Below are 57,671 nucleotides of genomic sequence, written 5' to 3' on the forward strand. Positions count from 1 at the left end.
GCCGTGACGCCCTCGACTTCGCCGAGCAGCTGCTCATCGCGGGGCGCCCCGAGGACGAGACCGCCCGCCGTCTGCTGACCCGCTGGTGGGAGGAGCGCGCCGCCCCGCATCCGCCGCGGCGTGCCACCCGTCTCGTACGCGCCGCCCGTGCGGCCCTCACCCGGAGGTGAACCCCGATGGTCCTGCTCACCGTTCTCGTCTATCTCGTCGTCGGCGCGTCCTCCGCCGCGCTGATCGTCCGTTCGTCCTCCGCCCGGCGCAGCCACCCCGCGACCGGACCCGTCCCGCATGTCTACGAGGCCGCCTTCCTCAGCGGCGGCCCGGCCAGGGTCGTCGACTCGGCGATCGCCGCGCTGCATGCGGACGGCCGGCTGGCGATCGGCGGCCCGGGCATCGTCTCCGTACGCCACCCGCTCGCCCACGACCCGGTCGAGCGCGCGGTCTTCGAGCAGCTGGCCGCCGCCCCGACCGGTGCGCTGCACACGCTGCGCATCGCGGTGATGCGGCACCCCGCCGTGCAGGAGATCGGAGACGGCCTCGCCGCCGGCGGTCTGATGGCACCGCCGGGGCAGAACCGCAGACTGACGGTGTGGGGTGTCACGCAGGGCCTTCTGAGCCTGCTCGCCCTGCCGGTCGCCTTCGTTCTCACCGTCATCAGCTTCGTCAGTGACGACGACCCAGGCGTGCCGTTCATCGTCATGGTCCTCCCGGCCCTGATCGCCGGCAGCGTGACCGGGTTCGTCGTGGCGGGCCTCTCCCGGCGCCGGATCACCACGGCCGGGCAGCAGGCCCTGCGTTCGTACGCGACCCAGAACGCACAGGCGTTCTCGGCGGCCCATCTCGTCGCGCTGCACGGTCTGCGCGCGGTGCCGGACCCCGCGCTCCAGGCGCAGCTGATCGCCGCGGCCCGTAACCCGGCGGCCCGGACCGGCAGCCACTCGCCGTCGTCCACGGACCATGTGGCCGTGTGGTGTGCCGGGTCGAGCCCGGGATCGGGCTGCGGCGGCTCCAGCTGCGGGGCGGGCGGCGGGTCATCGGACGGCTCCGGCTCGGCCTGCAGCAGCGGGTCGAGCTGCGGCGGATCGTCCGGTGGCTCCAGCTGCGGCAGTTCGTCCGGGTCCAGTTGCGGTTCGTCCTCCGGCTCCAGCTGCGGCAGCAGCTCCTGACCGCGCCTCCACGCGCCCACCTCGCACTTGTGCCAACCGCCCACAGGATCATCACGCAGCCGACTAGCGTGCGGACCGCACGCAGGAGGCACTATGCGTTTCCTCACCGGCACCGGCCTGATCGTCGTCGCCCTGACGGCGACCGTCGCCGCGATTCTCTTCCCCGTCTGGTCGTACGACGACCGCTCAGGAACCGCCGAGGCCAACCTCCGGGCCGGTTCCGTCCCCACCCCCTGGGGCCCGCTGTCCGCCGCCGACCGTGACTTCGTCGTCCGGGTCAGACTCGCCGGCCTGTGGGAGCTGCCCGCAGGCCAGCAGGCCGTGGGCCGCGCCCCCAGCGTCGCGGTCAGGACGGCGGGCGAGCATCTCGTGCAGGGCCACACGTATCTCGACGCCCGCGTCCGCGAGGTCGCGTCCCGGCTCAACCTGGAGCTGCCGAACCAGCCGACCGCCCAGCAGCAGGGCTGGCTGAAGGAGTTCACCAAGGCGCGCGGCAAGGAGTACGAGACGAAGTTCGCCAATATCCTGCGCCGGGCGCACGGCAAGGTCTTCTCGCTCGTCGCGGACATACGCAACAGCACGCGCAACACCCTGGTGCGCGCACTCGCCGACGACGCCAACACCACCGTCCTCGACCACATCAAGATCCTTGAAGCGACCGGTCTCGTCGACTTCGACGCCATCGCGTCTCAGGCGGCGGGCACCGGGACCGCGAGCCCGACCGGACCGCCGCCGCCCGTGCCGGGGGCGACACCGCCGCCGGCCAAGACCCTCACACCCACCCCGACCCCCTCCTTCTCGCTGCCGCCCGCGGCGTCCCGGCCGCGCTCCGACATCACGAACGGATAACGGCACGGTCCGCATGGTGAACAACCCATGGCGCTCCAGCGGACATCTCGCGTAGAAACCAGCCATGCTCTGGGTCCGGTTCGTGCTGGTGGCCTGGGCCGCGGCAGGCATCAGCTGCGCGCGGCTCTGCATAGCCGCTGTCGAAGCCGCCCGCCCGCCGTCCCCCGAAGAAGGGGCAGGCAAACGGGAGTTGAGCCTGTACGAAGCGGCGTTCCTGTCGGGTGGCCCGCACCGGGTCGCCGAGCTCACGCTGGTCTCGATGCACCGCCGCCGCATGCTGCTCCTCGCGCACACCGGCTGGGCCACGGTCGTCGACCCGGAGGGCGAGGACGACCTGGAGCGTTCGGTCATCGGCGCGATAGGGCCGGCGGGCCAGGCGCGGATAGCGGCAGTACGGGCGGCCGCCTCCGCAGCCGATGCCGTACGGGCCGTCGGAAACCGGCTCGTCAGCGCCGGGCTCGCCGTCCCGGACGGCGCCATGTCGGGGGTCGCTGCGGCCGTACGCGCGGTGCAGGGCGCGAGCGTGCTCACGGTCGCGATGGCGGCGGCCGCCGGGCTGCTCCTCCCTCAGGGACAGGGCACGACGGCACCGGTGCTCGGCTGGTTCGCGCTGCCCCTGCTGCTCACCCTCGGCTGCCTGGCCATCGCGCGCATCGAGGTGCGTCCGTACACCCGCTGGGCCTCTCCCGACGGTCTGCGCCTGCTCCGCGCGCTGTCCACCGAGGACTCGCTCGCGGCTCTCGCGGTGGGCGGCGTCCGCGCGCTCGACGATCCGAAGCTGCGAGCGGCGCTCACGAGTGGCCGTACGGCGCATCGGAGTCATTGACCCCGACACCGGACATCGGTCCTTTACAACGACAAATGCTCTGCGTTCCCTTTGCCGCACGGCTGACCTCCGCACGAAGGGAACGCGATGCGAGCAGTGGCGATGTACGGGGCAGTGACAGCCTTGAGTTCCTTGGTCATCACCGCACTGGCCGTCGCCCCGGCCGGCGGCACGAGCACCGCGGACGCCGAGTCGTACGGCACGGGCGTCGCCGCCGGGCGCGCCGAGGCCGCGGGCATCTCCTTCGGGCCCTGTCCCAAGGCCGAGATGCTCCCCTCCCCCGTCCAGTGCGGCACGGTGAAGGTCCCGCTCGACTACGCCGAGCCGTCGGGCCGTCAGATCTCCCTGACCGTCAGTCGCGTGAAGGCGAGCGGGAGCGCAGCCCAGCACCAGGGCGCCTTCGTCTACAACCCCGGCGGCCCCGGCGCGTCCAGCATGTACTTCCCGCTGGCAGCCCGGCTGCCCGAGTGGAAGCGGATCGCCGAGGCGTACGACATCGTGGGCTACTCCCCGCGCGGTGTGGGCCGCTCGGCCCCGCTGTCCTGCCAGGACCCGGCCGACTTCGGCAAGGGGCCGACCCTGGCCCCGGTGCATCCCTCGCCGTCGTACAAGCAGGAGCGGATCGCGCGGGCGCAGGCGTACGCGCAGGGCTGTGCGCTGAGCGCGGGCGAGGCCCTGCGCCACTACACCTCGCTCAACAACGCCCGCGACCTCGATGTGCTGCGGGCGGCGCTCGGCCAGCCGCGGCTGACCTTCATGGGCGCCTCGTACGGAACCTACTTCGGCGCGCTGTACGCGACGCTCTTCCCCTCGCATGTGCGCCGGATGGTTTTCGACTCGGCGGTCAACCCGGAGCCCAAGCAGATCTGGTACCGCAGCAACCTCGACCAGTCGCTCGCCTTCGAGAGCCGCTGGGCGGACTTCCGCGCGTGGGTCGCCAAGTACGACGGCACCTTCCACCTGGGCGCCACGCCCGAAGAGGTGGCGGTCAGCTACGAGAAGGCGCGTGCCGGCCTCGCCCTGGAGCCGGCGGGGGGCGTCGTCGGCCCCGGCCAGCTGCACGCGGCGTTCCTGGGGGTCGGGTACACCGACGAGTACTGGATCCCGCGCGCCACCGCGCTCTCGGAGTATCTGAAGGGCAATGAGAAGCCGCTGATCAGTCAGGCCGCACCCCGGCCGGAGGAGGCGCGGGAGGCGGAGAACGCCAACGCCGTCTACACCGCCGTGGAGTGCAACGACGCTCCCTGGCCGACCGAGTGGGAGGTCTGGGACCACGACAACACCGCCCTCGCTCGCCGGGCACCGTTCGAGACCTGGGACAACGCCTTCATGAACCTGCCGTGCGCGTTCTGGCCGGCGCCGCGGCAGCAGCCGCTGGATGTACGTACGAAGAGGGGCGCGCTGCCGCCGACGCTGATCCTGGCCGCGGAGCGGGACGCGGCGACGCCGTACGAGGGGGCGCGCGAGCTGGCGCGGCGGCTGAAGGGGGCCGTGCTGATCACGGAGGAGGACGCCGGTACGCACGGCATCGGCGGCGGCAGCAACAAGTGTGTCAACGCCCACCTGGAGAACTATCTGCTCACCGGTGAGACGCCGGTGCGGCGCGCTTCGTGCGCGCCGCACCCGGAGCCGGACCCGGTGTCGCTGGAGCGGCGCGCGGGCCTCCCGAAGGTGCCGCACGTCGTCTGATCTTCCGGGTCGGGGTCTTTGGGGAGTCGCGGGTCAGGCGAGCCCCGAGACCAGCTCCGCGAGGGACTTGCGCCGCCCCGTGTAGAACGGCACCTCTTCGCGGACGTGCATCCGTGCCTCGGACGCACGCAGATGACGCATCAGGTCGACGATGCGGTGCAGCTCGTCCGCCTCGAAGGCCAGGATCCACTCGTAGTCGCCGAGCGAGAACGACGCGACCGTGTTGGCGCGCACGTCCGGGTAGCCGCGGGCCATCTTGCCGTGGTCGGCGAGCATCCGGCGGCGGTCCTCGTCGGGCAGCAGGTACCAGTCGTAGGAGCGCACAAAGGGGTAGACCGAGACGTAACTGCGCGGCGTCTCGTCGGCCAGGAAGGCCGGGATGTGCGCCTTGTTGAACTCCGCGGGGCGGTGCAGCGCCATGTTCGACCAGACCGGGTCCAGAGCGCGGCCGAGCCTCGTGCGGCGGAAGAGGTTGTACGCCTCCTGCAGCTCGTCCGCGGTCTCGGCGTGCCACCAGATCATGACGTCGGCGTCGGCCCGCAGCCCCGACAGGTCGTACGTGCCGCGCACGGTGACGTCCTTGGCGGCGAGCTGGTCGAACAGCTCCTGGACCTCGTCCGCGTAGCCGGACCGGTCCTCGGGAAGTACATCGCGCAGCTTGAAGACGGACCACAGCGTGTACCGGATGACCTCATTGAGGTCCTTGGCCTTCTTGCCTGCGTTCGGGATCTTTTCGGGCGCACTCATGGGGCTATTCTCCCGCGTCGTGATCCGTGCCCCGCGCCAGGGTCGGCGTGGCGAGGATCTCGTCGGCCGCGCGCCGGGCGCCCGCGATGCAGGCGGGGATCCCGACGCCGTCGTAGGCCGCGCCGCAGACCCTGAGGCCCTGCAGCTTGGCGACCTCCTCCCGGATCCGGGCGACGCGCTTCAGGTGCCCCACGGGGTACTGGGGCAGTCCGCCGATCCACCGGGTCACCTCGGTGGCCACGGGCCGGGCGGCCAGTCCGGTGGCCTCGCCGAGATCGCTCAGGGACACGGAGACGAGTTCGGTGTCCTCGCGGTGCAGATGCTCGTCCTCGCCGTAGCGCCCGATCGAGGTGCGCAGGACGAAGAGGTCCGGGGACGCCTGGTCCACCCAGCCCCACTTGCGGGTCGAGAAGGTGGACGCCTTGATCGTGTGGCCGTCGACGGGCGGCACAAGGAAGCCGCTGCCGTCCGGCATGCCGGCCAGGTCCTTGCGCCGGAAGGCCATGGTGACCAGGGCCATCGAGGCGTACTCGACCTGGCCGAGCTCGGCCGCGGCGGCCGGGCATTCGGAGGCGAGCAGCGCGGACGCGGACCAGGCGGGTGTCGCGAGCACGACGGCGTCGGCCGCGATCACACGCTGGTCCGTGCGGATCTCCCAGCTGTCGGCGCCGCGCGTCATGCCGAGTACGGGAGTCTCCAGGAGGATCTCGCCGCCCTGAGCGCGTACGGCGTCGGCGACGGCGCCGGGCAGCGTGCCGATGCCGCCTTCGATGCCCATGAAGACGGGCCCCGCGGCCTGCTGTGTGCTTGCCTTCGCCTGGATGTCCCGTACGCCGTCGAGCAGCGAGTCATGGGTCTTCGCTGCCTCGAAGAGCTGGGGGACGGCGGCGCGCATGGAGATGCGGTACGCGTCGCCCGCGTAGACCCCGCCGAGCAGCGGCTCGACCAGCCGGTCGACGACCTCGCGGCCGAGGCGCTCGGCCACATACGCGCCGACCGCGACGTCGTCGCCGAGTTCGGCGGGCGGGAGGTCGCGCTCCTGCGCGATACGGGCGACGCCCTCGGGCGAGAGCAGCCCCGCGAGGGCCGCCGGGTCGCCCGGCACTCCCATGACATGGCCCTTGGGCATCGGGCGCAGCGCGTCGCGGGTCCACACCGAGGCGGTGGCGGTCGCAGGCGGCTGGAGCCGGTCGGCGAGTCCGACGGCGCGGGCCAGTTCGACGGCTTCGGGGCGGCGGGCGAGCATCGACTCGGCGCCGAGGTCGACGGGGGTGCCCTCGATCTCGCCCGCCTCGAGCTTGCCGCCGAGACGGTCGGTGGCTTCGAGGAGGGTGACGCGTACACCGGAGTCGAGCAGCCGGTGCGCGGCCGCGAGACCGGCGATGCCGCCTCCGATGACGACGACATGACCGGTGCGTGTGTCCCGGTTGAGAGAGCGCTGCATGTGCCAACTCTCTCAAACCCCGTACCGAGTCCTGACCGTGACCGCTTCGGGATCGAAAGGGGGCAACCCGCGCAGGTGCCTCGTACGTCGAACCGGCAACACCCATCACCTGTCCCCGGGGGGCCTGCATGCGTGCACGTCGTACGGTCGCGGCACTGTTTCTCACCGCTTCACTCGCCGTCGCCGGGTGCAGCGGCGGGGCGGACGACATGTCCAGTGCGGACGACAAGTCGGCTCCGAGGCCCGCGGCGGAGGGGGCGGCGGGCTCGGGGTACGCCGCCGACAAGGACTCCGGCTCCCGGCAGACCCCGCCGAACCAGCCGAAGCAGCCCTTGCTGCCGGCTCACATCATCCGCACGGCCGTGCTCGAAATGGAGGTCAAGGACGCCCCCAAGGCGCTCGCGGCCGCCCGCGGGGCGGCCGAGAACGCCGGAGGCCATGTCGCAGGCGAGTCCACCGAGCGGATCGACGACACCCATGTGACCTCGCGCGTCGTCCTGCGTGTCCCGCAGGAGAAGTACGACGAGGTGCTCACCGAGCTGGCCGGTGCCGGAAAGCTGCTCTCCCGCAAGGCCGACGCCAAGGACGTCACCGCCCAGGTCGTCGACGTCGAGAGCCGGATAGCGACCCAGCGGGCAAGCGTGAACCGCGTACGGGCGCTGATGGACCGGGCGGTCAAGCTCAGCGACGTGGTCACGCTGGAGGGGCAACTGAGCAGCCGACAGGCGGAGTTGGAGTCACTGCTCGCCCAGCAGGCCGCACTGAAGGACCGTACGACGCTGGCGACGATCACCCTCTCGCTTTCGGAGCCCGAGAAGGAGGAGCACAAGGAGGACGACGACCCCGGCTTCCTGGACGCGCTCGGCGGCGGCTGGGGCGCCCTGGTCGCGACGGGCGAGTGGATCGCGGTGGTGGTCGGTGCGGTGGCTCCGTTCGGGGCGGTCCTCGCGGTGCTGTACGCGCTGTGGCGCTGGGTGCTGCGCCCGCGGCTGCCCAGGCGTGCCCACAACGAGGCCACGGCTCCCGGGCCCTACCCCGGCCCCTACCCCGGCCCCGGCCCCGGCCCCGGCCAGGACTGAACCGTCGTTCCCCCGTAGCGTGTTCCCATGGCGATGGAGCGACTGGTGGTCATCGGGGGCGATGCGGCGGGCATGTCCGCCGCATCGCAGGCACGCAGGCTCAAGGGCCCGGACGAGCTGGAGATCGTCGCGTTCGAGCGCGGGCACTTCAGCTCGTACTCGGCCTGCGGCATTCCGTACTGGGTCGGCGGCGATGTGCCCGAGCGCGACGACCTGATCGCCCGTACGCCGGCCGAGCACCGCGAGCGCGCGATCGATCTGCGGATGCGTAACGAAGTGACGGAGATCGACGTTCCGGGCGGGCGGGTGCGCTCCCGCGACCTGGAGACGGGCACCGAGACGTGGACCGGCTACGACAAGCTGGTCATCGCGACCGGCGCGCGACCCATCCGCCCGCCGCTGCCCGGCATCGACGCGCCCGGTGTGCACGGGGTGCAGACCCTCGACGACGGCCAGGACCTGCTGACCACGCTGGACAGCGTCGAGGGCCGCCGCGCGGTCGTCGTCGGCGTCGGCTACATCGGCGTCGAGATGGCAGAGGCGCTGCTGAAGCACGGCTTCGAGGTGACCGTCCTCAACCGCGGCGAACAGCCGATGGCCACGCTCGACCCGGACATGGGCCGCCTGGTCCACCGGTCGATGGATCGCATGGGCATCACGACGGTGGCCGGGGCCGAGGTCACCAAGATCCTCACCGGCGAGAACGGCCGGGTCCGCGCAGTGGCGACCGAGGACGCGGAGTACCCGGCGGACGTCGTGGTCCTCGGCATCGGCGTCGAACCGGAGACCGCCCTCGCCCGCGCCGCGGGCCTGCCGCTCGGGGAGTACGGCGGGCTGCTCACCGACCTGGCGATGCGGGTCCGCGGCCACGACGACATCTGGGCGGGCGGCGACTGCGTGGAGGTCCTCGATCTGGTCTCGGGCCGCGAGCGCCATATCGCGCTCGGCACGCACGCCAACAAGCACGGCCAGATCATCGGCTCGAACGTGGGCGGCGGCTACGGAACCTTCCCCGGCGTGGTGGGCACGGCCGTCAGCAAGGTCTGCGACCTGGAGATCGCCCGCACCGGCCTGCGCGAAAAGGACGCGCGCGCGGTGGGCCTGCGCTACGTCACGGCCACGATCGAGTCGACGAACAGCGCCGGTTACTACCCCGGCGCCGCGCGGATGACGGTGAAGATGCTCGCGGAACGCCGCACGGGCAGGCTGCTCGGCGTCCAGATCGTCGGCACCGACGGCGCGGCGAAGCGCGTCGACATCGCGGCGGTGGCGCTCACGGCGGGCATGACGGTGGAACAGATGACGACCCTGGACCTCGGCTACGCCCCACCGTTCTCCCCGGTCTGGGACCCGGTCCTGGTGGCGGCCCGCAAGGCCGTGACGGCGGTCCGCCGGGAGGGCATTTAGGCCCCCCGGACAGCAGCTCTACAGCCGCGCGTCGGCCGGCGGCCGTTCCCCCGGGTCTAGCGCGCGGTGCGCGTGTGCACGTACTCCACCAGACGCGTCAGCGCGTCCGGGTCCGTCGTCGGCAGGACGCCGTGGCCCAGGTTGAAGATGTGGCCCTCCAGGCCAGCCGCCGCGTCCAGGACCTCGCGGGTCTTGGTCTCGACGGCCTCCCGGGTGGAGAACAGGACGGCCGGGTCGAGGTTGCCCTGCAGCGCCCTGCCCGGGCCGACGCGGCGGGCGGCCTCGTCCAGGGGGACTCGCCAGTCGACGCCGACGACGTCCGCGCCCGCCTCGCCCATCAGGCCGAGCAGTTCGCCGGTGCCGACGCCGAAGTGGATGCGCGGCACTCCGTACGAGGCGACCGCGTCGAAGACCTTGGCCGAGGCCGGCATCACCGAGCGCCGGTAGTCGGCGGGGGCGAGTGCGCCCACCCATGAGTCGAAGAGCTGCACGGCGCTCGCGCCCGCCTCGATCTGCACCTTGAGGAAGGCGGAGGTGATCTCGGCGAGGCGGTCGAGCAGATCGGCCCACAGTTGCGGGTCGCCGTACATCAGCGCCTTGGTGTGCTCGTGATTGCGCGAGGGGCCGCCCTCGACGAGGTAGCTGGCGAGGGTGAACGGGGCTCCGGCGAAGCCGATGAGCGGGGTGGATCCGAGCTCTCCGGTGAGCATCCCGATGGCCTCGGTGACGTACGAGACATCCTCGGGCGTCAGGTCGCGCAGGCGGTCCAGATCGGCGCGGGTGCGGATCGGCTCGGCGACGACCGGGCCGACGCCGGGCTTGATGTCGAGGTCGACGCCGATGGCCTTGAGGGGGACGACGATGTCGCTGAAGTAGATCGCGGCGTCAACCTTGTGACGGCGCACCGGCTGCAGCGTGATCTCGGTGACGAGCTCGGGCCGCATGCACGATTCCAGCATCCCGATGCCCTCGCGGACCTTCAGGTATTCGGGCAGTGAGCGCCCCGCCTGACGCATGAACCAGACCGGCGTGTGCGGCACCGGCTCACGCCTGCATGCCTTCAGGAACGCGGAGTCGTACGTCTTGGTCGGCTGGCCCGAGGGGCGGTCGTTGGCACTCACGCCCAGAATCTTCGCACGTAGTGGGGAAGTGGCCGCCCCGGCCCGGGTGTCCCTCCCTGCGCGAAGCCCCCGTTCCGCCTACTCTTCCCCGCATGGCTGCGGCTCAGGGACATTTTTCCGATCATTCCAACGGCACTGACGACACGGACAGTGCGGAGGGGAATGCCGTCCCGCGTGCGTTCCGGCAGGCGGTCGAGGCGCTGCGGGCGGCGCGGCTGCGGCCGGAGATCGAGCTGGACCCGACGCGCCCGCCCCAGCGGCTCGCCCCGCATGCGTACGCGCTTGAGGCGGCGGTCGTCGACGGCGAGGAGGATCTCGCCGACGGGCGCCTCGTGCTGCTGCACGATCCGGCCGGTCACGAAGCCTGGCAGGGCACCTTCCGGCTGGTGACGCTGGTGCGCGCCGAGTTGGAGCCGGAGATGGCGGCCGACCCGCTGCTTCCCGAGGTCTGCTGGTCGTGGCTGACGGGCGCGCTGGAGGCCCGCGGCCTCTCGTACGGGGAGCCGAGCGGCACCGTCACCCGCGCGGGTTCTCACTATTTCGGTGGACTCTCCGAGCGGCGTCCGGCGACACAGATCGAGATCCGGGCCTCGTGGACTCCGCGGGAGGGTCTGGGCGGGGTTCCGGACTCGGCGGCACACCTCACGGCCTGGTGCGATCTGCTCTGCCAGATCGCCGGGCTGCCGCCGTCCCAGGCGGGTCAGGCGGACGCGGCGACGGGCGTCGTGTCGCTCCCGCAGCGGCGGGGTCCGCAGCAGCGCTGACACCGCACCCGGTCCCGCGCCCGGGACACTGGGCCGCGGGCGCGCAGGAGTAACGCGGAACGCGACGAGCGGGCGCCCGGCCCGGCATCCCCGAACGCGGAGCCGGGCATCGAGCCGAACTCGAATGCGGAGCCGCAGCCCGGGCTCACGCCCGCGCTCGTGCATATGCGCCCGCGCACGACGGTTCGCTCTTAGGATGATCGATCACCCGTCCGAATTGCCCCAATTGTTACTCACCAAATCGTGATCATTCCCTAAAGCCGGGCGGGATCGCTGCCGAAGAGGTCTGTGACCCTAACTGCACGGTTCGCCCCGGCTTCAGCCCCGAGCCGGCTCCGCCCCGCACCTTCCCCCCAGGAGGCCTGGTGTCCGTTCTTCTCGAGCAGCCCGCAAGCCTGGTCGCCTACCGCCCGAACAAGCCGACGGCCATGGTCGTCGTGGCCGACCCGCGCGTCCGCTCCACCGTCACCCGCCACCTGTGGGCCCTCGGAGTGCGTGACGTCATCGAGGCGTCGTCCATCGCGGAGGCCCGTCCCCGCGTCGGCAACCCGCGCGACATCTGCGTTGCCGACGTCCACCTGCCCGACGGTTCCGGGCTGACCCTCCTGTCCGAGACCCGAGCCGCAGGCTGGCCCAACGGCCTCGCCCTCTCCGCAGCCGACGACATCGGCGCCGTACGCAACGCACTCGCGGGCGGCGTCAAGGGATATGTCGTCACCGGTACGCGTACGAACATCGGGCACCCGACCCGTCCCGGCGCCGCCCCCATCGGCGCCGCGGCCGGCCGGATGCACCGCCGCCCCCCGGGTGCCCCGAGCCACCCGGGCGGCTACCGCGAGCTCTCCGGCCGTGAGGTCGAGGTGCTCCGCCTGGTCGCGGAAGGCCAGTCCAACAAGGCGATCGGCGTCTCGATGGGCCTGTCCGCGCTGACCGTCAAGAGCCACCTCGCCCGTATCGCACGCAAGCTCGGCACAGGCGACCGCGCCGGAATGGTGGCCGTCGCACTGCGCACCGGCATCATTCACTGACCGCTTTACATCTCTTTCGCGCCCGTCGACGGAACGTTCCGTCGACGGGCGCCTTCCGTTCACGGATACCCTTGACACGTGACCGACGCCCAAGAGACCGCAGCAGAGACCGCACTGCGAACCACCGGGGGCGCTCCCCCGGACGACGTCGAACCGGCGCCGATTCCCTTGCTGGAGCCCCGCGAAGGCATTCCTCCCGTGATCGCGGACGACGCCGCGCTCGCCGAGGTCATCGCCGCGTTCGCCTCCGGCACCGGCCCCGTGGCCGTCGACGCCGAGCGCGCGTCCGGCTACCGCTACGGCCAGCGGGCCTATCTCGTACAGCTGCGCCGCGAGGGCGCGGGCAGTGCGCTGATCGACCCCGTCGGCTGTCCCGATCTCTCCGGGCTCGGCGAGGTGCTCGCCGGCACGGAGTGGATTCTGCACGCGGCCACCCAGGACCTCCCCTGCCTGCGCGAAATAGGCATGATTCCCACCCGGCTCTTCGACACCGAGCTGGCCGGGCGGCTCGCCGGCTTTCCGCGGGTGGGGCTCGGCGCGATGGTCGAGTCCGTCCTCGGCTACGCCCTGGAAAAGGGCCACTCGGCGGTCGACTGGTCGACCCGTCCGCTCCCCGAGCCGTGGCTGCGGTACGCCGCGCTCGACGTGGAGCTGCTGGTCGATCTGCGCGACGCGCTGGAGAAGGAGCTGGACCGGCAGGGCAAGCTGGAGTGGGCACACCAGGAGTTCGACGCGATCGCCTCGGCCCCGCCCGCTCCCCCGCGCAAGGATCCCTGGCGCCGTACGTCCGGCATGCACAAGGTGCGCCGCCGTCGCCAGATGGCTGTCGTACGGGAGCTGTGGAACGCCCGCGACGCGGTGGCACAGCGGCGTGACGTGTCGCCGGGCAAGGTGCTCAGCGATGCCGCGATCGTCGAGGCCTCGCTCGCAGTGCCCGAGAATGTGCAGGCGCTCACCGCACTGCCGGGATTCGGCCACCGGATGGGGCGGCGCCAGCTGGAGCAGTGGCAGGCGGCCGTCGACCGCGCGAAGGCGCTGCCCGACCCCGATCTGCCGCAGCCCGGCCAGCCGCTGAACGGTCCGCCGCCGCCGCGTTCCTGGGCGGACAAGGACCCGGCGGCCGCGGCCCGGCTCTCCGCGGCGCGCGCGGCCGTGTCCGCGCTTGCCGAGGAGCTGAACATGCCGCAGGAGAACCTGATCACGCCGGACACGGTGCGGCGGGTGTGCTGGGAGCCGCCGACCGAGATCGGCGAGGACGCCGTGGCAGAGGCCCTGGCCTCGTACGGCGCGCGCCGCTGGCAGATCGAACAGGTGACGCCGCTGCTGGTCGAGGCGCTCGCGGCACAGGCCTGACGCCTGCGGCGGGCCTTGTCCCCACCCCGCCCCTTCCCGAACCAGGGCTCCACCCCGGACCCCTTGCGGGGGCGCTGCCCCCGTACCCCCGCGCCTCAAACGCCGGCGGGGCTGGATTGTGCGGCAGGGCCGCACATTCAGCCCGTCCGGCGTTTGAGGACACGCCCGAAGGGCGTATGGGGGCTTGGGGGCGGAGCCCCCGGTTCGCGCCGCGAAGCGGGCGCAGGGGTCTGGGGCGGAGCCCCAGTTACGGGAAGGGGCGGGTAGGGGAACAAGCCCCGCGCAGCGGCACCCCGCACCCGCACCCCGTGTGACGTTCGCCGCTCCCGCCCCTGGGGCTGTGCACGATGGTTACCCGCAAGTAGCATGAGCGAAGGAAGCGCGCGCTTAGCCGCGTGCCCGCAGCAGTGCCATCCCGCACCCTGGAGGAGAGCCATCGTGCCTCGTACCGTCAGGGACGTCGTCTTCGTCGACGGCGTCCGCACCCCGTTCGGCAAGGCGGGCCCGAAGGGCATTTACCACGAGACCCGTGCCGACGATCTCGTTGTGAAGGCCATCCGGGAGCTGCTGCGCCGCAATCCCGGCCTGGACCCCAAGAAGATCGACGAGGTCGCCATCGCCGCGACCACGCAGATCGGCGACCAGGGCCTCACCCTCGGCCGCACCGCCGGCATCCTCGCGGGTCTGCCGCAGTCCGTTCCGGGGTACTCCATCGACCGCATGTGTGCGGGCGCGATGACCGCCGTGACGACGACCGCCGGTTCGATCGCCTTCGGCGCGTACGACGTCGTGATCGCCGGTGGCGTCGAGCACATGGGCCGTCACCCCATGGGCGAGGGCGTCGACCCGAACCCGCGGTTCGTGAGCGAGAAGCTCGTCGACGAGTCCGCCCTCTTCATGGGCATGACCGCCGAGAACCTGCACGACCGCTACCCGACCATCACCAAGCAGCGCGCCGACGAGTACGCCGTGCGCTCGCAGGAGAAGGCCGCGAAGGCGTACGCCAACGGCAAGATCCAGCAGGACCTGGTGCCGGTCTCCGTACGCCGCACCAACGCCGAGGCGGGCGAGACCGGCTGGGGCCTGGCCACCGCCGACGAGCCGATGCGTCCGGGCACGACCCTGGAGTCCCTCGCGGGCCTGAAGACGCCGTTCCGTGCGCACGGCCGTGTCACCGCGGGCAACGCCGCCGGTCTCAATGACGGCGCCACCGCCTCGCTCCTCGCCTCCGAGGACGTCGCGCAAGAGCTGGGCCTGCCGGTCCGGATGCGGCTCGTCTCCTACGCGTACGCCGGTGTCGAGCCCGAGGTCATGGGCTACGGCCCGATCCCGGCGACCGAGAAGGCCCTCGCCAAGGCGGGTCTGTCGATCGACGACATCGGCCTGTTCGAGATCAACGAGGCCTTCGCCGTCCAGGTGCTGGCCTTCCTCGAGCACTACGGCATCGCGGACGACGACGCGCGCGTCAACCAGTACGGCGGCGCCATCGCCTACGGCCACCCGCTGGCCTCCTCCGGCGTGCGTCTGATGACGCAGCTGGCGCGGCAGTTCGAGGAGCAGCCGCTCGTCCGCTACGGCCTGACCACCATGTGTGTCGGCTTCGGCATGGGCGCGACGGTCATCTGGGAGAACCCGCACTTCGACGGAGGAAACAAGTGAGCACCGCTGAACTCCTGAAGGGCGCGGCCGAGCTGTTCCCGGACGAGGTCGTCACGCAGGCGCACGTGCGCCACCTCGACCTCCCGGCCGGCGCGGGCAAGTTCGCGCTCATCACGCTGGACAACGGCCTGGACCACACCAAGCCGACCACCTTCGGCCCCCAGTCGCTGGCGAACCTGAACGCCGCCGTCGACCAGGTCGAGGCCGAGGCCGCGAACGGCGACATCGTCGGTGTCGGCATCACCGGCAAGCCGTTCATCTTCGCCGTCGGCGCCGACCTCAAGGGCGTCGAGCTGCTGAAGCGGCACGAGGACGCGCTCGCCATCGGCAAGGGCGGCCACGACGTCTTCAAGCGTCTGTCCGGCCTCGCGGTCCCCACGTTCGCGTACTACAACGGCGCGGCGATGGGCGGCGGTGTCGAGGTCGGTCTGCACTGCTCGTACCGCACTGTCTCCCAGGCGATCCCGGCCTTCTCGCTGCCCGAGGTCTTCCTCGGTCTCGTCCCGGGCTGGGGCGGCTGCGCGATCCTGCCGAACCTGATCGGCGCCGACAAGGCCGTCTCGGTGATCATCGAGAACTCGCTCAACCAGAACAAGCAGCTCAGGGGCAAGCAGGTCTTCGAGCTCGGCATCGCCGACGCGATCTTCGAGGGCGCGGACTTCCTGGAGCAGTCGCTGATCTGGACGGCGTCCGTCCTCAAGGGCGACCTCACGGTCGAGCGTCCCGAGGTCGACCGCGGCGAGGCCTGGGACCAGGCCGTCGAGCGCGGCCGCTTCATCGCCGACTCCAAGGTGCACGGCGCGGCTCCGGCCGCCTACCGCGCGCTGGACATCATCGCTGCCGCCAAGAGCGGTGACCTGCAGGCCGGCTTCGACGCCGAGGACACCGCCCTCGCGGACCTGATCATGGGCGGCGAGCTGCGCAGCGGCATCTACGCCTTCAACCTGGTCCAGAAGCGCGGCAAGCGCCCGGCGGGCGCCCCTGACAAGAGCCTGGCCCGCCCGGTCACCAAGGTCGGCGTCGTCGGCGCCGGTCTGATGGCCTCTCAGCTGGCGCTGCTCTTCCTGCGCCGCCTGGAGGTGCCGGTCGTGCTGACCGACATCGACCAGGAGCGCGTCGACAAGGGTGTGGGCTACGTCCACGCCGAGATCGAGAAGCTGCTCGGCAAGGGCCGTATCAACCAGGACAAGGCCAACCGCCTCAAGGGCCTGGTCACCGGTGTGCTGGACAAGGCGGAGGGATTCTCCGACGCCGACTTCATCATCGAGGCGGTCTTCGAGGAGATCGGCGTCAAGCAGCAGGTGTTCGCGGAGGTGGAGGCGGTCGCCCCGGCGCACGCGATCCTCGCCACCAACACCTCCTCGCTGTCGGTCACCGAGATGGCCTCCAAGCTCCAGCACCCGGAGCGCGTGGTCGGCTTCCACTTCTTCAACCCCGTCGCGATCCTCCCGCTGCTGGAGATCGTCCGCGGCGAGAAGACGGACGACGCGGCCCTCGCCACCGCCTTCGGCGTGGCGAAGAAGCTGAAGAAGACCGCCGTCCTGGTCAAGGACGCCCCGGCCTTCGTGGTCAACCGCATCCTGACCCGCTTCATGGGCGAGATCCAGAACGTCATCGACGAGGGCACCCCGGTCGAGGTGGCCGAGAGGGCTGTCGAGCCGCTGGGTCTGCCGATGTCGCCGCTGGTCCTCCTGGAGCTCGTCGGCCCGGCCATCGGTCTGCATGTCTCCGAGACCCTCAACCGTGCCTTCCCGGACCGCTTCACGGTCTCCGAGAACCTGGCCGCGGTCGTCAAGGCGGGCAAGCGCGGCTTCTACGTCTACGACTCCGGCAAGCCGGAGCTGGACCCGGAGGTCGCCGCCCTCCTCAAGCAGGGCGACGCCGTCCTGACCGAGGAGCAGACCCGCGCGCGCGTGCTCGACGCGGTGGCGCAGGAGATCGGTCTGATGCTTCAGGAGGGTGTCGTGGCCGAGGCCCAGGACATCGACCTCTGCCTGATCACGGGCGCCGGCTGGCCCTTCCACCTGGGCGGCATCACGCCGTACCTGGACCGTGAGGGTGTCTCCCAGCGCGTGAACGGCAAGCCGTTCCTGGCGCAGGGCGTCGCGAGCGTCCCGGCGTAACGCCGGCCGTTGTCGCACGAACGGGCCGTACGGGGCTTCCCGTACGGCCCGTTCGGCGTTCCCGCGACGGATCGTGCCGTGCGAAGCTGTGCGCATGCGTGCGCTGGTGATCGTCGACGCGGCGAATGTGGTCGGCTCGGTCCCGGACGGCTGGTGGCGCGACCGGCGCGGGGCGGCCGAGCGGCTGCGCGACCGGCTGGCCGCCTTCGCCCCGGCCGGGGTACCGGGTCATCCCGGTCCCGTGGAGCTGGTCCTCGTCGTGGAGGGCGCGGCCCGCGCAGTGGAGAGCGTGCCGGACGTACGCGTGGAGTCCGCGCCCGGCAGCGGTGACGACCTGATCGTGGAGCTGGCGTCCGCCCGTGAGGCGGGCCGGGAGTGTGTGGTGGTCACGGCCGACCGGGAGTTGAGACGGCGCGTGGAGGCGCAGGGCGCGCAGTGCCTGGGTCCGCGGAGCGTTCAGCCTCCGGGCGATCGTACGTAGCGCCCGGCCCCGCAGGCCCTGTTGGAGCAGGACATACGGTGCCGGGCGCATGAGGATCCGGAGCCGAGTCGTTTAGAACACGGCGTCCTTGCCCATCTTGCCGAGGCGGCTGTTCCTGCGCCCGTAGAGGAAGTACACGACGAAGCCGATCAGCATCCAGACGGCGAAGCGCAGCCATGTCTCGCCCGGCAGGTTCAGCATCAGCCAGAGCGATGCGGCGATCGACAGGATCGGGATGAACGGCACCCACGGTGTGCGGAAGGCGCGGTGCAGATCGGGGCGGGTGCGGCGAAGGACCATCACACCGACGGCCACGACGATGAACGCGAAGAGGGTGCCGATGTTCACCAGGGTCGCGAGCTCGTTGATGCTGGTGAAGCCCGCGATGACGGCGATGAGGCAGCCGAGCAGGATGGTCGGCCGGTAGGGGGTCCTGAAGCGCGGGTGCGTGATGGAGAAGAAGCGCGGCAGCAGACCGTCGCGGCTCATCGCGAAGAACACTCGCGTCTGGCCGAGCAGCAGGATCAGACACACGGTGGTCAGGCCGACGGCGGCACCGAAGCTGATGGCGCCGGCGTACCAGGGGTGACCGGTGGCCTTGAAGGCGTCGGCGAGGGGCGCGCTGATGGACAGTTTGCTGTAGTGCTGCATGCCGGTGACCACGAGCGAGACGGCCACGTAGAGCACGGTGCAGATCAGGAGCGAGCCCAGGATGCCGCGCGGCATGTCGCGCTGCGGGAGCTTGGTCTCCTCGGCGGCGGTGGCCACTACGTCGAAGCCGATGAAGGCGAAGAAGACGACGGAGGCGGCGGTGAAGATGCCCATGACGCCGAAGTTGGTGGCTTCGTAACCGAAGATCAGTTGAACCATGGGGGCGTCTTCCCAGCCCAGCCCGCCCTCCGGGGTCACCGCGTCGGGGATGAACGGCGAGTAGTTGTCGCCCACGATGAAGAACAGCCCCGCGATGATCACGATCATGACCACCGTCACCTTGATGGCCACGACGACCGCGGTGATGTTGGCGGACAGCTTCATGCCGACCACCAGGATCGCCGTCAGCACCAGCACCAGCAGGAAGGCCAGGATGTCGAAGGTCCCGCCTGGCACGTCGGGCCCTTCCAGCGCATTCGCGAGATGCCAGTCCGCGTTGTCCATCAGGGAACGCACATAGCCCGACCAGCCGACCGCGACGACGGCCGTGCCCAGCGCGAATTCGAGGACGAGGTCCCAGCCGATGATCCAGGCGGGCAGCTCACCGATGGAGGCGTACGCGAAAGTGTACGCCGACCCGGCCACCGGGACGGTCGAGGCGAACTCGGCGTAGCACAGGGCCGCCAGCGCACAGACGATGCCGGCGGCGACGAAGGCGAGCGCGGTCGCGGGTCCCGCGTTCTCCTTGGCCACCTTCCCGGTGAGGACGAAGATGCCGGTGCCGATGATGACACCGACGCCGAAGACGATCAGATCCCATGCCGAGAGGGATTTCTTGAGGGCATGCTCCGGCTCTTCGGTGTCGCGGATCGACTGCTCGACCGACTTGGTCCTGAACAGCCCGTTCCCGCGCGGGCCCGTGTCCTGCTGCGTACTCACCGGCGTACCTCCACGCACTCGTCGTGAACGCCATGATTCGGACATCGGTGGCCCGACAGAGCTCCGTACGGGTGGATTTCACGCGAATGGGCCGGTCGGACCACCCATACAGGGTGACCGACCGGCCCATTGGCGCGGCGAAAAGCAGTTCCGCTCGGTCCTGTCCGGTCGATCAGGCCGGATCAGCGAGCGGGGTCTGGCGTGGTGCATCGCAAGGCGGAGGAAGGAGCCCACGCGGAGCGTAGGCGACTGACGACAACGCAGCGAGGTGCCGTGCCAGGGCACGCGAGCCCGGCAAGATCGGCCGGACAGGACCTAGTCGCGGGCGGGCTCCACCGACTCGCTCTCGAACCGGCCGTCCAGCTTGGCCACCAGGCCGGTCACCTGACGGGCGATGTCCGGTGCGGTCAGACCGATCTCCGCCAGGACCTCCTTGCGGGAGGCGTGGTCGAGGAAGCGCGGCGGGATGCCGAAGTCGCGCAGCGGTACGTCGACACCGGCGTCGCGCAGCGCCTGGGAAACGGCCGATCCGACGCCTCCGACACGGCTGTTGTCCTCGACGGTGACGACCACGCGGTGCTGCTCGGCGAGCGGCGCGAGGGCCTCGTCCACGGGCTTGACCCAGCGCGGGTCGACGACGGTGGCCGAGATGCCCTGGGCGTCGAGCAGGCCGGCGATCTCCAGGCACATCGGGGCGAGCGCGCCGACGGAGACCAGCAGCACGTCCGGCCGGTCGGTGCCCGCGTTGCGCAGTACGTCCATGCCGCCGACCTTGCCGAGGGCCTTCACGGCGGGGCCGACCGCGCCCTTGGAGAAGCGCACCACGGTGGGCGCGTCGTCCACCTCGACGGCCTCGCGCAGCTGGGCGCGGACCTGGTCGGCATCGCGCGGGGCCGCGATCCGCAGACCCGGCACGACCTGAAGGATCGACATGTCCCACATGCCGTTGTGCGAGGCGCCGTCCGTGCCGGTGACACCCGCGCGGTCGAGCACGAAGGTCACCCCGCACTTGTGCAGGGCCACGTCCATCAGCACCTGGTCGAAGGCGCGGTTGAGGAAGGTGGCGTACACGGCGAAGACCGGGTGCAGTCCGCCGGTCGCGAGGCCGGCCGCGGACACCGCGCCGTGCTGCTCGGCGATGCCGACGTCGTAGACCCGGTCGGGGAAGGCCTTGGCGAACTTGTCGAGGCCGACCGGCTGCAGCATCGCCGCGGTGATCGCGACGAGGTCCCTGCGCTCCTTGCCGAGCTCGACCATCTCCTCGCCGAAGACGGAGGTCCAGTCGAGTCCCGAGGTGGAGATCGGCAGGCCGGTGTCCGGGTGGATCTTGCCGACGGCGTGGAAGCGGTCCGCCTCGTCCTGGAGGGCGGGCTGGTAGCCGCGGCCCTTCTCGGTGAGGCAGTGGACGATGACGGGGCCGCCGAAGCGCTTGGCGCGGGCGAGCGCGGACTCCAGGGCCTCGATGTCGTGGCCGTCGATGGGGCCGACGTACTTCAGGCCGAGGTCCTCGAACATGCCCTGCGGGGCGATGAAGTCCTTCAGGCCCTTCTTGGCGCCGTGCAGGGTCTCGTAGAGCGGCTTCCCGACGACGGGGGTGCGCTCCAGGATGTCCTTGCCGCGGGCCAGGAAGCGCTCGTAGCCGTCGGTCGTGCGCAGCGTGGCGAGGTGGTTGGCGAGGCCGCCGATCGTGGGGGCGTACGAGCGCTCGTTGTCGTTGACGACGATCACCAGGGGGCGGTCCTTGGCGGCCGCGATGTTGTTCAGCGCCTCCCAGGCCATGCCGCCGGTGAGCGCTCCGTCACCGATCACGGCGACGACGTGGTCGTCCTTCTTCAGCACCTCGTTGGCCTTGGCGAGACCGTCGGCCCAGCCGAGGACGGTGGAGGCGTGGGAGTTCTCGATGATGTCGTGCTCGGACTCGGCACGCGCCGGGTAGCCCGACAGTCCGCCCTTCATCTTGAGCCGGGAGAAGTCCTGGCGCCCGGTCAGGAGCTTGTGCACGTAACTCTGGTGGCCCGTGTCGAAGAGGACCTTGTCCTTCGGCGAGTCGAAGACACGGTGCAGGGCGATCGTCAGCTCCACCACGCCGAGGTTGGGACCGAGGTGGCCACCGGTCTTGGAGACCGCGTCCACGAGGAAGGTCCTGATCTCGGCGGCCAGCTGGTCGAGCTGCTCCGGACTGAGCCGGTCCAGATCGCGCGGTCCCGTGATGCGGGTCAGCAGGGCCACCCGTGCCTCCTTGCAGTTGAGCGGTCTAGCGTGCCGGTCTGCCGAGTCTAATGTTCCGCCTGCTGCGGACGTCATCGGGCGGTGCGATCTACATCACGCAAATGGGTGAAGTGGCGCGTAGCGCCTCGGCAAAAGGGTGTGGGCGACGGGGGCGAACACACAGAGGTGCCCGGCACCGCGAGCGGTGCCGGGCACTCCTGCGGAGCCGCGGTCAGGCGCGGCCCGCGGTCTTCTGGGTCTTCCGGGTGACGGAGTCGATCACCACGGTCGCCAGCAGCACGCCACCGGTGATCATGTACTGGATCGGAGTGGCGATGCCTTCCAGCGCCAGCCCGTACTGGATCGAGACGATCACCATGACACCGAGCAGCGCGTTCCAGGTCCGGCCGCGTCCGCCGAAGAGGCTGGTGCCGCCGATGACGGCCGCCGCGATGACGTTCATCAGCAGGTCACCGGCGCCGGCGCTCTGGTTGGCAGCCGCGATCTTGGACGCCCAGAACAGCCCGCCGATGGCGGCGAAGGTGCCCGCGATGGCGAAGACCGAGATCCGCACCATCTCGACGTTGATACCGGCACGCCGCGAGGCCTCGACGCTGCCGCCGAGCGCGAAGATCTTGCGGCCGTAGGTGGTGCGCCGGAGCACGAAGTCCGTCACCACCAGCACCACCAGGAAGAGGACCAGCGCGAGCGGCAGGCCCTTGTACTGGTTGAACATGACAGCGGCCGCGAAGGCGACGATGGCGAGCAGAACCGTACGCACCACGATGTCGACGAGCGGCCGGGACGGGATTCCGGCGGCCTCGCGCCGACGGGCGTCGAAGAAGGCCGACAGGAAGAACCCGGCGACCGCGACCGCGGCGAGGCCGTAGGAGGCCGCCACGTCCGAGAAGTAGTACGTGGTCAGCTTGCCGACGACACCCTCGCCGTCCAGGTTGATCGTGCCCTGGTCGCCGAGGAGCTGGAGCATGAAGCCCAGCCAGAAGAGCAGGCCGGCCAGCGTGACGGCGAACGCGGGTGCGCCGATCCGGGCGAAGAAGAAGCCGTGGATCGCGCCGATGGCCGCGCCGCTGGCGATCGCGATGATGACGGCGAGCCACTCGTTCATACCGTGGGTGACGGTCAGCACGGCGACGATCGCGCCGGAGACACCGCTGACCGAGCCGACCGACAGGTCGATCTCGCCGAGCAGCAGCACGAAGATGATGCCGACGGCCATCATGCCGGTGGCGACCATCGCGACAGCGATGTTGCTGAGGTTCTGCGCGGAGAGGAAGTTGGAGTTCAGGCTCTGGAAGACGATGGCGATGATGATCAGGCCGATCACCACCGGAATCGAGCCCAGATCACCGGAGTGCAGCTTGCGCTTGAACTCCGAGATGTAACCGGCGAAGCCCTGCTCACGCACGAGCAGCCGGGGGTCGACCGCGGTGACCGCGTCGTGGGCGGCCTCCGGGTTGACGACCGGCGCGTCGGTGGGAGTGGAGGTCTTGTCGACGTTCACTTCTGAACCTCCGTGGTGCGCGCCGCACGACGGGTCACGGCGTTGTCCGTGGCGCCGGTGATGGCGGAGATGATCTCTTCCTGCGAGGTGGTCCTGACCTCGAAGACGCCGTTGTTGCGGCCGAGGCGGAGCACGGCGACCTTGTCGGCGACGGCCTTCACATCGGCCATGTTGTGGCTGATGAGGATGACCGCGTGACCGCGCTCGCGCAGTCGCTCGACGAGGTCGAGGACCTGGGCGGTCTGCTCGACGCCGAGGGCTGCCGTCGGCTCGTCGAGGATGACGAGCTTGGGCTCGCCGAGCATCGAACGGGCGATGGCCACCGTCTGGCGCTGGCCTCCGGAGAGCGAGGCGATCGGGATGCGCACACTCGGGATACGGATCGACAGCGTCTGGAGCAGCTCGCGGGCGCGGCGCTCCATCTCGACCTCGTTGAGGATGCCGCGCTTGCGGATCTCCCGGCCCAGGTAGAGGTTGCCGACGACGTCGATGTTGTCGCACAGCGCGAGGTCCTGGTAGACGGTCGCGATGCCCAGGTTCTGGGCGTCGTGCGGCCGGTTGATCTGGACCTTGCTGCCGTCCCACTCGATGACGCCTTCATCGATGGGATGTACGCCGGCGATCGTCTTGACCAGCGTGGACTTGCCGGCTCCGTTGTCGCCCACCAGGGCGACCACTTCACCGGAATGGACCTCAAGCTCTACGTCGGTGAGCGCCTGAACGGCACCGAATCGCTTGGAGACCCCGCGCAACGCCAGCACGGGCGTAGCGGACACGTGAACCATCTCCTTCGCCGCCTGACCGGCGGGGATGCCGCGCCGGGGGAACGGGCGCGGAGGTTGAGCAGAAGCGAACAGTTGGAAGAAGCGTTTCTGTCCGGCACCCCGCCCCGGTAGCGGGGGCTGAAAAGGGGGCGGGGCACCGGACAGGCTTCATGGGTGCGTAAGTCCCGTGAGGCTCTGCGGACTTACTTCAGACCGAGCGCGTCGCAGGCGGCCTTGTACTTCGGGGTGCAGATCTGGGCGACGGTGTAGACGCCGTCCTTGACGACCGTGGCGTTGATGTTGTCCTTGGTCAGCGAGACGACCGGGACGAGCACCGACGGGATGTCCTTGGTGGTCGGGCTGGAGACCTTCTCCTTGGCAATGGCGTCGAGCTTCTCGCCCTTGGCGAGCGCGACGGCCATCTCGGCGGCGGCAGCGGCCTCCGGCGCGTACGGCTTGTAGACGCTGGCGTACTGCTCACCCGCGACGATGCGCTGCACACCGGCGAGCTCGGCGTCCTGGCCGGTGACCGGCGGGAGCTTGGTGAAGCCGCCGGCCTTCAGGGCGGTGATGATGCCGCCCGCCATGCCGTCGTTGGCGGAGTAGACGCCGATGATCTTGTCCTTGCCAAGGGCCGTGATCGCGGCCTCCATGTTGGCGTTGGCGTTCTCCGGCTTCCACTCCTTGGTGTCGTACTCCTTGCCTACGGTCACCTTGCCGTCGAGCTCGGCGTGCGCACCCTTCTTGAACAGAGCGGCGTTCGGGTCGGTGACGGCACCGTTCATCATGACGATCTGGCCGTCCTTGGCCTTGGCGCCGAGTGCGGTGAGCAGCGCCTTGCCCTGGACGTGGCCGACCTCTTCGTTGTCGAAGGAGGTGTAGGCGTCGATCGGGCCCTCGGCGAGACGGTCGAAGGCGACGACGGGGATGTCCGCGTCCTTGGCCTTCTTGACCGAGCCGGCGATGGCCTTGGAGTCCACCGAGTCGACGATGAGTGCGTCCACCTTGTTGGTGATCATCGTGTCGACCTGCTGGTTCTGCAGCGTCGCGTCCTGCTTGGCGTTGGCGTAGATGACCTTCGCCTTGCCGCCTGTCAGCTCGCTGATCTTCTTCTCAATGAGCGGCTTGTCGAACTGCTCGTAGCGCGCGGTCTGGTTCTCCGGCAGCAGCAGACCGATGGTGATGTCGTCGCCCTTGGCGGCGCCGGTCTGGTCGGACTTCTCGCCCGACTCCTTGGCGCTGCCACAGGCGGCGAGAGAAACAGCCATCGTGGTGGCGGCTACGGCTACGGCTGCACGACGCATTCGCGTGTTCATCTTCGAAACCTCCCTGACGAGGCCGCGTCGCTGCGGCCGAGGTGGCTGGAAGTCAACTCGGCCCCGGTGTCATCGTCAAGGAGTAAATCCTTAACGAGATGACAACGGTGCCATTCGTTATCTAAGTGAAGGCAGGTGCCCCGGTGGGCATCGAGCTGTCCAGAAGGGTTGAATCGCCCATTTCGCTCAGGACGAGAGCCAGTGACCCGAGCACCTCGGCACGCGCGCCGAGCGCCCCCGGAAGGACGGACAGCTGGCGCGCCGCGCTGGGAATCGCGTACCGGGAGACCGACTCTCTGATCGGTCCAAGAACCAATTCTCCCGCTTCCGCGAGATTTCCGCCCAGCACGACGCGACTGGGATTGAGCAGGTTGCACAGATTGGCCACACCGCTGCCGATGTGCCGCCCGACGTCGGCGATGACCCGGCGGCAGCCCGGGTCGCCCTCGCGGGCCAGCTGGACCACGCGCTCCATGGTCAGATCCGGGCCGTGACTGGACTGGAGCAGCGGCAGTACGTAACGGGCCGCGGCGAAGGTCTCCAGGCAGCCGCGGTTGCCGCAGCGGCAGACGGGACCCGACTCGTCCAGGGTGATGTGGCCGATCTCGCCGGCCGTGCCGCCCGGGCCCCGGTAGATCTGACCGTCTATGACCAGACCGGCGCCGACACCGCTGGCCACCTTGATGTACGCGAGGTCCCGGACCCCTCGGCCACTGCCCCAGACGAGCTCGCCCAGGGCGCCGAGGTTGGCGTCGTTGTCGACGTACACGGGCACGCCGAGCCGCCCGGAGAGTTCCTCGCTGGGGTTGATCCCGGTCCAGCCCGGCAGGATCGACGTGGAGCCGAGGGTGCCCGACTCGACATCGATCGGGCCGGGTACACCGAGACCCACTCCGACCACCTTGTCCGGGCCGATCCCCGAAGCCGCGATCAGGCGGTTGACCAGTTGTTCCGCGCGGTCGAAGCCTTCTGCGGACGAGGCGTCCACATCGAGCGGCTCGGACTCCTCCGCGAGCACCTGGTGGGCCAGATTGCCGATGGCGACGCGCAGGTGGGTGTGACCGAAGTCGACGCCGATGACGATGCCCGCGTCGCCGCTGAGCGAGACGCTGCGCGCCCGGCGGCCGCCCGCGGACGTGGGTGTCACCTCAACGGTGCCGCCGTCCTTCAGTTCGCGAACGATATTGGAGACGGTGGCCGCGGAGAGGCCGGTACTCCTCGCGATCTCCGCCTGCGTGAGCGAGCCCGCCATGCGCACGGCACGCACGACCCGCTCGAGGTTTGCCCGGTGCAGAGATGTCTGCGATCCCGGAGTCTCCATTGACTCATCCACTCCTGCCCCCGGTGGGCGGCACGACGACCACCCCCGGCCGGAGTCACCGTGAGGCAACCCCGACGTTTCTCCAACTTGTGAACTCTAAGCACAACTCTCGCGCGTTATCGCGTCAAGACCTTGAGCGGAGAGAACCACGGATGAGCGATCGCGGGGCGTCGGCCCCGGGGGCGGTCCGGCAGCGGGCTGACAGGAGCCTTCCATTGTCCGCCGGAGGCCCCCTAACTGCCAGCCGGCTCGGCGTTCGCACGGGCAGTGACCAGCGTCAGCACGCGGCCCGCGGTCTGAAGGTCCTCGGCCGGGAGATCGCCGTAGAGCCGCTCAGTGATCTTCGCCGTGCCGGCCTTGATCCGGCCCTGCAGCGCTCGGCCCTTGTCGGTGAGCGCGAGACGCGCCACATCCCCGGGCAGAGCCTCCAGCAGCCCGGACGCGGTGAGCTCGGCGATCGTCGCGAGCACGGCCGACTCGTCGGTCTTCAGCGTGCTGGTCATCCGGCCGACGAGCCCGTCGCGCTCGACCGCGTCGCCGCCGTCGGCAGTGGCATTGAGGGCCACCGCCTGGTGGAAGGCGATGCCCTCGTCGGCCAGCAGGCCGTCAAGGACGGCCCGGGTCGCGTAGTGGGCCTGGCCTATGACCTGGCCGTTCAGGGTGGGTGCAGTGGACATGACTACTCCTTGGCCGGGATGTCGAGCGGGGTGTCGAGCAGCACCGCCAGTTCGCGGGAGAACACTTCGGCGCGACGTCCCTCCAGGCCGCCCAACGGCTCCAGGAGCCGGTCGAGGAGCTGCTGGACGACGTCGATCGCACGGCGCGCGACTTCGCGCCCCTTGTCGGTGAGCGACAGCTGGACCGCTCGGGTGTCGGAGGGGTCCGGGAGGCGCTCGACCAGACCGGCGGCCTCCAGGGCGCGCGCCAGCTTCGAGACATAGAGCGGTTCGAGGCCCGTGTGATCGGCGAGCCGGCGCTGACTGGGCCGCCGGCCGGACCGCTGCATGCCGTACAGCGAGGCGAGAAGTGAGTACTGCGCGTGGGTCAGCCCCAGCGGCGCGACGGCCCGGTCGACGGCCACCCGCCACTTCATGGACAGCCGCCACACCAGGAAGCCGGGCGTCGGACCTTCGGTTGCTGCGCTCATGGCAGATACAGTACATGGATGCTATGTACATGGCTACTATCAAGAGAGCAAACACCGGAGGCGCCGCGGTAGCCACCGCGGCGCCTCCGTCATCACATCAAGGAGCTGAAGGAGCTACTTGAGCGTCGCCGACGTCAGACCGGCCTGAACCTGCCGCTGGAAGGACAGATAGACCACCAGCATCGGGACCATGGCGATCGTGACACCGGCGAACAGCACCGGCAGATCCGTCGCATACCCCTGCTGCTGCTGAAGCTGGATCAGGCCCTGCGTGAGCAGATAGCGCTCCGGATCGGCGTTGTCCTTGGGCTGCATCAGCACCGCGGGGAGAATGTACTGATTCCACTGGCCGAGCGTGTTGAAGATCCCCACGCTGAGCAGCCCCGGCTTCGCCATCGGCAGCATCACCTGGAAGAACACCCGGGTGTGCGAGGCCCCGTCGATCACCGCCGCCTCGTGCACGGCCGTCGGCAGCGTACGGAAGAACGAGTGCATGAAGAACACGGTGAACGGCATCGAGTACGCGACGTAGACCAGGATCAGGCCCTGATAGGTGTTCAGCATGCCGAACCGCTGCACCATGAAGTAGAGCGGTACGAGCGCAAGGAACACGGGGAACATGGCCCCGCCGACGAAGAAGTAGTAGATGAGCCGGTTGCCGGGGAACTCGTACCGCGCGAGGACGTACGCGGCCATGGAGCCGAGGAGCATCGTCAAGGGCACCGAGAAGACCAGCACGATCAGGGTGTTGGTGAAATAGTCACCGATGCCCTTGTCCCAGGCCCGCCCGAAGACGTCCAGGGACCATTCACTCGGCCAGCTCAGGGCCGAACCGCCGATCTGTGCATCCGTTTTGAACGAGCTCAGTACGAGCCAGAGCAGCGGCAGCACGATCATCACGGCCCACAGGCCCAAAAAGCCGTGGGAGAAGACCTTGAGGGTGAAGCCCTCGGTGGAGGGGGCGCCCTGCCCGACGGACCGCCCTGCGGTCCGCTGCCCAGGTACCTTGTCCGACGACGTGGTGGCGGGCTCTTTGATGGGTGTGGTCATCGCTCTTCCCCTGCTCAGAACTCGATGCGCTCGCGGCGGGTGGCGCGCAGCGTGACGACGGACAGGATCAAGGTCAGCACAAGCATCACGACACCCATGGCGCAGGCGTAGCCGCTCTTGCCGAAGTAGAGGAAGTTGCGCATCAGTACGGTGGCCATGACCTCGCTGTGGTGGTCGGGACCGCCTCCGAACGGCTGGGAGGTCATCGTCGACACCAGCACGAACAGGTCCATGACCGTGATGCCGAGATAGACCCAGGACGTCTGCACCGAGTCCCACAGCAGCGGGAGGGTGACCCGGAAGAAGGTCTGGGCCCGGCCTGCGCCGTCCAGCAGCGCCGCCTCGTAGATGTCCCTGGGGATGGACTGCATGGCTGCCGAGAACAGGACGAGATAGAAGCCCACTCCGTGCCAGACGACCACGGCCATCAGGGCCCAGAGCACGAAGTTCGGCTCATTGAGCCACTCGATCGGGCTGGCGGCGTCCACCAGCCCCGCCTTGACCAGGAGACCGTTGAGCAGGCCGCCTTCGTCACTGCGGTACACGGCGCCGAAGAGCACCGCGAGAATCGCGAGGGACAGAACCTGGGGGAAGAAGTAGACGATCTTGTAGACGCCGGACCCGCGGACGCCCTTGACGCCTCCGGCGCCACCCCGCCCGCCGGCATTCACCATGAAGGCGAAGAAGAGGGCGAGCAGGATGGTGATCACCGGAATGAACACCAGGAACAGGATGTTGTGCCAGATTGCCTTCAGGAAGACATCGTCGTCGAACAGAGCGGTGTAGTTGTCGAAGCCGACGAATCCGAAGGTCTGCGACTGACCCTTCCAGTCGGTGAACGAGTACCCGATCGTCTGCACATACGGCCAGATCACGAAGATCAGATACAGCGCCAAGGGTGCCAGAAGAAACCCTGTGACAAACCGGTACTGCCCTTTTCGCATGGCATCCTGTCCCTGGTGTTCCGGGTGAGCGGGGGTGAGACCGCTGAAGGCCCTGTCCGGTCGATCAGGCCGGTCGGAACCTAGTCGCGGCGGTTGTTCTTGCTGTTCGGGTCCTTCGCTGCCTTGTCGACCGCTGCCTGAGCCCTCTTCAGCCATTCCGCCGGCTGGATTCGCTTGGCCATGAGCTCGTTGGACGCGTTCTGGATGTCGGTGTCCATCTGGCTGTACCAGTTGGGGTACAGGTAGTTGAAGGTGTTGTCGCCCGCCGCCTTCACCGCGTCCACCGCGGACTTGGTGCCGGGGCGAAGCTGGACGTTCGCGTCCACGCCGTCCTTGACGATGGTCAGCGAGTTCGCCTTCTGGGCGAAGATCGTCGACCATTCCTTCGAGAGCATGGAGCGCAGGAACTCCTGGCCCGCGGCCTTGTTCTTCGCCTTTTCCGGGACGATGAACGGCTCGCCGGCTCCCGCCCGGATCGCCTCGAACGGCAGTTTGCTGCCGGTCAGAATCGGCATCGGCAGGAACTTCATGTCGAAGTCGTCCGGAGTCTGCTTGAGCTGCTCGTTCTCCAGCCAGGAACCCGAGGTGATGAACGCGGCCTTGTACTGGTTCCAGCGGGTCTGCGACTCGGTGTGCGTCAGGCCGTTGGTACCGGGCATGAGATAGCCCTTCTCGACCACTTCGTAAACCGCTTCGACGGCCTGCTTGGCGACATTGCTGCCGACGAACGCCTTGGGGTCGAGATTGTCGATCGCCTTCATGGCGTCCAGACCACCGAGCTTGGCGATCAGGTCCATGATGGCGACGTTGATGTAGTAAGGGAATTTGCCCTGGTGGGCGAGACCGCCGATGCCCGCTTCCTTGGCCGACTTGCAGACGGTGAGGAATTCGTCCCAGGTCTTGGGAGCCGTCCAGCCCTTCTCCTTGAAGAGCTTGCCCGAGTACCACAGCCCCCAGACGGTGTAGACGTAGTTGAGCGAGACGATCTTGCCGCCTTGGAGTCCCTGTTCCACGGTGCCCGCGATCAGGGTGTCCCGGACCTTCTTGCTCGGGTCGTCGATGGAGGGCGAATCCAGGATCGGCCCCAGATCGGCGAGCTGGCCGCTCTTGAAGAGCACGTCCAGCTTGATCTGCTGGGCGCCGGAGTCGTCGATGACGTCCGGGGGGTTGCCTCCGTTGAAGCGCGGCTGCAGCTTCCCGGTGATCTCCTGGGTACCCAGGTGGGAGGACTTGGTCCCCCACTTCTTGTCGAAGGCGGCTTCCCATGCCTTGGCGTAGTCGTCGCCGTAGCCGCCCTTGAAGACGACGACGTCGACCTTGCTGCCCTTGGCCACACCGAACGGGTTGTCCTTGCTGACCTTCCCCTTGGCATTGCCGTTGTCGTCGCCGCCACCGCCGCCGGAGGCACACGCGGACAGGAAGCTCATCGTCGGAACGGTGATCAAACCGAGTGCGGCAGACCGCTTGATCAGATCACGACGGCCGAGGCCGTCATTCTTGTGGGCGGAGGTGGATCCCATGCTCAAGTCCTCGCCTTCTCCAGGACTCAGGCGGTGTACCGGTCGCCCGTCCGTCTCGCCTCAGGCGAAGGGCCCCGCCACCGCGGTCAGTTGCTGAGTCTTCCCGGGGGGAAACCCAGTGAAGCTTGGGTCGTGCACGTCGGCAGCAGGAACGGGCCATGCGGCGGCAGCCGATGCGCAGACGCCTGTCACCGGACCCCCCTGGCCCGCTGCCATGTGGAACAGCTATGCGGACGCCGACAGGTATAGTCCACTTCAGGCCGAGGGAGCAAGATCGAAAGCAAGTTTGGGCGGCAGTCTTTCCCGAGTTGAGACCTCGCGGACATCTGAGTCCCGTGCGCGCCCATCCGACCACAGCGTTCTGCTCGGAACGGCGGAATTCAGCCGCCGCGCACCGCCAACACCCTTGACACCGTATGGCACTTGCCTCCCTACTGGAGCCTGCGCTTCGCGCCTGACAACGTTGTCCAACGCGGTTTCCAGTGCAGGAAGGCCACGGGATGCAGCCCAGAACCCGACCTCGGCAGAGACAATTCCGTGCGGCAGCCCTCGTGGCTGCCGCTTCACTGCTCGTCATGACGGCCCAGTCGGCGGCCGTCGCCCTGCCCGCACGGTGGGCCCAATCCCCCTCGGTGGAACGGGAATTCACCTCGTCCTTCGAAGCGGACGGACCTCAGCCGGACTGGCGCAATACGGTTGAAGTCGGCGCCGACGGAGTGAAGCGCTCATCGGGTGTCGACGGCGGATTCTCCGCCGGAATCCCGGGCAATGTCACCGATAAGGTGACAGATCTGCGCGCCAGCGCCGAGAACACCGGAGCCGGAGAGACCAAGGAGAACCTGGTCGATCTGCAACCGGGCACCAAGTGGCTGGCCTTCGAGCCCACCGCCTGGATCGAGTTCGACACCGACGCCCCGGTCAAGGTCGTCACGTATGCGATGACCTCGGCCAATGACGCCGCAGAGCGCGACCCCAAGGACTGGACCCTCAAGGGCTCGGCCGACGGCAAGGAGTGGAAGGTCCTGGACTCGCGTGAGGGCCAGACCTTCGAGAAGCGCTTCGAGACCAAGACCTACGACATCGCCGACGGCGCGAACGCCACCGCCTATGCGCACTATCGGCTGGAGATCACCAAGAACAGCGGCGCGGGCCTCACCCAGCTCGCCGATGTGCAGTTCTCCAACGGCGACACCAGCACGCCCACGCCCGACGACATGCGCAGCCAGGTCGACCGCGGGCCCAGCGGCTCCCCCACCGCCAAGTCCAGCGTCGGGTTCACCGGCAAGCGGGCGCTGAAGTACGCCGGCACCCACAAGGCGGACGGCCGGGCCTATTCGTACAACAAGGTCTTCGACGTCAACACGGCCGTGGGCCGCGACACCGAGCTCTCGTACCGGATCTTCCCCTCCCTGCCGGATACGGATCTCAGCTACCCGGCCACGAACGTGTCGGTGGACCTCGCGTTCACGGACGGCACCTATCTGAGTGATCTTCGGGCCACCGACTCGCACGGCGGTCTGCTGACCCCCCAGGGCCAGGGCGCGGCCAAGCGGCTCTATGTCAACCAGTGGAACCAGGTCTCGTCCAGGATCGGCGCGGTCGCCTCCGGCCGGACGGTCGACCGGATCCTGGTGGCGTACGACTCCCCCAAGGGCCCGGCGAAGTTCCAGGGCTGGATCGACGACGTCTCGCTGAAGCCGAAGGCTCCCGAGAAGCGGCTCGCCCATCTTTCGGACTACGCCTCGACCGTCCGCGGCACCAACTCCAGCGGGTCCTTCTCCCGCGGCAACACCTTCCCCGCGACCGCCGTCCCGCACGGCTTCAACTTCTGGACACCGGCGACCAACTCCGAGTCCAGGAGCTGGCTGTACGAGTACGCGCGCGGCAACAACGCGGACAATCTGCCCACCGTGCAGGCCTTCAGCGCCAGCCATGAGCCGAGCCCCTGGATGGGCGACCGGCAGACCTTCCAGCTGATGCCCTCGGCCGCGGCGGGCACCCCGGACACCGACCGTGCCAAGCGGGCCCTGCCCTTCCGACACGAGAAGGAGACCGCGCGGCCGCACTACTACGGCGTCACCTTCGAGAACGGCCTCAAGGCCGAGATCACCCCGTCCGACCACGCGGCGATGATGCGCTTCACCTATCCCGGTGACGACGCGAGCGTCATCTTCGACAACGTCACCAAGGAAGGCGGCCTGACCCTCGATCCGGCCACCAGCTCCTTCACCGGCTTCTCGGACGTCAAGAGCGGACTGTCCACCGGTGCGACGCGGCTCTTCGTGTACGGCGTCTTCGACGCGCCGGTCACCGCCTCGGGCTCCGAGGGCGTCAGCGGCCATCTCCGCTTCAGTGCGGGCGAGGACCGCACCGTCTCTCTCCGTATCGCCACGTCGCTCATCAGCGTCGACCAGGCGAAGAAGAACCTCGCCGACGAGATCCCGCAGGGCACCGGTTTCGATCGGGTCAAGGACCGCGCGCAGGATGCCTGGGACGAGCTGCTGGGCAGAGTGGAGGTCGAGGGCGCGAACCACGACCAGCTCACCACCCTCTACTCCAGCCTGTACCGGCTGTATCTGTATCCGAACTCCGGCTTCGAGAACACCGGCACCAAGAACCGGCCCAAGCACCAGTACGCGAGCCCGTTCTCGCCGATGACCGGACCCGACACCCCGACCCGTACCGGCGCGAAGATCGTCGACGGGAAGGTGTTCGTCAACAACGGCTTCTGGGACACCTACCGCACGACCTGGCCCGCGTACTCCTTGCTCACCCCGACGAAGGCGGGCGAGCTGGTGGACGGCTTCGTCCAGCAGTACAAGGACGGCGGCTGGATCTCGCGCTGGTCCTCACCCGGCTATGCGGACCTGATGACCGGCACCAGCTCGGACGTGGCCTTCGCCGACGCGTATGTCAAGGGCGTGGACTTCGACGCCGAGGCGGCGTACGAGGCGGCGCTGAAGAACGCGACCGTGGTGCCGCCCGCGCCGGGTGTGGGCCGCAAGGGCATGGAGACCTCGCCGTTCCTCGGCTACGCCTCCACCCAGACCCATGAGGGCCTGTCCTGGTCGCTGGAGGGCTATCTCAACGACTACGGCCTGGCGAAGATGGGCCAGGCGCTCTACAAGAAGACCAAGAAGGCCCGCTACCAGGAGGAGTCCCAGTACTTCCTCAACCGGGCCCGGAACTACGTCACCCTCTTCGACTCCAAGGCCGGCTTCTTCCAGGGCCGCGACCTCAAGGGCGACTGGCGGGTTCCCTCCGGGCAGTTCGACCCGCGGGTGTGGGGCTTCGACTACACCGAGACCAACGGCTGGGGCTATGCCTTCACCGCGCCCCAGGACAGCCGCGGCCTCGCCAATCTCTACGGCGGCCGCGCGGCCCTCGGCGAGAAGCTCGACGCGTACTTCTCCACCCCCGAGACGGCCTCGCCGGAGTTCGTCGGCTCCTACGGCAGCGTCATCCATGAGATGACGGAGGCCCGTGACGTCCGGATGGGCATGTACGGCCACTCCAACCAGGTCGCCCACCACGTCACGTACATGTACAACGCCGCCTCCCAGCCCTGGAAGACCCAGGAGAAGGTGCGCGAGGTGCTCTCCCGCCTCTACACCGGCAGCGAGATCGGGCAGGGCTACCACGGGGACGAGGACAACGGCGAGCAGTCGGCCTGGTATCTCTTCTCTGCGCTCGGCTTCTACCCGCTGGTGATGGGCAGTGGCGAGTACGCGATCGGTTCGCCGTTGTTCACCAAGGCGACGGTCCATCTGGAGAACGGCCGCGATCTGGTGGTCAAGGCCCCGAAGAACAGCGCGCGGAACATCTACGTGCAGAGCCTGCGGGTGAACGGCAAGGCGTGGAACTCCACCGCCCTTCCGCACGAACTGATCGCGCGAGGCGGCACGCTGGAGTTCTCCATGGGCGCCAAGCCGTCCTCGTGGGGCACGGGCAAGAACGCCGCCCCGGTCTCCATCACCCAGGACGACAAGGCGCCCTCCCCCCGCCGCGATGCGATCACCGGGGGCGGCCCGCTCTTCGACAACGCCTCGGCGACGGAGACAGCGTTCGAGACGGCTGAGCTTCCAGTGGCGCCGGGGACCCGGGCGGTGCAGTACACGCTCACCTCGTCGGCACGGGCGAAGGCCCCGGCCGGGTGGGTGCTGCAGGGCTCGCAGGACGGGACGACCTGGAAGGACCTGGACAAGCGGTCCGCCCAGAGCTTCGCCTGGGACAGGCAGACCCGCGTCTTCACGGTCGGCGCCCCGGGCGGCTATGCGAAGTACCGGCTCGTGGCGACGGGCCCGGCGACGCTCGCGGAGGTCGAACTGCTCTCCTGACATATCGGGTTCGTCGCACATCACGACTGGCCCGCACCCGGTCCCACCGGGTGCGGGCCTTTGGTCCCCTACCGGGCTCGCTGCGGACCCGCCCATTCCCCTTCAAATCGATTGACTCGTAAGGATGTTGTGCGACGATCATGAAGATCCTGCGATGACCACCTGAGGTAAATCGCGCCTCATCACACACGGAGTACATACGTGGCCAATCTTCCCGGCCGTAAGCGCGGACGCGTGCTGTCACGTCTCGCCGTCGCAGCAATAGCCGCCGCCCTGGTCGGCACCTCCGCCGGAGCGGCCGTGGCCGACACCCCGGCTCCTCAGCCGCTGAAGGGCGTCGAGGTCAGCCGCCTGCTTGCGGCACCGTCGAACGCGCCCGCCGCGGCACAGGCCGCCGCCGCCCCGGTCTATCTGCTCTGGGCGGTGGACAAGAAGTCCGACGCCTATCTCTACGGCCCCAACGGAAAGGGCAGCTTCGCCGCCCGCAGCTACGTCTCGAGCGGCTGGGGGCCGGTCAAGCACGTGGCCTCGATGGACCTCAACGCGGACGGCAAGTACGACGGCGCCTGGAGCTGGGACACCGCCGGCAACGTCTTCTTTGCCAACGACACAAGCAACCGCCAGGTGGGCAAGGGCTGGAACTACAACCTGGTCCTGACACCGGGCAACCTCGGCGGTACCGTGCAGGACGACATCCTCGCCCGGGACAACGCCGGTGTGCTCTGGCTCTACAAGGGCAACAGCAACGGCACGGTCACCGCGCGGGTGAAGGTAGGTCCCGGCTGGAACGCCTACTCGCACATCACCGGCAAGGCCGACCTGTCCGGCGACGGCCGGACGGACATCCTCGCCAAGGACAAGACCGGCGCGCTGTGGCTCTACAAGGGCACAGGCAACGCCGCCGCGCCCTTCTCGGCCCGCACCAAGGTCGGCGCAGGCTGGAACATCTACAACAAGGTCATCGCCAACGGTGACCTGAACCTGGACGGCCTTGCGGACGTCGTCGTCCGCGACGCCGCGGGCGCGCTGTGGATGTACAAGGGCAGCGGCAAGGCCACCGCCCCGTTCAACACCCCTCGCGTCAAGGTCGGCGCGGGCTTCAACATCTACCCCAAGCTTTTCTGATCCGGCAGCTGTCGGCACCGTAGCCCACAGGGAAGGGCCGCACCCCCGTCGCCGGGGATGCGGCCCTTTTGCTGCCTGCGCCGTACTGCCGTACTGCTGTACTGCCGTGCTTAGTTGCGGATCAGGTTCCGCAGCACGTACTGCATGATGCCGCCGTTGCGGTAGTAGTCCGCCTCGCCGGGGGTGTCGATGCGGACGACCGCGTCGAACTCCACACCCGTGTCGGTCGTGACCTTGACCGTGCGCGGCGTGGTGCCGTTGTTCAGCTCGGTCACGCCGGTGAAGGAGAAGGTCTCCTCGCCACTCAGGCCGAAGGAGGCGGCGGAAGCGCCCTCCGGGAACTGCAGCGGCAGGACGCCCATGCCGATGAGGTTCGAGCGGTGGATGCGCTCGTACGACTCGGCGATGACGGCCTTGACGCCGAGCAGCGCGGTGCCCTTGGCGGCCCAGTCGCGGGACGAGCCGGAGCCGTACTCCTTGCCCGCGAGGATCACCAGCGGGGTGCCGGCGGCCTGGTAGTTCTGCGAGGCGTCGTAGATGAAGGAGACCGGCGCCCCTCCTTCACCTTCGGCGGACTGCGTGAAGTCGCGGGTGTAGCCGCCCTCGGTGCCCGGCGCGATCTGGTTGCGCAGACGGATGTTGGCGAAGGTGCCGCGGATCATGACCTCGTGGTTGCCTCGGCGCGAGCCGTAGGAGTTGAAGTCACGGCGCTCGACGCCGTGCTCCGTGAGGTACGTGCCGGCCGGGGTGTCGGCCTTGATCGCACCGGCCGGGGAGATGTGGTCGGTGGTGACCGAGTCGCCCAGCTTGGCCAGCACGCGGGCGCCGGAGATGTCCGAGACCGGGGTGGTCTCCATCGTCATGCCCTCGAAGTACGGGGGCTTGCGGACGTAGGTGGACTGCGGGTCCCACTCGAAGGTGTTGCCGGTCGGGATCGGCAGCGCCTGCCACTGCGCGTCGCCCGCGAAGACGTCCTGGTAGGACTTGTTGAACATGTCCTCGCCGATGGCGTTGGCCACCACGTCGTTGACCTCGGCCTCGGTCGGCCAGATGTCCTGCAGGTAGACCGGCTTGCCGTCCTGGTCGACGCCCAGCGCGTCCTTGGTGATGTCCACCTTCATGGAGCCAGCGATGGCGTACGCGACGACCAGCGGCGGGGATGCCAGGTAGTTCATCTTGACGTCGGGGTTGATGCGCCCCTCGAAGTTACGGTTGCCCGAGAGGACGGACGTAACAGCCAGGTCGTGGTCGTTGACGGCCTTGGAGACCTCCTCCGGCAGCGGGCCGGAGTTGCCGATGCAGGTGGTGCAGCCGTAGCCGACGAGGTTGAAGCCGACCTTGTCGAGGTAGGGGGTGAGCCCCGCCTTGTCGAAGTAGTCGGTGACGACCTTGGAGCCCGGGGCGAGCGTGGTCTTGACCCACGGCTTGCGGGTCAGGCCCTTCTCGACCGCCTTCTTGGCCACCAGCGCGGCGGCGACCATGACGTACGGGTTCGAGGTGTTGGTGCAGGAGGTGATCGCGGCGACGGTGACGGCGCCATGGTCGATCTCGTACGTCGAACCGTCGGGGGCGGTGACCAGCGTCGGGCGGGTCGGTACGCCGTTGTGCTCGGCCGGGGCGTCGGAGGCCGGGAAGGACTCCTTGCCCGCCTCGTCGTCGTTGTCGACGTAGTTGCGGACGTCCTGCGCGAACTGCTCCTTGGCGTTCGCCAGGATGATGCGGTCCTGCGGGCGCTTCGGGCCGGCGATCGAGGGAACGACCGTGGAGAGGTCGAGCTCCAGCTTCTCGGAGAAGTCGGGCTCGGCGGCCGGGTCGAGCCAGAGGCCCTGCTCCTTGGCGTACGCCTCGACCAGCGCGAGCTGCTGCTCGCTGCGGCCGGTCAGCTTCAGGTACTTGATGGTCTCGTCGTCGATCGGGAAGATCGCGGCGGTGGAACCGAACTCCGGCGACATGTTGCCGATCGTGGCGCGGTTGGCGAGGCTCGTCGCGGCCACACCCTCGCCGTAGAACTCGACGAACTTGCCGACGACGCCGTGCTTGCGCAGCATCTCGGTGATGGTGAGCACCAGGTCGGTGGCGGTGGTGCCGGGCGTGAGCTCACCGGTCAGCTTGAAGCCGACGACGCGCGGGATGAGCATGGAGACCGGCTGGCCGAGCATAGCGGCCTCGGCCTCGATGCCGCCGACGCCCCAGCCCAGCACGCCGAGGCCGTTGACCATGGTGGTGTGCGAGTCCGTGCCGACGAGGGTGTCGGGGTAGGCCTGGCCGCCGCGGACCATGACCGTACGAGCAAGGTGCTCGATGTTGACCTGGTGGACGATGCCGGTGCCCGGGGGGACGACCTTGAACTCGTCGAAGGCGGTCTGGCCCCAGCGCAGGAACTGGTAGCGCTCCTTGTTGCGGCCGTACTCCAGCTCGACGTTCTGCGCGAAGGCCTCGTTGGTGCCGAACTTGTCGGCGATGACGGAGTGGTCGATGACCAGCTCGGCCGGGGCCAGCGGGTTGATCTTCGCCGGGTCGCCGCCGAGCTCCTTCACGGCCTCACGCATGGTGGCGAGGTCGACGACACAGGGAACGCCGGTGAAGTCCTGCATGATCACGCGGGCCGGCGTGAACTGGATCTCCTGGCTCGGCTGAGCCTGCGAGTCCCAGCCGCCGAGCGCGCGGATGTGGTCGGCGGTGATGTTCGCGCCGTCCTCCGTGCGGAGCAGGTTCTCCAGCAGCACCTTCAGGCTGTAAGGGAGGCGGGCGGAGCCCTCGACCTTGTCCAGCTTGAAGATCTCGTACGACTCGTCGCCCACGCGCAGCGTGCTGCGGGCGTCGAAGCTGTTCGCCGACACGACAGTCTCCTTCATCAATGTGCGCGTACCTACCGCAATGCTGCCGCCATGGCTCCTCGCCGATCCGCTAAGGTAAGGCTTAGTTAGGTAGCCCTTACCAGGTGGCGGCTGCGGTACGCCTTCGATAGATATCTCGATGTCGAGATAACTCTAGTACATGACCGCTGCCGGGTCATGCCCGGACCTCCCCCGAGGGTGGGGCCCGGGCGCCCGTACGGCGGCACAGGGATTGCCGTGCGCGTGCGCCCGGCTCAGTATCGGAGCATGTTCAGCGGCGCGCACGTGATCCTCTACAGCCGGGACTCGGATGCCGACCGGGCCTTCGTCAAGGACGTGCTCGGCTTCGCGCACGTCGACGCGGGACGCGGCTGGCTCATCTTCAAGCTGCCGCCGGCGGAGATCGCCGTGCATCCGACAGGGGATCAGCCGAAGGCGGAGTTCTATCTGATGTGCGACGACCTCTCGCGGACCCTGGCCAGGCTCACGGAGCGCGGGGTCGAGATCTCGCAGCCACCGAGCGACCAGGGGTGGGGAGTACTGGCCGCGGTACGGATGCCGAGCGGGGCCGAACTGCCCCTGTATGAACCGAAACACCCTGTTGCTCATAGCCTGTCACCCTGATGGCTCACCCCACGCGATCACATCTCATATCTGAGATAGCCTGCCGCCATGGCAGACGACTACCTCGTACGCATCGGCAAGCTCATCCGTGACGCCCGTCAGCATCGGGGCTGGACACAAACGCAGTTGGCCGAGGCACTCGGCACCAGCCAGAGCGCCGTGAACCGCATCGAGCGGGGCAATCAGAACATCAGCCTTGAGATGATCGCGCGCATCGGCGAGGCGCTCGACAGTGAGATCGTTTCGCTCGGCTACGCCGGGCCCATGCATCTTCGGGTGGTCGGCGGGCGCCGGCTGTCCGGGGCCATCGACGTGAAGACGAGCAAGAACGCGTGTGTCGCGCTGCTCTGCGGTTCGCTGCTCAACAAGGGCCGTACGGTGCTGCGGCGGGTGGCCCGTATCGAGGAGGTCTTCCGGCTGCTGGAAGTGCTGAACTCCATCGGGGTGCGCACCCGTTGGATCAACGAGGGCGTGGACCTGGAGATCGTGCCGCCCGCGCAGTTCGACATGGACGCCATCGACGCGGAGGCCGCACGCCGGACCCGGTCGATCATCATGTTCCTCGGCCCGCTGCTGCACCGCATGGAGAGCTTCAAGCTGCCGTACGCCGGCGGCTGCGACCTCGGCACGCGGACCATCGAGCCGCACATGATCGCGCTGCGCCGCTTCGGGCTTGACATCACCGCGACGGAGGGCCTCTACCACGCGAAGGTGGAGCAGGCGATCGCACCGGACCGCCCGATCGTCCTCACCGAGCGCGGCGACACGGTGACCGAGAACGCGCTGCTGGCCGCGGCCCGGCACGACGGCGTGACCGTCATCCGCAACGCGTCCTCCAACTACATGGTCCAGGACCTTTGCTTCTTCCTGGAGGCGCTGGGCGTCAAGGTCGAGGGCGTCGGCACGACCACGCTGACCGTGCACGGCATCCCGAACATCGATGTGGACGTCGACTACTCCCCCTCCGAGGACCCGGTCGAGGCGATGAGCCTGCTGGCCGCCGCGGTTGTCACCGAGTCGGAGCTGACGATCCGCCGGGTGCCGATCGAGTTCATGGAGATCGAGCTCGCGGTCCTTGAGGAGATGGGGCTGGACCACGACCGCTCCCCCGAGTACGCGGCGGACAACGGCCGTACGCGGCTGGTGGACCTGACGGTGCGCCCCTCCAAACTGGAGGCGCCGATCGACAAGATCCACCCGATGCCGTTCCCGGGCCTGAACATCGACAACGTCCCGTTCTTCGCGGCGATCGCGGCGGTCGCGCTGGGCAAGACGCTGATCCACGACTGGGTCTACGACAACCGCGCGATCTACCTCACCGACCTCAACCGCCTGGGCGGCCGCCTGCAGTTGCTCGACCCCCACCGCGTCCTGGTGGAGGGCCCGACCCGCTGGCGCGCCGCGGAGATGATGTGCCCGCCGGCTCTGCGGCCCGCGGTGGTGGTGCTGCTGGCGATGATGGCGGCCGAGGGCACGTCGGTGCTGCGCAATGTGTATGTGATCAACCGTGGGTACGAGGAGCTGGCGGAGCGGCTGAACTCGGTGGGTGCGCAGATCGAGATCTTCCGCGACATCTGACCGGGCAATAGCGCCGAGCCTGGTGTCCCGCGCACGGACGATGCGCGGGACACCAGGCTCTCCTGGCTCAGTTCTCGCCGGTGGCCGAGGCCCCGGTCACCGGCCGCTGCGGGCCGGCAGTTGGCCGCAGTCGCCGCCGGCGCACTTGCTCAGCCAGTCGGCGAAGTCGGCGTCGTACCTGGTGCCGATGGTGTCGCGGAGCAGTTTGTAGGCCTCGTCGTACTCGCCTGCGCGGTAGTGGCCGAGCAGGGTGGCCATGTCCTCGGGGTGCGACTGGAGCATGTATCGGACGCCCAGATAGCCCCACTGGTAGATACGGGTGGTGTCGGCGTTTTCGTAGGTGGTCCCGAAGAGCTGGCTGAGCCTGTAGGTGTTCTTGCCCGCCTCCTCGATCGCCCTGTCGTAAGTGACGCCGCGGTACGAGTAGGAGACGTACTCGGCGAAACCCTCGATCCACATCACGTTCGGGGTGGTCTGCCCGGCTGCGAAGTCGCCGTACATGTCGAAGCGGCCGTCGAGGTAGTGGGTGTACTCGTGGTTGAGGTTCCAGATCTGGAAGGCGCCGTCCTGGGCCGGCTGCTCGTAGGCGATGAAGCGCGGCTGGTTGCCCTCGGCGGCCGGGTCGCCCTCCAGGTACATGCCGCCGTTGTTGGTGTCGATGCCGAAGACGACACCGGCGTAGGTCTTGTAGTCGGTGCTGGAATTGAAGGCGACGATCTCGATGCTGGTGTTGTTGTCGTCCTTGACCGGACCGTTGTCCTTGACGATGTTGTGGAAGAACGGGTCCTGCTTGAGGATGCTGTCGCAGGTGGCCGAGAGTTCGGCCGCGGTCAGCTCCTGTGCGAGGATCTTCGCGCTCGGACCGCATGTGTGCTTGACCGTCAGCACGGCGTCGCGCACTCGGTTCTGCAGGTCACAGGTGTCGTAATCGGCGCAGTTCTCCTTGTCGTACTCGTTCGTCATCTCGGCAAGGCCGACCCAGAGCGGGGCGGTGCGCCCAGTGATCTCGCTGCGGCCGAGCAGCTCCTTGACCAACGGCTTGACGGTGTCCTTGAGGCCGGCGTGCTGCAGGAAGCGGCCGAGTTCGCGTCCGGCGTTGCTGGCCAGGTAGGACTTGTCCGTGCCGAGCAGATCGTCGTGGGCGACGGCGAAGTCACGCAGTCCGGTGAGGACGCTCGGGTCGGCCTGCACGGCTTCCGCGAACTCCGGCATCTGGTGGCCGCGGAAGAGCACGGTGTAGGTGTTGTTGACCGCCGAGAGCATCCCGTAGAACTTGTCGTACGACGAGTTGTAGTCCTTCTGCAGGCGTTTGACCACGCCGAGGTGGCGGGCGTTCTCTCCGGAGCTGTCGATCAGGGTTACCGTCTCGGCCAGGGTTTCTCCGTTGGCCTCGGTGACGTCGAAGGCGTGGGACGAGCCGAAGAAGGCGTCCAGGGCGCCCTGAATGGCGCTCTTCAGCGTCGGGCCGTATTCGCCGACGTTCTCCGGCTGGTTGTACTGGATGTAGTAGCCGGCGCGCAGGTACAGCACCACCTGGGTCGCGAACGTGCTGTTGTCCCCCGGGTAGTTGGTCGCGACATCCTTGAGTGCGTTCGCCACCGTGACCATCTGTTCCTCGCGGAAGAGGGCCTTGGAGTCCTCACCGCTCACACTGAACAGCGTGTTGATGCAGGTGGTTTCCGACTTCTTGATCTGCTCGACCAGGGCAGCGCCGGTCTTCGAGGTGAAGTCGCTGACATTGCAGTCCGCCGCGGCCTTCGCCGCAGAGCGAGCCTGCTTGCGCTGTGCGGCGTTCTGGGCCGCGGGGAGCGGAGGGCGTTGCGCGGGGTTCGAGGTCTTCGTGGCCGATCGCGCGGGGTCGGCGGCGTGTCCGGGTGCGAGATCGGCGGCAAGCACGGTGGCGGAGGCGGGCTGTGGGGCGGGGGCCGACCTCGGTGCGGGCTTGGGTGTCCCGGCGCCGGCCGGGGCCGCCGCGCCATGGGGGGCGAGCATGGTGAGCCCGAGGCCGGCGGCGGCCACGGTAGGTATCAGCAGTTGGGTGAGTTTCCTGAGGGTGGGGGGTTGGCGCATAGCGATGGCCTCCAGGCCGGTCGGCAGCCGTGCGTGGGGCACGGCGGTGGGGGGTGCGGACCGTGATGGCAGCGGAAGTTGAGCCCTCCCGCAGCTGTCATGCCCACGGAAAGTGTGACCGTACAATTTCACAGTTCACATGGCAGTGAAAGAGGGTTGCAAGCAGCAAAATAAACTGATGAATCGTCAGAGCGTGGTCCTGTCGCGGACCTTGGGAGGGCAACGTTTCCGGCAAGGTGAACTTCACCCTGCCGGAACATCACGCGGGATCAGCAGGCCATGGCCTTCACGTCTTGCTGAGCCGCACCACGTCCCCTGCCCGGCCGTCCGTGAGGACATCGATCCGGGCTCCGGTGTCCGGGTCGGTGAAGGTCTGGCCGGGCGCGTAGGCGGCCAGGTCCAGCTGGGTGCAACCGGCGGGCGGGGTGGCGGTCGGGTTGGCGTTCATGATCCTGACCGGTCCCTCGCCGGTCTGGGCGGCGGAATCGACCTTGTAGATGAGCACGCCGGTGGAACAGGCGGCCCGGTCATTGCCCTTGGCGCGGCGGGACTCCGCGACATACGCCGTGGTCTCGCCCGTGCGCAGTACGGCGATCTTGGTCCCGCCGGGGCGCTCCACCGGGGTCAGCCGCACTGTGCGGCGTCCTTGCCCGGGCAGGCAGGCGACCTGGTTGTCGCGGGTCCAGCCGAGCTTCCACGAGTGCCAGCCGAGGTACTGCGGGGCGGGTCCCGCGATGTTGCCCATGACGTCCCAGCCGCCGGCGTACTGGTGGGTGGGGGCGGTGAAGGAGTACAAGTCCGGGAGGCCGAAGGTGTGAGCGGTCTCGTGGGCGGCGACCTTGTATCCCCAGCGCCACATGTCCTGTCCGAAGGTGACCGCCCACTTGAGGCGGGCGCCGTCGGCGGTGACACCGGGCGTGTTCGGGTCGTAGAGGTAGGTCGGGGAGAAGGGGATCGCGGCCGCTGCCTTCGTGGGTACGACATAGACCATGTCGTACCCGGAGAGGTCCGCGTAGGGGTCGGCGGCGGTGATCGCGTCGCGTACGTACTTCTCGTGGGTCTCGAAGGTGAGGCCGCGCGCGAACCCGTAGGAGGTGGAGTCCGCGGGCATCCGGATCCAGCGGCGCACCGAGCTGATGGCGAGCCGGGAGCGGCCGTAGCTGGCTCTGCTCATCCAGTCGGCGGCCGGGGCGAGTTGGGTGGCGTACGCATCGGTGGAGTCCGTGGCCTGAGCGTCGGGGAAGTCGACGAACAGGGTGAGGACGCGGCGGACGCCTCTGGAGGGCTGGAACTGAGTCGCGTCGGTGTTGTGGCCTTCGTCGGTCCAGCCGGTCTTGCCGACAAGAGCACAATCGGCGGCCGGAGCAGGCGAATTGGGCTCTGCGGCAGCGGTCGCCGTTGTCGGGGCGGCAAGACAGGAGGCGAGGGCGATTGCGGCGGCGAGGGGCCGCAGGCGGGTGGTCGTCAGGGCGGACATGTCTCTCCGGAGGCAGTGGCAGACGGGCGCAACGGGCGGGGAAGGACGGAGGAGGAGGGGTTACGCGCGGTCCGCGGCCAGGTCCATCAGGCGGGCCAGCACGCGGCCGGCGGAGGCGGTGACGCCGTCGTGTTCCCACTCATTGGTGATCCAGACGCGGGTACCGCCGACCTCGCGCGCGGTGCGCAGGGAGAGTGCGGCGTCCACATACATGTCGTCGTGGTAGACGATCGCGGAGAGGGGGACCTGGTTGACGGCCAGGCGGCGGGGGTCGTACAGCGGCGGCCAGTCGGCGCGGTCGGCCAGCAGGTCGGCGGCGTCCGCGAAGGGGCGCAGACCCGTGATGTCGCGGAACATCCACGGGTAGATCATTTCCCCGGTGAGGAGGAGGGGGTCCGCGTCCTCGCCGAATTCGGGGAGGTCCGCGAGCGCCCGCGAGGCGGCCCAGCGGCTCGAACCCGCGCCCTGACCGTAGAGCGTCTCCTGCATCACGGCGAACAACGGATTGTCGGTGAAGCCGGTGAGGGCCATCACCTGGTGGAGGAAGGTGTCGCTCAGCTCGCCCTCGGCGTCCAGCGATTCGTCGAGCAGCCAGTGGATCCGTTCGAAGCCGTCGCCCATGCCCAGGGCGAGTCCGAGGGTGCGCAGGCGGCGGGTGGTGAGGCGGTCTCCGTTGGGCAGTCGGACCTCGGTGGCCGCGAGGAGATCCGCGATCTTGCGGAGGCGGGGGGCGTCGTCGGGGTAGCGGGCGTAGAAGTCGAGGACGCGGTCCCGCACCCGCGGGTAGGTGCGGGCGTACACGTCGTCGGCGGTGGCGGTGAGACCGGGCAGCCCACCGGTCACGTAGCAGGCCCGCAGTCCCTCGGGTGCCTGGGAGAGGTACGTGAGGGTGATGAAGCCGCCGTAGCTCTGGCCGAGCGTCTCCCAGGGCTGATCGCCGCAGAGCTGACGACGAATCAGTTCGGCGTCTGCGACCACGGCGTCTGCACGGAAGTGGCAGAGATGCGCGGCGAGTTGGGCGGGGGAGGCGAAACGGGCGGCGGAGCGGGCGGTGACCGGGGTGGAGCGGCCGGTACCGCGCTGGTCCAGCAGGAGCACCCGGTGGGTCTTGAGCGCCTGGGGCAGCCAGCCCGGCGAACCGGCCGACGGACGCGGTGATTTGCCGCCCGGGCCGCCCTGGAGGTAGAGCAGCCAGGGAAGTCGCTCGCCGGCGCGGGCCGGGTCGACGACCTCACGGGCGAAGACCTCGATGTCCGGCCCGCCCGGGGCGCAGTGGTCCAGGGGGACGGTGAAGACGTGGTCGACGGTCGCGTACGCAGGGTTCATGGATCCCCTTCACAGCCCAGGAGCCGCAGCATGAAGTGTGACATTGCACAGATCAGCATGCTGCGGCCGACTGTCGGTGGGGAGCCCCCACGTCGCCATAACTCCACGTTATGGAGGGCGGCGCCGCCCGAGTCGGCCGTGGCCAGACGGCCCGACGGCCCCGCTACCCGGCGGTCTTCGACGCGGTCCCGCTCTTGGCCCACAGCGAGCGGACATGGCTCAGGTGCTTGGCCATGAGCTTCTCCGCCCCCTTCGCGTCGCCGGCGAGCATCAGGTCCAGGAGTTCCAGGTGTTCCTCGGCCGAGGGGATCAGCCCGCCGCGCTCGTCGAGGGCGGTGAGCCCGTACAGACGGGATCGCTTGCGCAGGTCACCCACGGTTTCGACGAGCCTCTCATTGCCGGAGAGGGCGAGGAGCGAGAGGTGGAACTGCCGGTCGGCCTCCAGATAGCCGATGAGGTCGTGCTCGCGCGCGGCCCGGACGATCTCCTCGGCGACCGGCCGCAGCGCCTCCAGCGCCTCACGAGCGGCGGACCGGGTGATCCGGCCGACCGTGGGAATCTCGATCAGGGCACGGATCTCGGTGTACTGGTCGAGATCGTGCTCGTTGACCTCGGTGACCCGGAACCCCTTGTTGCGGACGGGCTCGACCAGGCCCTCCCGGGCCAGGTCGAGCATCGCCTCGCGCACGGGCGTCGCGGAGATCCCGAAGTCCTCGGCGAGGACCGGCGCCGAGTACACCTCGCCCGGCCGCAGCTCGCCGGAGATCAGGGCGGCCCGCAGGGCATGGGCGACCTGGTCGCGCAGCCGCTCGCGGGTGGCGCCTAGGTCGCGCTGCTTCAGGTGCCCCATAGCGGTGGTGATCCCTTCATGCCGGAGCGGGTCACCAGCGTACAATGTCACGTTGTTTTCACAGGTGACAGGGTGTACGTACGGCTGGAGGTATAGAACTCCAAGGCCGAGTGACCCTGTTCGCGCGGCCCGTGGCTGGATGCCTTGGCGCCGCCGAAAGGCAGGTGGAAGTCGACGCCGTTGGACGGGGCGTTGATCCGGATCATCCCGGTGTCGAGCTGATCCAGTCCGTTCAGAGCCGTGTCCAGGTCCGCGGTGTGGACCGAGGTGACCAGACCGTACGGGACCGAGTTGGTGATCCGTACCGCATGGGCGAGGTCGTCGGCGGGCAGCAGGGCCGCGATGGGCCCGAAGACCTCCTCGCGCAGCAGCCGGTGGCCCGGGGACACCTTCTCGACCAGGGTCGGGGCCGCGTACCAGCCGGGGCCGTCGGGCACGGTTCCGCCCGCGAGTACCGAGGACCCGTCCCAGGCACTGCAGACCTGATCGCGGGCTTGTCCGTTGATCAGTGGTCCGCACACGGTGGACGGGTCGGCGGGGTCGCCGACCGGGACGGTCCGCAGCGCCTCGGAGAGTGCCTCGCGCAGGGGGTCGAGGGCCGCGCCGACCGCGACCACGCGGCTGGTGGCGGTGCACTTCTGGCCGGCGTATCCGGCGATCGCGGCGGCGATGTGGACCGCGGCCTGCTCGATGTCGGCGTCCGGCAGGACGAGGGCCGCGTTCAGGCCGCCCATCTCCGACTGGACCGGGATGCCCCGGGCCGTGGCGGCACGCGCGACCGCCTGGCCGACGGCTGTGGAGCCGGTGAAGGAGACGACATCGGCGGCGGAGACGAGGGCGTTGCCCTCGGTCGCCCCGCCGGGCAGCACGGTGAACACTCCTGCTGTCAGGCTCTGCTGGACGATCTCTGCCAGCCGCTGGGCACACGCCGTCGCTTCCGGAGCGGGCTTGAGGACGACCGCGTTGCCCACGGCGAGTGCCGGGGCGGCCTTCCAGCTCGGGATGGCGAAGGGGAAGTTCCAGGGCGTGATGAGTCCCGCGACGCCGTGCGGGCGCCGGCGGGTGAGGAGGAGTCCGGGGCCGGCCGCGGGTTCGTGGACGGCTCCGGTGGGTTCGTACGGGGCCTGGGCGTAGTACCGCCAGATCGCGACGGTCCGCGCGACCTCGGCCCGGGCCTCGGCGAGCGGCTTGCCCACCTCGCGCACGGCGAGGTGGGCTAGCTCGTCCGCGGCGGCCTCGATGCCGGCGGCGACCGCGGTGAGGGCCGCCGAACGGGCGGCCGCGCCACCGATCAGCCAGCCGGGCTGGGCAGCACGGGCCCGCTCGACGACGTCAACCGTCGCAAACGCGCCGGGAGTCGGGATGTTGAGGAGTACGTCGGTGGGGTCGGCCGGGTTGTGGGAGACGATGCTGGTCACAGGAGGAAGCCTCCGGGGAAGGGGTCGTCCGGGTCGAGGAAGTACTGGGCGGTGCCGGTGATCCAGGCGCGGCCGGTGATGGCCGGCACGACGGCCGGCAGCCCGCCGACCTCCGTGTGCGAGAGGAGTCGGCCGGTGAAGCGCGTCCCGATGAAGGACTCGTTGACGAAATCGCGGCCCAGGGGCAATTCGCCGCGCGCGTGCAACTGTGCCATCCGTGCCGAGGTGCCGGTGCCGCACGGGGAGCGGTCGAACCAGCCCGGGTGAATCGCCATCGCGTGCCGCGAGTGCTCGGCGTTCGAGCCGGGAGCCGCCAGGTAGACATGCTTGACCCCGGCGATCTCCGGCTGTTCCGGGTGGACGGGCCGGTCCGGCGACGCGTTGATCGCGTCCATGACCGCGAGCCCGGCGGCCAGCAGGTCGTCCTTGCGGGCGCGGTCGAACGGCAGCCCCAGGTCGTCGAGGTCGACGAAGGCGTAGAAGTTGCCGCCGAACGCGAGGTCGTAGGTGATCGTCCCGTACCTGGGGACGTCCACCTTCAGGTCCAGGCCGACACAGAAGGCAGGCACATTGGTGAGCGTGACCGACTGCGCCGCGCCCTCAACGACCGCTACGTCGACGCTGACAAGGCCGGCCGGAGTGTCGAGCCGCACCGTGGTGACCGGTTCGCTCACCGGCACCATGCCTGTCTCGACGAGGACGGTGGCGACGCCGATCGTGCCGTGCCCGCACATCGGCAGCAGCCCGGACACCTCGATGTAGAGGACCCCGAAGTCGGCGTCGGGCCGGGTGGGCGGCTGGAGGATCGCCCCGCTCATCGCGGCATGGCCGCGCGGCTCGTACATCAGAAGCGTCCGGAGATGGTCCAGATGCTCGATGAAGTGCAGCCGGCGCTCGGCCATGGTGGCGCCGGGGATCACCCCGACGCCACCGGTGATCACCCGGGTGGGCATGCCCTCGGTGTGCGAATCGACGGCGTGGAAGACGTGTCGCGTGCGCACGATGAATCCTTTCGAAGCAGCGCGGAAGCGGTCAGTGGTGACCGTCGGCGACGGCCTTCTCGGTGGCGGCCCGGACTCCGGCCTCGATCTCCCCCGTGAGGGGGAAACGCGGCGGACGGGTGGGGCCACCACGGCGGCCGACGATGTCCATGGACAGCTTGATGGACTGGACGAACTCCGTCTTCGAATCCCAGCGCAGCAGCGAGTGCAGGGACTTGTAGAGCGGCAGGGCGGTGTCCAGGTCACCGGCGACGGCGGCGTTGTACAGCTCGGCGCAGGTGGCGGGGAAGGCGTTGGGGTATCCGGCGATCCAGCCGACCGCACCGGCCAGGGCGAGTTCGAGCAGGACGTCGTCCGCGCCGATCAGCAGGTCGAGTTCCGGAGCGAGTTCGGCGATCTCGTACGCGCGCCGTACATCGCCGGTGAACTCCTTGACGGCGACGATGCTGCCGTCCTGGTGCAGACGGGCCAGCGTCCCGGGCGTCAGATCCACCTTGGTGTCGATGGGGTTGTTGTACGCGACGACCGGCACCCCCGCCTCGGCGACCTCGGTGTAGTGGGCGCGGACTGCCTGCTCGTCGGCCCGGTAGGCGTTCGGGGGCAGCAGGAGGACCGAGCCGCAGCCGGCTTCGGCCGCCTGCTCCGCCCAGCGGCGGGCCTCGGCGCTGCCGTAGGCGGCGACGCCGGGCATGACTCGCGCACCGTCGCCCGCGGCGTCGACGGCGGTGTGGACCACGCGGGCCCGCTCCTCGTCGGTGAGGGTCTGGTACTCGCCGAGCGAACCGTTCGGCACGACACCGTCGCAGCCGTTCTCGATCAGCCAGCGGACGTGCTCGGCGTACGCGTCGTAGTCGACGGACAGATCGTCGCGCAGGGGCAGCGCGGTGGCCACCATGATCCCGCGCCAGGGACGGGTGCTGTTCCAGGCGGTGCCTGTCATGAGTAAGCCCTCTCTATAATGTGTGACATTTTACTGCGGGGTGTGCGGCGCCCACAAGGGGTGCCGCGGGTCAGTGGTCGGCGCCCGGCGCCGGGTCGGGCCCGATCTCGGCGGGTCCGGGGAGCGAGGCCAGTGCCGAGAGCGGAATGGGCACAGCGAACGGACGACGTTCAGCGGGTGGTTCCACGGCACCCTCGCGGGCCGCGAGGCACGCTACAGCCGCCCCGCACGTCCGTCCCTGACACCATCCCATACCGGCCCGGGTCAGGAGTTTGACGGTGCGCGCGTCGCGGGCTCCGAGGTCGGTGACCGCTTCGCGGATGCTTCCGGCGGACACTTCCTCGCAGCGGCACACCTCCGTGTCGTCGGTCAGCCAGCCCGTCCAGCCCGGTGCCGGGGCATGGGCGGCGCCCATCGCGTCGGCGAAGGCGCGCATGCGGTCCCGGCGGCGCTGCAGCTCGCGGACGCGCCCCTCTCGGACGGGGTACCCGTGCAGTCTGGCGGCAGCCGCCAGACCGGCCAGTTCCCCTTCCGAGCGGGCGAGCTGCGCGCCACCCACTCCCCCGGTCTCCCCCGCGGCCCACAGGCCACGCACCGAGGTTTCCTGAAGGCCGTCCAGGGCCAGGGCGGTTGTCCCGTCCACCAGGGGGCGGGTGGCGCAGCCGAGTGCGGTGGCCAGTTCGATCTGCGGGGCAAGGCCGTGCCCCACAGCGAGCGCGTCGCACTCGATCCGGCGGCCCGCCCCCTGTACGGGCCGCCAGTCGCGGTCCAGCCGGGCGACGGTTACGGCCTCCACCCGGTCGGTGCCGTGCACCTGGGTGACCGCGCTGCGCAGCCGTATCCGCACTCGGTGCCGCAGCAGAGCGGCACCATGGACCGCCGCCTCCGCCAGCTTGTGCGGGTTGGTGACGAGCGCCCGGGGGCGGCGGGCGTACCGCAGATAGCCGGATGCCTCGACCACGGCCGGGACGCGTGCGCCCGCGGCGGCCAGCGAGGTGGCGACGGCGAGCAGCAGGGGGCCGCTGCCCGCCACGACAACGCGCTTACCGGGCAGCACCAGGCCGGACTTGAGCATGGCCTGCGCTCCCCCGGCACCCACGACACCCGGCAAGGTCCAGCCGGGAAAGGGAAGTTGGCGCTCGAACGCCCCGGTCGCGAACAGGACCGTACGGGCCGGCACCCGCACCGACCGCTCCGCGGTGCCGTCGGCCCCGGTGACGGCGTGCACCGCCCACCCACCGTGGTTCTCCTTGGTGACCGCCCAGACATGGTGTCCGGAGAGGTGGCTGACGTCGCTCTGCTCCAGGCGTCGGCGAAGCTCGGCGAAGGCCGCCCAGTCGTGGTGCAGCGCCTCGGGCCGCGCCGCCCCCAGGCCGGCCGCCGGATGCCGGTAGAACTGTCCGCCGTGCTGCGGCGATCCGTCCAACAGGGCGACGGACAGGCCGAGTTCGGCCGCGGTGACGGCGCCAGCGAGACCGGCCGGTCCCGCTCCGATCACCGCGAGGTCGTACGGGTCAGACGCCGAGGCGGGCATGGCCGTGTCCCTCCTGGGTGGTGATCACGTCGCCGGGTGCGGCGGGCACCAGACAGGCCCTGCGGTTGGGCTCCGCATTGATGGTGGCGAGGCAGTCGTAGCACTGCCCGATGCCGCAGAAGACACCCCGCGGACGCCCGGCCTTGCGCGTGGTGCGCCAGGCGAGGATGCCCGCGGTCCACAGGGCTGCGGCGACGGACTGCCCGGGCAGGGCGGTGACCGGACTGCCGTCCATCGTGATCTCGAACGACGGGCCGGGGTTCGCCCCGACCAGGTCGGTGGGTGTACGGGCCACTGCGGGCCTCCTCTCGTAGCAGACGGGTCAAGCGGCGGCATCGAAGCGGCCGGGATGGAACGGGCCTAGGTCCAGCGGTGGTTCACGGCCGTCAAGGCAGCGCGCGATGAGCAGCCCGGTGGCCGGGGCGAGCCCGATCCCCGCGCCTTCGTGACCGCAGGCGTGCAGCAGGCCCGGCACCCGCGGATCGTGGCCGATGGCAGGGAGATGGTCGGGCAGATACGGGCGGAACCCCGCATACGTCCGCATCGCCCGGACCCCGGCCAGGACCGGGAACAGTGCGGTGGCCTGCGCCGCCAGGCGGCGGACCACCTCGGTCGACAACGTGGCGTCGAAGCCGACCCGCTCCCGGCTGGCACCGATCAGGACCGGGCCCGCCGGGGTGCCCTCGACCACGGCCGAGGTCTGCAGGGCTGCGGAACCGCTCGCGACATCGGCAACATAGTCCGCGGAGTACACCTTGTGCCGCACCACACGCGGCAGCGGTTCCGTGACGAGAACGAAACCGCGGCGGGGCAGCACGGGAAGCTCGACGCCCGCGAGCCGGGCCAGCTCGCCACCCCAGGTGCCGGCGGCGTTGACCACGTACGGGGCATGCATATCGCCGGCCGGCGTACGCACCCCGCGCACCGATCCGTCCGCCGTGGTGAGCAGGCCGGTGACCTCCTCGCCGAGCCTGAGGCACACCCGCCCGCCGCCCGCGCGCAGCAGATGCGCGGCCGCCAGGGCAGGCATGACCTGCGCGTCCTGGGGGTAATGGAAGCCACCCGCCAGGCCGGCGGCCAGATGTGGCTCCAGGTCGTTCAACCGGTCCGCCGGGACTTCCTCCGCCCGCACACCGGCCTTGTCCTGTCCGGCCGCGAAGTCGCGCAGGGCGCGCATCCCGGCCTCCCCGGAGGCGACGACGAGGCCGCCCTTGGGTTCGTACTCGATCTGCGGCGGGAGCAGCTCGGCCAGCTCCTGCCACAACCCGGTGGACAGCAGCGCGAGTTCGAGTTCGGGTCCGGGCTCCTTGTCGGAGACCAGGAGGTTGCCCTCGCCGGCACCCGTGGTGCCGCCCGCGACGGGGCCGCGGTCGATCACGGTGACGGAGAGGCCGGCTCGGGCTGCGTAGTAGGCGCAGGCCGCGCCGATCACGCCCGCACCGACGACGATGACGTCCGAGGTGTTTCTCTTGGGCACGACAGTAATATTTCACATTGCATAGCCGATGCCAAGGGTTACGCGCGATCCGTCCGTGCCCACCTCTCCGGCAAGGCGCCCATCCACTGCTCGGCGGCATCCGGCACCCTCGGCGGCATACCCACTCGGACACAGGTGAGTAACGAGCTTGCTGGCGCCTTGTCAGTGCAATTTCACATTACTATGTTACCTGTCACATTCCAGCTCCTGGCTGGCCGACTGTTCTCGGAGTGACCACTGATGAACACGCGCACCCTCACCGCCGTCGCCACCGCCCTGGCGGCGACCGTCACACTCGGCGCAGCCGGCTGTTCCGGCTCCAAGCATTCGTCCGGCGGCAAAGGCGCCACCGGCAAGAACCCTGCGACCGCCAACCAAGGCGCCATGGTCGGCGGCACTCCGCAGAAGGGCGGCACCCTCACGGTCCTGTCCAACCAGGACTTCACCCACCTCGATCCGGCCCGCAACTGGGTGATGAGCGACATGGAGTTCGGGACCCGGCTGCTCTACCGCACCCTGGTCACCTACAAGGCGGCCCCCGGCACGGCGGGCGGTGAACTCGTCCCGGACCTCGCGACCGACCTCGGCACCTCCTCCAACGGCGCCAAGACCTGGACCTTCCGCCTCAAGCAGGGAGTCAAGTACGAGGACGGCACCCCCGTCACCGCGCAGGACATCAAGTACAACGTGGAGCGGTCCTTCTCCCCCGACCTGCCCGGCGGCGCCGACTACGCTGCCCGCTATCTGGCCGGAGCCGAGGGTTACCAGGGGCCCGCCGAGGGCAAGCACCTCGCCTCCATCAAGACGCCCGACGACCACACGATCGTCTTCGAACTCCGCAAGCCCTTCGCGGAGTTCCCCAACGCCACCGTCATGCCGACCTTCGCCCCCGTTCCCAAGGACAAGGACAAGGGGCCTCAGTACGACAACCGGCCGTTCTCCTCGGGCCCGTACAAGATCGAGTCGTACCAGCGCGGAAAGAAGCTGGTGCTGGTGCGCAACACCAGCTGGGACGCCTCGACCGACCAGGTGCGCAAGGCGTACCCGGACAAGCTGGTCATGGTGATGGGGCTGAAGGCCAACCAGATCGACGACCGGCTGATCGCCAGCCAGGGCGCTGACACCTCCGCCGTCTCCTGGGGTGCGCTGCGGCCGGAGAGCGCGGCCAAGGTGCTGCCCGACGCGGAAGTGCGCAAGCGGCTGATCGCCGAGTCGACCAACTGCACGGACATGGTCCAAATGCACACCGGGCGGGCCCCGTTCAATGATGTGAAGGTCCGTCAGGCCGTGCAGTACGCGCTCGACAGGGACTCGGTGCTCACCGCCTCGGGCGGCCCCGCCTTCAACGACCTGTCCACCGCCTACATGCCGGCCACCCTCTTCGAGGGCAAGGAACCGGACACTCTGAAGATCCCTGCGACCGGTGACGTCGAGAAGGCGAAGCAGCTGCTGAAGGAGGCGGGCAAGCCGGACGGGTTCGAGACGAAGATGACCGTCTCGACCGGGGACAAGGGGCGGGCCGAGGCGATCCAGCAGTCGCTGGGCAAGGCCGGAATCAAGGTCACCATCGAGACCGTCGACCCGTCGGCGTTCTACGCGACGATCGGCGACACCAAGAACCGCACCGACATCGCGTACACGGGCTGGTGTCCCGACTACCCGTCCGGCTCCACGTTCCTGCCGTTCGTCTTCGACGGCCGCTACATCAAGGAGAAGGGCAACTCCGGCAACCACTCGCTCTTCCGCGACGAGCCGACCATGAAGCGGATGGACGAAATCGCCGCCATGACCGACGCCAAGCAGGCCAACACCGCCTGGCAGCAGCTGGACGGCCAGATCCTCGCCAAGGCCCCCGCCGTACCGGTCCTGGTCCGCCGCTGGCCCCTGGTGCTCGGCAGCAACATCGCCGGCGCCTACGGGCAGACCTCCTTCGGCGGTCAGCTCGACTACGCCACGGTCGGCCTCAAGGACCCGTCCAAGAGCCAGGGCTGAGGGCTCGTAAAGATCATGGCCCTCACCACAGCACCGGTGGAGGTTCCGGCGGGCAGCGGCCCCTGGCAGCTGGCCCGCGCGGAACTGCGCCGCCGCACCTCCGTCAAGATCTCCCTCGTCATCGTCGTGCTCTTCGTCGTCATGGCCGCCGCCGCGCCCCTGCTGAGCGCTCTGGGCGGCTGGTCGCCCGAGGAGTTCGACAAGTCCGCCGTCGACCCCTACCTGGGCGGGCTGCCGCTCGGACCGCTCGGCGGGATCTCCGCCGACCACTGGCTGGGTGTCGAACCCGTCACCGGCCGCGACCTGTTCGCCCGGGTCGTGCACGGCGCCCAGGTCTCCCTCCTGATCGCCTTCACCGCGACCGCGATCGTCGTGGTCGCGGGCACGGCGGCCGGAATCGCGGCCGGCTACTTCGGCGGCCGCACCGACGCGGTCCTCAGCCGGATCATGGACCTGACCATGTCCTTCCCCTCCCTCATCTTCATGATCGCGATGATGTCGGTGGCCAAGGACGTCAACCGGATCGTGCTGATGACCGCGGTGATCGGGCTGTTCGGCTGGCCCGGCATCGCCCGTGTGGTGCGCGGCCAGACGCTCTCGCTCAAGCACCGCGAGTACGTCGACGCCGCGCGGGTGGGCGGATCGGGGTCCTGGCGGATCCTCACCCGCGACATCCTCCCGGGCGTCGCCGGGCCCGTCATCGCGTACACCACCCTGATCATCCCGGGCATGATCGCCACCGAGGCGGCCCTCAGCTATCTGGGCGTCGGCGTCCGCCCGCCCACCCCGTCCTGGGGCCAGATGATCGCCGAGAGCGTCGCGTTCTACGACACGGATCCCATGTACTTCGTCATCCCGAGCATCTGCCTCTTCCTCGCCGTGCTCGCCTTCACGCTCCTCGGAGACGCGTTGCGGGACATCCTCGACCCGAGGGGAAGCCGCACATGACCCGCTACCTCGGCCGCCGGCTGCTCGGCGTGGTCGGCGTGCTGATCGCGATCGCCGCCGTCACCTTCACCATCTTCTACGTCCTGCCCTCCGACCCGGCCGCCGCGGCCTGCGGCAAGTCGTGCAGCGCCGAACGCCTGACGGCGATCCGCGCCCACATGGGCCTGGACCAGCCGATCTGGGTGCAGTTCTGGGAGTTCCTCAGCGGCATCTTCACCGGCCGCACCCTGGGCAGCGGCCAGTACGCGCTGCACTGCGGCTTTCCCTGCCTCGGCTACTCGTACGAGAACAGCGAGTCCGTCTGGGGCCTGCTGATGGACCGGCTTCCGGTCTCCGCATCGCTGGCCTTCGGCGCAGCGGTGCTGTGGCTGCTGCTCGGCCTGACCGCCGGAGTCACCGCCGCACTGCGCAAGGACACCCTGCTCGACCGGGTCCTGATGGTCGGCGCTGTCGGCGCCGCCTCCATGCCCGTGTACTTCACCTCGATGATGCTCATCTACGGGCTGATCCGGGTGGCGGGGCTGTTCCCCTATCCGCAGTACGTGTCTTTCGGCAGCGACCCCGTCGACTGGGCGAGCAACCTGCTCCTGCCGTGGCTGGCACTCGCCATTCTGTACGCGGCCATGTACGCACGCCAGAGCCGCAGTTCGATGATCGAGACGATGGCGGAGCCGTTCATCCGCACCGCCCGCGCCAAGGGCCTGCCGCGTCGCACGGTCGTCGTCAAGCACGGGTTGCGGGCCGGCATGACGCCGATCCTCACCATCTTCGGCATGGACCTGGGCGGGCTCCTCGCGGGCGCCGTCATCACCGAGTCCATCTTCGGACTCCCGGGCATCGGCCGGCTCTTCTACGGCGCGCTCTCCAGCGGGGACCAGCCGGTCATCCTCGGGGTCACGCTGCTCGCCGCCACCTTCATCGTCGTCGCCAACCTGGCCGTCGACCTGCTGTACGCCGTCGTCGACCCGAGGGTGAGGTTTTGATGACGCCAAGCCAATCTCTGCTGACCGTACGGGACT

General features: G+C 69.3%; 46 protein-coding genes (2 of these 46 running past the window's edge). 21 read left to right on the top strand and 25 right to left on the bottom strand.

Translation table 11 applies throughout. From position 1 onward, the window contains the following. The 5 genes from OHA61_RS08305 to OHA61_RS08325 form a co-directional block, all read left to right on the top strand. Nucleotides 1-170, top strand: partial view of a DUF692 domain-containing protein gene (locus tag OHA61_RS08305; protein ID WP_406302480.1) — the 3' portion only. 1,135 nt of this gene lie to the left of the window's left edge; only the last 170 of its 1,305 coding nucleotides appear in the window; its start codon lies off the left edge, out of view; the stop codon is at nt 168-170. A gap of 6 nt (nt 171-176) precedes the next feature. Further along, nucleotides 177-1,166, top strand: coding sequence for a TIGR04222 domain-containing membrane protein (locus tag OHA61_RS08310; RefSeq protein ID WP_406302481.1), 990 nt, complete (start codon nt 177-179; stop codon nt 1,164-1,166). A gap of 93 nt (nt 1,167-1,259) precedes the next feature. Continuing rightward, nucleotides 1,260-2,015, top strand: a complete 756-nt coding sequence (locus tag OHA61_RS08315) for a DUF4142 domain-containing protein (RefSeq protein ID WP_406302482.1) — start codon at nt 1,260-1,262, stop codon at nt 2,013-2,015. 64 nt (nt 2,016-2,079) lie between these two features. Next, complete coding sequence (locus tag OHA61_RS08320; protein ID WP_406302483.1) at nt 2,080-2,841, top strand: TIGR04222 domain-containing membrane protein; 762 nt, start codon at nt 2,080-2,082, stop codon at nt 2,839-2,841. 87 nt (nt 2,842-2,928) lie between these two features. Further along, on the top strand, nt 2,929-4,530 hold the full coding sequence (locus OHA61_RS08325; RefSeq protein WP_406302484.1) for an alpha/beta hydrolase: 1,602 nt from the start codon (nt 2,929-2,931) through the stop codon (nt 4,528-4,530). Between the two features lie 33 nt (nt 4,531-4,563). Here OHA61_RS08325 and hemQ read toward each other — a convergent pair whose 3' ends face one another. Together hemQ and hemG are read right to left on the bottom strand one after the other, a co-directional pair. Beyond that, the gene (gene hemQ, locus OHA61_RS08330) at nt 4,564-5,277 is read right to left on the bottom strand and encodes a hydrogen peroxide-dependent heme synthase (protein ID WP_406302485.1); all 714 of its coding nucleotides are present in this window, start codon (nt 5,275-5,277) and stop codon (nt 4,564-4,566) included. A 4-nt stretch (nt 5,278-5,281) separates the two neighbouring features. Continuing rightward, nucleotides 5,282-6,721 carry a protoporphyrinogen oxidase gene (gene hemG / locus OHA61_RS08335; protein WP_406302486.1) on the bottom strand — a complete coding sequence of 480 codons (1,440 nt, stop codon included), beginning with the start codon at nt 6,719-6,721 and terminating at the stop codon, nt 5,282-5,284. A 128-nt stretch (nt 6,722-6,849) separates the two neighbouring features. Between hemG and OHA61_RS08340 the strand changes: the two genes are divergently transcribed. Both OHA61_RS08340 and OHA61_RS08345 read left to right on the top strand, forming a co-directional pair. Then, a complete protein-coding gene (locus tag OHA61_RS08340; protein WP_406302487.1) occupies nt 6,850-7,800 on the top strand; it encodes a DUF4349 domain-containing protein in 951 nt (316 codons plus the stop codon). A gap of 27 nt (nt 7,801-7,827) precedes the next feature. Continuing rightward, nucleotides 7,828-9,207 carry an FAD-dependent oxidoreductase gene (locus OHA61_RS08345; RefSeq protein WP_406302488.1) on the top strand — a complete coding sequence of 460 codons (1,380 nt, stop codon included), beginning with the start codon at nt 7,828-7,830 and terminating at the stop codon, nt 9,205-9,207. 56 nt (nt 9,208-9,263) lie between these two features. Here OHA61_RS08345 and hemE read toward each other — a convergent pair whose 3' ends face one another. Next, nucleotides 9,264-10,328 carry a uroporphyrinogen decarboxylase gene (gene hemE / locus OHA61_RS08350; RefSeq protein ID WP_406302489.1) on the bottom strand — a complete coding sequence of 355 codons (1,065 nt, stop codon included), beginning with the start codon at nt 10,326-10,328 and terminating at the stop codon, nt 9,264-9,266. Nucleotides 10,329-10,420: 92 nt separating this feature from the next. On the opposite strand from hemE, the gene OHA61_RS08355 reads away from it, so the two are divergent. The 6 genes from OHA61_RS08355 (at nt 10,421) to OHA61_RS08380 (ending at nt 17,736) form a co-directional block, all read left to right on the top strand. Continuing rightward, nucleotides 10,421-11,092: a DUF3000 domain-containing protein gene (locus tag OHA61_RS08355; RefSeq protein WP_324984554.1), complete on the top strand. Its 672-nt coding sequence runs from the start codon at nt 10,421-10,423 to the stop codon at nt 11,090-11,092. A 365-nt stretch (nt 11,093-11,457) separates the two neighbouring features. Next, entirely contained in the window at nt 11,458-12,120 is a 663-nt protein-coding gene (locus OHA61_RS08360) for a response regulator transcription factor (RefSeq protein WP_108153209.1), read from the top strand. A 78-nt stretch (nt 12,121-12,198) separates the two neighbouring features. After that, the gene (locus tag OHA61_RS08365) at nt 12,199-13,473 is read left to right on the top strand and encodes an HRDC domain-containing protein (RefSeq protein ID WP_406302490.1); all 1,275 of its coding nucleotides are present in this window, start codon (nt 12,199-12,201) and stop codon (nt 13,471-13,473) included. 438 nt (nt 13,474-13,911) lie between these two features. Further along, on the top strand, nt 13,912-15,132 hold the full coding sequence (locus tag OHA61_RS08370; protein WP_406302491.1) for a thiolase family protein: 1,221 nt from the start codon (nt 13,912-13,914) through the stop codon (nt 15,130-15,132). Further along, complete coding sequence (locus OHA61_RS08375; RefSeq protein WP_406302492.1) at nt 15,129-17,255, top strand: 3-hydroxyacyl-CoA dehydrogenase NAD-binding domain-containing protein; 2,127 nt, start codon at nt 15,129-15,131, stop codon at nt 17,253-17,255. The genes OHA61_RS08370 and OHA61_RS08375 overlap by 4 nt, the downstream gene beginning before the upstream one ends. 94 nt (nt 17,256-17,349) lie before the next feature. Next, nucleotides 17,350-17,736 (top strand): NTP pyrophosphohydrolase, encoded by a 387-nt coding sequence (locus OHA61_RS08380; RefSeq protein WP_406302493.1) that lies wholly within the window; start codon nt 17,350-17,352, stop codon nt 17,734-17,736. A gap of 72 nt (nt 17,737-17,808) precedes the next feature. Here OHA61_RS08380 and OHA61_RS08385 read toward each other — a convergent pair whose 3' ends face one another. From OHA61_RS08385 to ngcE, 11 genes are all read right to left on the bottom strand, one after another. Beyond that, nucleotides 17,809-19,326 (bottom strand): amino acid permease, encoded by a 1,518-nt coding sequence (locus OHA61_RS08385; protein WP_406302494.1) that lies wholly within the window; start codon nt 19,324-19,326, stop codon nt 17,809-17,811. A 315-nt stretch (nt 19,327-19,641) separates the two neighbouring features. Continuing rightward, nucleotides 19,642-21,555 (bottom strand): 1-deoxy-D-xylulose-5-phosphate synthase, encoded by a 1,914-nt coding sequence (gene dxs, locus OHA61_RS08390; protein ID WP_406302495.1) that lies wholly within the window; start codon nt 21,553-21,555, stop codon nt 19,642-19,644. 211 nt (nt 21,556-21,766) lie between these two features. Continuing rightward, nucleotides 21,767-23,056, bottom strand: coding sequence for a sugar ABC transporter permease (locus tag OHA61_RS08395; protein ID WP_406302496.1), 1,290 nt, complete (start codon nt 23,054-23,056; stop codon nt 21,767-21,769). Then, nucleotides 23,053-23,841 carry an ATP-binding cassette domain-containing protein gene (locus tag OHA61_RS08400; protein ID WP_406302497.1) on the bottom strand — a complete coding sequence of 263 codons (789 nt, stop codon included), beginning with the start codon at nt 23,839-23,841 and terminating at the stop codon, nt 23,053-23,055. Before OHA61_RS08400 ends, OHA61_RS08395 begins: the two co-directional genes overlap by 4 nt. Nucleotides 23,842-24,023: 182 nt before the next feature. Next, nucleotides 24,024-25,136, bottom strand: coding sequence for a substrate-binding domain-containing protein (locus OHA61_RS08405; RefSeq protein WP_406302498.1), 1,113 nt, complete (start codon nt 25,134-25,136; stop codon nt 24,024-24,026). Nucleotides 25,137-25,257: 121 nt separating this feature from the next. Then, complete coding sequence (locus OHA61_RS08410; RefSeq protein WP_406302499.1) at nt 25,258-26,457, bottom strand: ROK family protein; 1,200 nt, start codon at nt 26,455-26,457, stop codon at nt 25,258-25,260. 233 nt (nt 26,458-26,690) lie between these two features. Beyond that, nucleotides 26,691-27,134 (bottom strand): hypothetical protein, encoded by a 444-nt coding sequence (locus tag OHA61_RS08415; RefSeq protein ID WP_406302500.1) that lies wholly within the window; start codon nt 27,132-27,134, stop codon nt 26,691-26,693. Nucleotides 27,135-27,136: 2 nt separating this feature from the next. Further along, nucleotides 27,137-27,604 (bottom strand): MarR family winged helix-turn-helix transcriptional regulator, encoded by a 468-nt coding sequence (locus OHA61_RS08420; protein ID WP_406302501.1) that lies wholly within the window; start codon nt 27,602-27,604, stop codon nt 27,137-27,139. Between the two features lie 114 nt (nt 27,605-27,718). Next, nucleotides 27,719-28,654: a carbohydrate ABC transporter permease gene (locus OHA61_RS08425; protein ID WP_406302502.1), complete on the bottom strand. Its 936-nt coding sequence runs from the start codon at nt 28,652-28,654 to the stop codon at nt 27,719-27,721. 14 nt (nt 28,655-28,668) lie between these two features. After that, nucleotides 28,669-29,598 (bottom strand): carbohydrate ABC transporter permease, encoded by a 930-nt coding sequence (locus OHA61_RS08430; RefSeq protein WP_406302503.1) that lies wholly within the window; start codon nt 29,596-29,598, stop codon nt 28,669-28,671. 80 nt (nt 29,599-29,678) lie between these two features. Further along, nucleotides 29,679-31,118, bottom strand: coding sequence for an N-acetylglucosamine/diacetylchitobiose ABC transporter substrate-binding protein (gene ngcE, locus OHA61_RS08435; protein ID WP_406302504.1), 1,440 nt, complete (start codon nt 31,116-31,118; stop codon nt 29,679-29,681). Nucleotides 31,119-31,618: 500 nt separating this feature from the next. On the opposite strand from ngcE, the gene OHA61_RS08440 reads away from it, so the two are divergent. Together OHA61_RS08440 and OHA61_RS08445 are read left to right on the top strand one after the other, a co-directional pair. Next, complete coding sequence (locus tag OHA61_RS08440; protein ID WP_406302505.1) at nt 31,619-35,455, top strand: GH92 family glycosyl hydrolase; 3,837 nt, start codon at nt 31,619-31,621, stop codon at nt 35,453-35,455. Nucleotides 35,456-35,656: 201 nt separating this feature from the next. Continuing rightward, entirely contained in the window at nt 35,657-36,580 is a 924-nt protein-coding gene (locus tag OHA61_RS08445; protein WP_406302506.1) for an FG-GAP repeat domain-containing protein, read from the top strand. Between the two features lie 110 nt (nt 36,581-36,690). On the opposite strand, the gene acnA is transcribed toward OHA61_RS08445, so the two are convergent. Then, a complete protein-coding gene (gene acnA / locus OHA61_RS08450; protein WP_406302507.1) occupies nt 36,691-39,420 on the bottom strand; it encodes an aconitate hydratase AcnA in 2,730 nt (909 codons plus the stop codon). 264 nt (nt 39,421-39,684) lie between these two features. Here acnA and OHA61_RS08455 point away from each other — a divergent pair, with 264 nt between their 5' ends. Both OHA61_RS08455 and OHA61_RS08460 read left to right on the top strand, forming a co-directional pair. Next, nucleotides 39,685-40,041, top strand: a complete 357-nt coding sequence (locus OHA61_RS08455; RefSeq protein WP_389370125.1) for a VOC family protein — start codon at nt 39,685-39,687, stop codon at nt 40,039-40,041. Nucleotides 40,042-40,089: 48 nt separating this feature from the next. Further along, nucleotides 40,090-41,619: a UDP-N-acetylglucosamine 1-carboxyvinyltransferase gene (locus OHA61_RS08460; protein ID WP_324987218.1), complete on the top strand. Its 1,530-nt coding sequence runs from the start codon at nt 40,090-40,092 to the stop codon at nt 41,617-41,619. 96 nt (nt 41,620-41,715) lie between these two features. On the opposite strand, the gene OHA61_RS08465 is transcribed toward OHA61_RS08460, so the two are convergent. From OHA61_RS08465 to OHA61_RS08510, 10 genes are all read right to left on the bottom strand, one after another. Continuing rightward, nucleotides 41,716-43,689, bottom strand: coding sequence for a collagenase (locus OHA61_RS08465; RefSeq protein ID WP_406302508.1), 1,974 nt, complete (start codon nt 43,687-43,689; stop codon nt 41,716-41,718). A gap of 286 nt (nt 43,690-43,975) precedes the next feature. Continuing rightward, the gene (locus OHA61_RS08470) at nt 43,976-45,166 is read right to left on the bottom strand and encodes a M6 family metalloprotease domain-containing protein (RefSeq protein ID WP_406302509.1); all 1,191 of its coding nucleotides are present in this window, start codon (nt 45,164-45,166) and stop codon (nt 43,976-43,978) included. Nucleotides 45,167-45,226: 60 nt separating this feature from the next. Then, entirely contained in the window at nt 45,227-46,492 is a 1,266-nt protein-coding gene (locus OHA61_RS08475) for an alpha/beta fold hydrolase (RefSeq protein WP_406302510.1), read from the bottom strand. Nucleotides 46,493-46,655: 163 nt separating this feature from the next. After that, complete coding sequence (locus OHA61_RS08480; protein ID WP_389370121.1) at nt 46,656-47,342, bottom strand: GntR family transcriptional regulator; 687 nt, start codon at nt 47,340-47,342, stop codon at nt 46,656-46,658. 47 nt (nt 47,343-47,389) lie between these two features. After that, a complete protein-coding gene (locus OHA61_RS08485) occupies nt 47,390-48,760 on the bottom strand; it encodes an aldehyde dehydrogenase family protein (RefSeq protein WP_406302511.1) in 1,371 nt (456 codons plus the stop codon). Continuing rightward, the gene (locus OHA61_RS08490) at nt 48,757-49,761 is read right to left on the bottom strand and encodes a proline racemase family protein (RefSeq protein ID WP_406302512.1); all 1,005 of its coding nucleotides are present in this window, start codon (nt 49,759-49,761) and stop codon (nt 48,757-48,759) included. Before OHA61_RS08490 ends, OHA61_RS08485 begins: the two co-directional genes overlap by 4 nt. Before the next feature lie 31 nt (nt 49,762-49,792). After that, entirely contained in the window at nt 49,793-50,701 is a 909-nt protein-coding gene (locus tag OHA61_RS08495) for a dihydrodipicolinate synthase family protein (RefSeq protein WP_406302514.1), read from the bottom strand. Between the two features lie 70 nt (nt 50,702-50,771). Further along, complete coding sequence (locus OHA61_RS08500; protein WP_406302516.1) at nt 50,772-52,235, bottom strand: NAD(P)/FAD-dependent oxidoreductase; 1,464 nt, start codon at nt 52,233-52,235, stop codon at nt 50,772-50,774. Beyond that, nucleotides 52,216-52,530 carry a (2Fe-2S)-binding protein gene (locus OHA61_RS08505; RefSeq protein ID WP_406302518.1) on the bottom strand — a complete coding sequence of 105 codons (315 nt, stop codon included), beginning with the start codon at nt 52,528-52,530 and terminating at the stop codon, nt 52,216-52,218. Before OHA61_RS08505 ends, OHA61_RS08500 begins: the two co-directional genes overlap by 20 nt. A 27-nt stretch (nt 52,531-52,557) precedes the next feature. Further along, entirely contained in the window at nt 52,558-53,712 is a 1,155-nt protein-coding gene (locus OHA61_RS08510; protein WP_406302519.1) for an NAD(P)/FAD-dependent oxidoreductase, read from the bottom strand. A gap of 240 nt (nt 53,713-53,952) precedes the next feature. Between OHA61_RS08510 and OHA61_RS08515 the strand changes: the two genes are divergently transcribed. The 4 genes in view from OHA61_RS08515 to OHA61_RS08530 are tightly spaced (at most 15 nt apart) and all read left to right on the top strand, a layout consistent with a single transcriptional unit that may run on beyond the window. After that, entirely contained in the window at nt 53,953-55,704 is a 1,752-nt protein-coding gene (locus tag OHA61_RS08515; protein ID WP_406302521.1) for an ABC transporter substrate-binding protein, read from the top strand. A gap of 15 nt (nt 55,705-55,719) precedes the next feature. Next, entirely contained in the window at nt 55,720-56,652 is a 933-nt protein-coding gene (locus OHA61_RS08520; protein ID WP_361904974.1) for an ABC transporter permease, read from the top strand. Then, on the top strand, nt 56,649-57,635 hold the full coding sequence (locus tag OHA61_RS08525) for an ABC transporter permease (protein WP_361904971.1): 987 nt from the start codon (nt 56,649-56,651) through the stop codon (nt 57,633-57,635). The genes OHA61_RS08520 and OHA61_RS08525 overlap by 4 nt, the downstream gene beginning before the upstream one ends. Beyond that, on the top strand, nt 57,635-57,671 hold the 5' portion of the coding sequence (locus OHA61_RS08530) for an ABC transporter ATP-binding protein (protein ID WP_406302523.1). It continues 968 nt past the right edge of the window; only the first 37 of its 1,005 coding nucleotides appear in the window; the start codon lies at nt 57,635-57,637; its stop codon lies off the right edge, out of view. Before OHA61_RS08525 ends, OHA61_RS08530 begins: the two co-directional genes overlap by 1 nt.

The organism is Streptomyces sp. NBC_00885 (assembly GCF_045207475.1).
Taxonomy (GTDB): Bacteria; Actinomycetota; Actinomycetes; order Streptomycetales; family Streptomycetaceae; genus Streptomyces.

Excerpts from the sequence above, each read along its gene's own strand:
- OHA61_RS08310 (WP_406302481.1), top strand. The coding sequence starts at position 177 with ATGGTCCTGCTCACCGTTCTCGTCTATCTCGTCGTCGGCGCGTCCTCC.
- OHA61_RS08315 (WP_406302482.1), top strand. The coding sequence starts at position 1,260 with ATGCGTTTCCTCACCGGCACCGGCCTGATCGTCGTCGCCCTGACGGCG.
- OHA61_RS08320 (WP_406302483.1), top strand. The coding sequence starts at position 2,080 with ATGCTCTGGGTCCGGTTCGTGCTGGTGGCCTGGGCCGCGGCAGGCATC.
- OHA61_RS08325 (WP_406302484.1), top strand. The coding sequence starts at position 2,929 with ATGCGAGCAGTGGCGATGTACGGGGCAGTGACAGCCTTGAGTTCCTTG.
- hemQ (WP_406302485.1), bottom strand. The coding sequence starts at position 5,277 with ATGAGTGCGCCCGAAAAGATCCCGAACGCAGGCAAGAAGGCCAAGGAC.
- hemG (WP_406302486.1), bottom strand. The coding sequence starts at position 6,721 with ATGCAGCGCTCTCTCAACCGGGACACACGCACCGGTCATGTCGTCGTC.
- OHA61_RS08340 (WP_406302487.1), top strand. The coding sequence starts at position 6,850 with ATGCGTGCACGTCGTACGGTCGCGGCACTGTTTCTCACCGCTTCACTC.
- OHA61_RS08345 (WP_406302488.1), top strand. The coding sequence starts at position 7,828 with ATGGCGATGGAGCGACTGGTGGTCATCGGGGGCGATGCGGCGGGCATG.
- OHA61_RS08355 (WP_324984554.1), top strand. The coding sequence starts at position 10,421 with ATGGCTGCGGCTCAGGGACATTTTTCCGATCATTCCAACGGCACTGAC.
- OHA61_RS08380 (WP_406302493.1), top strand. The coding sequence starts at position 17,350 with ATGCGTGCGCTGGTGATCGTCGACGCGGCGAATGTGGTCGGCTCGGTC.
- OHA61_RS08400 (WP_406302497.1), bottom strand. The coding sequence starts at position 23,841 with ATGGTTCACGTGTCCGCTACGCCCGTGCTGGCGTTGCGCGGGGTCTCC.
- OHA61_RS08405 (WP_406302498.1), bottom strand. The coding sequence starts at position 25,136 with ATGAACACGCGAATGCGTCGTGCAGCCGTAGCCGTAGCCGCCACCACG.
- OHA61_RS08410 (WP_406302499.1), bottom strand. The coding sequence starts at position 26,457 with ATGGAGACTCCGGGATCGCAGACATCTCTGCACCGGGCAAACCTCGAG.
- OHA61_RS08415 (WP_406302500.1), bottom strand. The coding sequence starts at position 27,134 with ATGTCCACTGCACCCACCCTGAACGGCCAGGTCATAGGCCAGGCCCAC.
- OHA61_RS08420 (WP_406302501.1), bottom strand. The coding sequence starts at position 27,604 with ATGAGCGCAGCAACCGAAGGTCCGACGCCCGGCTTCCTGGTGTGGCGG.
- OHA61_RS08425 (WP_406302502.1), bottom strand. The coding sequence starts at position 28,654 with ATGACCACACCCATCAAAGAGCCCGCCACCACGTCGTCGGACAAGGTA.
- OHA61_RS08430 (WP_406302503.1), bottom strand. The coding sequence starts at position 29,598 with ATGCGAAAAGGGCAGTACCGGTTTGTCACAGGGTTTCTTCTGGCACCC.
- ngcE (WP_406302504.1), bottom strand. The coding sequence starts at position 31,118 with ATGGGATCCACCTCCGCCCACAAGAATGACGGCCTCGGCCGTCGTGAT.
- OHA61_RS08440 (WP_406302505.1), top strand. The coding sequence starts at position 31,619 with ATGCAGCCCAGAACCCGACCTCGGCAGAGACAATTCCGTGCGGCAGCC.
- OHA61_RS08455 (WP_389370125.1), top strand. The coding sequence starts at position 39,685 with ATGTTCAGCGGCGCGCACGTGATCCTCTACAGCCGGGACTCGGATGCC.
- OHA61_RS08460 (WP_324987218.1), top strand. The coding sequence starts at position 40,090 with ATGGCAGACGACTACCTCGTACGCATCGGCAAGCTCATCCGTGACGCC.
- OHA61_RS08465 (WP_406302508.1), bottom strand. The coding sequence starts at position 43,689 with ATGCGCCAACCCCCCACCCTCAGGAAACTCACCCAACTGCTGATACCT.
- OHA61_RS08470 (WP_406302509.1), bottom strand. The coding sequence starts at position 45,166 with ATGTCCGCCCTGACGACCACCCGCCTGCGGCCCCTCGCCGCCGCAATC.
- OHA61_RS08475 (WP_406302510.1), bottom strand. The coding sequence starts at position 46,492 with ATGAACCCTGCGTACGCGACCGTCGACCACGTCTTCACCGTCCCCCTG.
- OHA61_RS08480 (WP_389370121.1), bottom strand. The coding sequence starts at position 47,342 with ATGGGGCACCTGAAGCAGCGCGACCTAGGCGCCACCCGCGAGCGGCTG.
- OHA61_RS08495 (WP_406302514.1), bottom strand. The coding sequence starts at position 50,701 with ATGACAGGCACCGCCTGGAACAGCACCCGTCCCTGGCGCGGGATCATG.
- OHA61_RS08500 (WP_406302516.1), bottom strand. The coding sequence starts at position 52,235 with ATGCCCGCCTCGGCGTCTGACCCGTACGACCTCGCGGTGATCGGAGCG.
- OHA61_RS08515 (WP_406302521.1), top strand. The coding sequence starts at position 53,953 with ATGAACACGCGCACCCTCACCGCCGTCGCCACCGCCCTGGCGGCGACC.
- OHA61_RS08520 (WP_361904974.1), top strand. The coding sequence starts at position 55,720 with ATGGCCCTCACCACAGCACCGGTGGAGGTTCCGGCGGGCAGCGGCCCC.
- OHA61_RS08525 (WP_361904971.1), top strand. The coding sequence starts at position 56,649 with ATGACCCGCTACCTCGGCCGCCGGCTGCTCGGCGTGGTCGGCGTGCTG.